This window comes from Syntrophaceae bacterium (genome assembly GCA_013177795.1).
Classification (GTDB): Bacteria; Desulfobacterota; Syntrophia; order Syntrophales; family UBA2192; genus UBA2192.
Genome location: JABLXY010000003.1, coordinates 168,698 through 226,368, shown reverse-complemented (window position 1 = coordinate 226,368; position 57,671 = coordinate 168,698). Strand labels below are relative to the sequence as shown.

At 63.0% G+C, this 57,671-nt stretch carries 53 protein-coding genes (2 of these 53 running past the window's edge); 46 read left to right on the top strand and 7 right to left on the bottom strand.

Annotated elements, in window-relative coordinates; all coding sequences use genetic code 11:
- The 18 genes from HPY67_10945 to HPY67_10860 all read left to right on the top strand — a co-directional run.
- A protein-coding gene (locus HPY67_10945) for a lipoprotein-releasing ABC transporter permease subunit (protein ID NPV05236.1) crosses the window boundary here: on the top strand, positions 1–288 show its final stretch. 990 nt of this gene lie to the left of the window's left edge; 288 of the gene's 1,278 nt are visible here — the last part of the coding sequence; its start codon lies beyond the left edge, outside the window; its stop codon occupies positions 286–288.
- Positions 281–970: an ABC transporter ATP-binding protein gene (locus tag HPY67_10940; protein NPV05235.1), complete on the top strand. Its 690-nt coding sequence runs from the start codon at positions 281–283 to the stop codon at positions 968–970. Before HPY67_10945 ends, HPY67_10940 begins: the two co-directional genes overlap by 8 nt.
- Position 971: 1 nt before the next feature.
- Complete coding sequence (gene bamA / locus HPY67_10935; protein ID NPV05234.1) at positions 972–3,620, top strand: outer membrane protein assembly factor BamA; 2,649 nt, start codon at positions 972–974, stop codon at positions 3,618–3,620.
- Positions 3,621–3,724: 104 nt separating this feature from the next.
- On the top strand, positions 3,725–4,282 hold the full coding sequence (locus HPY67_10930; GenBank protein ID NPV05233.1) for an OmpH family outer membrane protein: 558 nt from the start codon (positions 3,725–3,727) through the stop codon (positions 4,280–4,282).
- 23 nt (positions 4,283–4,305) lie between these two features.
- Entirely contained in the window at positions 4,306–5,352 is a 1,047-nt protein-coding gene (gene lpxD, locus HPY67_10925) for a UDP-3-O-(3-hydroxymyristoyl)glucosamine N-acyltransferase (protein NPV05232.1), read from the top strand.
- Between the two features lie 84 nt (positions 5,353–5,436).
- Entirely contained in the window at positions 5,437–6,210 is a 774-nt protein-coding gene (gene lpxA / locus HPY67_10920; protein NPV05231.1) for an acyl-ACP--UDP-N-acetylglucosamine O-acyltransferase, read from the top strand.
- Between the two features lie 154 nt (positions 6,211–6,364).
- Complete coding sequence (locus tag HPY67_10915; GenBank protein ID NPV05230.1) at positions 6,365–7,315, top strand: Gfo/Idh/MocA family oxidoreductase; 951 nt, start codon at positions 6,365–6,367, stop codon at positions 7,313–7,315.
- On the top strand, positions 7,312–8,412 hold the full coding sequence (locus tag HPY67_10910; protein NPV05229.1) for a DegT/DnrJ/EryC1/StrS family aminotransferase: 1,101 nt from the start codon (positions 7,312–7,314) through the stop codon (positions 8,410–8,412). The genes HPY67_10915 and HPY67_10910 overlap by 4 nt, the downstream gene beginning before the upstream one ends.
- 19 nt (positions 8,413–8,431) lie before the next feature.
- Positions 8,432–9,580, top strand: coding sequence for a lipid-A-disaccharide synthase (gene lpxB, locus HPY67_10905; GenBank protein ID NPV05228.1), 1,149 nt, complete (start codon positions 8,432–8,434; stop codon positions 9,578–9,580).
- Positions 9,581–9,706: 126 nt separating this feature from the next.
- A complete protein-coding gene (gene msbA / locus HPY67_10900; GenBank protein ID NPV05227.1) occupies positions 9,707–11,464 on the top strand; it encodes a lipid A export permease/ATP-binding protein MsbA in 1,758 nt (585 codons plus the stop codon).
- 7 nt (positions 11,465–11,471) lie between these two features.
- The gene (lpxK, locus tag HPY67_10895) at positions 11,472–12,584 is read left to right on the top strand and encodes a tetraacyldisaccharide 4'-kinase (GenBank protein ID NPV05226.1); all 1,113 of its coding nucleotides are present in this window, start codon (positions 11,472–11,474) and stop codon (positions 12,582–12,584) included.
- A gap of 105 nt (positions 12,585–12,689) precedes the next feature.
- Positions 12,690–13,562, top strand: coding sequence for a lysophospholipid acyltransferase family protein (locus HPY67_10890; protein ID NPV05225.1), 873 nt, complete (start codon positions 12,690–12,692; stop codon positions 13,560–13,562).
- A 60-nt stretch (positions 13,563–13,622) separates the two neighbouring features.
- Positions 13,623–14,021, top strand: a complete 399-nt coding sequence (locus HPY67_10885; GenBank protein ID NPV05224.1) for a four helix bundle protein — start codon at positions 13,623–13,625, stop codon at positions 14,019–14,021.
- 57 nt (positions 14,022–14,078) lie between these two features.
- Positions 14,079–15,149: a lipopolysaccharide heptosyltransferase II gene (waaF, locus tag HPY67_10880; GenBank protein ID NPV05223.1), complete on the top strand. Its 1,071-nt coding sequence runs from the start codon at positions 14,079–14,081 to the stop codon at positions 15,147–15,149.
- Complete coding sequence (locus HPY67_10875) at positions 15,146–15,712, top strand: HAD family hydrolase (GenBank protein NPV05222.1); 567 nt, start codon at positions 15,146–15,148, stop codon at positions 15,710–15,712. Before waaF (HPY67_10880) ends, HPY67_10875 begins: the two co-directional genes overlap by 4 nt.
- Positions 15,709–16,758 (top strand): lipopolysaccharide heptosyltransferase II, encoded by a 1,050-nt coding sequence (gene waaF, locus HPY67_10870; GenBank protein ID NPV05221.1) that lies wholly within the window; start codon positions 15,709–15,711, stop codon positions 16,756–16,758. Before HPY67_10875 ends, waaF (HPY67_10870) begins: the two co-directional genes overlap by 4 nt.
- 67 nt (positions 16,759–16,825) lie before the next feature.
- Positions 16,826–17,434: a hypothetical protein gene (locus HPY67_10865; GenBank protein ID NPV05220.1), complete on the top strand. Its 609-nt coding sequence runs from the start codon at positions 16,826–16,828 to the stop codon at positions 17,432–17,434.
- Between the two features lie 11 nt (positions 17,435–17,445).
- Positions 17,446–17,616, top strand: coding sequence for a Trm112 family protein (locus HPY67_10860; GenBank protein NPV05219.1), 171 nt, complete (start codon positions 17,446–17,448; stop codon positions 17,614–17,616).
- An 18-nt stretch (positions 17,617–17,634) separates the two neighbouring features.
- On the opposite strand, the gene rfaQ is transcribed toward HPY67_10860, so the two are convergent.
- The 3 genes from rfaQ to HPY67_10845 all read right to left on the bottom strand — a co-directional run bounded on the left by rfaQ (position 17,635) and on the right by HPY67_10845 (position 20,798).
- A complete protein-coding gene (rfaQ, locus tag HPY67_10855; GenBank protein ID NPV05218.1) occupies positions 17,635–18,741 on the bottom strand; it encodes a putative lipopolysaccharide heptosyltransferase III in 1,107 nt (368 codons plus the stop codon).
- A 168-nt stretch (positions 18,742–18,909) separates the two neighbouring features.
- Positions 18,910–19,824 carry a glycosyltransferase family 2 protein gene (locus tag HPY67_10850; GenBank protein ID NPV05217.1) on the bottom strand — a complete coding sequence of 305 codons (915 nt, stop codon included), beginning with the start codon at positions 19,822–19,824 and terminating at the stop codon, positions 18,910–18,912.
- A 191-nt stretch (positions 19,825–20,015) separates the two neighbouring features.
- Complete coding sequence (locus HPY67_10845; protein NPV05216.1) at positions 20,016–20,798, bottom strand: glycosyltransferase family 2 protein; 783 nt, start codon at positions 20,796–20,798, stop codon at positions 20,016–20,018.
- A 261-nt stretch (positions 20,799–21,059) separates the two neighbouring features.
- Here HPY67_10845 and HPY67_10840 point away from each other — a divergent pair, with 261 nt between their 5' ends.
- The 17 genes from HPY67_10840 (at position 21,060) to HPY67_10760 (ending at position 41,586) form a co-directional block, all read left to right on the top strand.
- On the top strand, positions 21,060–21,305 hold the full coding sequence (locus tag HPY67_10840; GenBank protein ID NPV05215.1) for an Arc family DNA-binding protein: 246 nt from the start codon (positions 21,060–21,062) through the stop codon (positions 21,303–21,305).
- Positions 21,286–21,681: a type II toxin-antitoxin system VapC family toxin gene (locus HPY67_10835; protein NPV05214.1), complete on the top strand. Its 396-nt coding sequence runs from the start codon at positions 21,286–21,288 to the stop codon at positions 21,679–21,681. The genes HPY67_10840 and HPY67_10835 overlap by 20 nt, the downstream gene beginning before the upstream one ends.
- 58 nt (positions 21,682–21,739) lie before the next feature.
- Positions 21,740–22,876 carry a glycosyltransferase family 4 protein gene (locus HPY67_10830; GenBank protein ID NPV05213.1) on the top strand — a complete coding sequence of 379 codons (1,137 nt, stop codon included), beginning with the start codon at positions 21,740–21,742 and terminating at the stop codon, positions 22,874–22,876.
- Positions 22,877–23,179: 303 nt separating this feature from the next.
- The gene (locus HPY67_10825) at positions 23,180–24,352 is read left to right on the top strand and encodes a DegT/DnrJ/EryC1/StrS family aminotransferase (protein NPV05212.1); all 1,173 of its coding nucleotides are present in this window, start codon (positions 23,180–23,182) and stop codon (positions 24,350–24,352) included.
- 57 nt (positions 24,353–24,409) lie between these two features.
- A complete protein-coding gene (locus HPY67_10820) occupies positions 24,410–25,993 on the top strand; it encodes a Gfo/Idh/MocA family oxidoreductase (GenBank protein NPV05211.1) in 1,584 nt (527 codons plus the stop codon).
- A 42-nt stretch (positions 25,994–26,035) separates the two neighbouring features.
- Positions 26,036–26,983, top strand: a complete 948-nt coding sequence (locus HPY67_10815; GenBank protein NPV05210.1) for a glycosyltransferase family 2 protein — start codon at positions 26,036–26,038, stop codon at positions 26,981–26,983.
- Between the two features lie 2 nt (positions 26,984–26,985).
- Entirely contained in the window at positions 26,986–27,810 is an 825-nt protein-coding gene (locus tag HPY67_10810; protein ID NPV05209.1) for a hypothetical protein, read from the top strand.
- A gap of 10 nt (positions 27,811–27,820) precedes the next feature.
- Positions 27,821–29,929 (top strand): hypothetical protein, encoded by a 2,109-nt coding sequence (locus tag HPY67_10805; GenBank protein ID NPV05208.1) that lies wholly within the window; start codon positions 27,821–27,823, stop codon positions 29,927–29,929.
- A gap of 14 nt (positions 29,930–29,943) precedes the next feature.
- Complete coding sequence (locus tag HPY67_10800) at positions 29,944–30,951, top strand: hypothetical protein (protein ID NPV05207.1); 1,008 nt, start codon at positions 29,944–29,946, stop codon at positions 30,949–30,951.
- A gap of 161 nt (positions 30,952–31,112) precedes the next feature.
- Positions 31,113–31,694, top strand: coding sequence for a YdcF family protein (locus tag HPY67_10795; GenBank protein ID NPV05206.1), 582 nt, complete (start codon positions 31,113–31,115; stop codon positions 31,692–31,694).
- A gap of 9 nt (positions 31,695–31,703) precedes the next feature.
- Positions 31,704–32,996 carry an oligosaccharide flippase family protein gene (locus HPY67_10790; protein NPV05205.1) on the top strand — a complete coding sequence of 431 codons (1,293 nt, stop codon included), beginning with the start codon at positions 31,704–31,706 and terminating at the stop codon, positions 32,994–32,996.
- Positions 32,997–33,052: 56 nt separating this feature from the next.
- Positions 33,053–35,776 (top strand): hypothetical protein, encoded by a 2,724-nt coding sequence (locus HPY67_10785; protein NPV05204.1) that lies wholly within the window; start codon positions 33,053–33,055, stop codon positions 35,774–35,776.
- An 89-nt stretch (positions 35,777–35,865) separates the two neighbouring features.
- Positions 35,866–37,215 (top strand): hypothetical protein, encoded by a 1,350-nt coding sequence (locus HPY67_10780; protein NPV05203.1) that lies wholly within the window; start codon positions 35,866–35,868, stop codon positions 37,213–37,215.
- Between the two features lie 44 nt (positions 37,216–37,259).
- Positions 37,260–37,871 (top strand): sugar transferase, encoded by a 612-nt coding sequence (locus HPY67_10775; protein ID NPV05202.1) that lies wholly within the window; start codon positions 37,260–37,262, stop codon positions 37,869–37,871.
- Complete coding sequence (locus HPY67_10770; GenBank protein NPV05201.1) at positions 37,872–38,513, top strand: acetyltransferase; 642 nt, start codon at positions 37,872–37,874, stop codon at positions 38,511–38,513.
- Positions 38,514–38,525: 12 nt separating this feature from the next.
- Positions 38,526–39,713 (top strand): DegT/DnrJ/EryC1/StrS aminotransferase family protein, encoded by a 1,188-nt coding sequence (locus HPY67_10765; GenBank protein NPV05200.1) that lies wholly within the window; start codon positions 38,526–38,528, stop codon positions 39,711–39,713.
- A 25-nt stretch (positions 39,714–39,738) separates the two neighbouring features.
- Positions 39,739–41,586 carry a polysaccharide biosynthesis protein gene (locus tag HPY67_10760; GenBank protein ID NPV05199.1) on the top strand — a complete coding sequence of 616 codons (1,848 nt, stop codon included), beginning with the start codon at positions 39,739–39,741 and terminating at the stop codon, positions 41,584–41,586.
- Positions 41,587–41,628: 42 nt separating this feature from the next.
- Here HPY67_10760 and HPY67_10755 read toward each other — a convergent pair whose 3' ends face one another.
- Complete coding sequence (locus HPY67_10755; GenBank protein NPV05198.1) at positions 41,629–43,242, bottom strand: hypothetical protein; 1,614 nt, start codon at positions 43,240–43,242, stop codon at positions 41,629–41,631.
- A gap of 159 nt (positions 43,243–43,401) precedes the next feature.
- On the opposite strand from HPY67_10755, the gene HPY67_10750 reads away from it, so the two are divergent.
- From HPY67_10750 to HPY67_10740, 3 genes are all read left to right on the top strand, one after another.
- Complete coding sequence (locus HPY67_10750) at positions 43,402–44,313, top strand: glycosyltransferase family 2 protein (GenBank protein ID NPV05197.1); 912 nt, start codon at positions 43,402–43,404, stop codon at positions 44,311–44,313.
- A 72-nt stretch (positions 44,314–44,385) separates the two neighbouring features.
- Positions 44,386–45,027 carry a methyltransferase domain-containing protein gene (locus HPY67_10745; protein ID NPV05196.1) on the top strand — a complete coding sequence of 214 codons (642 nt, stop codon included), beginning with the start codon at positions 44,386–44,388 and terminating at the stop codon, positions 45,025–45,027.
- Between the two features lies 1 nt (position 45,028).
- The gene (locus HPY67_10740) at positions 45,029–45,856 is read left to right on the top strand and encodes a class I SAM-dependent methyltransferase (GenBank protein NPV05195.1); all 828 of its coding nucleotides are present in this window, start codon (positions 45,029–45,031) and stop codon (positions 45,854–45,856) included.
- Positions 45,857–45,881: 25 nt separating this feature from the next.
- Here the strand turns inward: HPY67_10740 and HPY67_10735 are convergent, their stop codons facing one another.
- Positions 45,882–46,988, bottom strand: a complete 1,107-nt coding sequence (locus HPY67_10735; protein ID NPV05194.1) for a glycosyltransferase family 9 protein — start codon at positions 46,986–46,988, stop codon at positions 45,882–45,884.
- A gap of 43 nt (positions 46,989–47,031) precedes the next feature.
- A complete protein-coding gene (folD, locus tag HPY67_10730) occupies positions 47,032–47,883 on the bottom strand; it encodes a bifunctional methylenetetrahydrofolate dehydrogenase/methenyltetrahydrofolate cyclohydrolase FolD (GenBank protein NPV05193.1) in 852 nt (283 codons plus the stop codon).
- 254 nt (positions 47,884–48,137) lie between these two features.
- Between folD and HPY67_10725 the strand changes: the two genes are divergently transcribed.
- The 7 genes from HPY67_10725 (at position 48,138) to HPY67_10695 (ending at position 56,127) form a co-directional block, all read left to right on the top strand.
- Positions 48,138–49,592, top strand: a complete 1,455-nt coding sequence (locus HPY67_10725) for a long-chain fatty acid--CoA ligase (protein ID NPV05192.1) — start codon at positions 48,138–48,140, stop codon at positions 49,590–49,592.
- A gap of 176 nt (positions 49,593–49,768) precedes the next feature.
- Positions 49,769–51,130, top strand: a complete 1,362-nt coding sequence (locus tag HPY67_10720; GenBank protein NPV05191.1) for an acetyl-CoA C-acyltransferase — start codon at positions 49,769–49,771, stop codon at positions 51,128–51,130.
- Between the two features lie 154 nt (positions 51,131–51,284).
- Positions 51,285–51,521, top strand: a complete 237-nt coding sequence (locus HPY67_10715; GenBank protein ID NPV05190.1) for a four helix bundle protein — start codon at positions 51,285–51,287, stop codon at positions 51,519–51,521.
- A 93-nt stretch (positions 51,522–51,614) separates the two neighbouring features.
- Positions 51,615–52,904, top strand: coding sequence for an acetyl-CoA C-acetyltransferase (locus HPY67_10710; GenBank protein ID NPV05189.1), 1,290 nt, complete (start codon positions 51,615–51,617; stop codon positions 52,902–52,904).
- Positions 52,905–53,133: 229 nt separating this feature from the next.
- On the top strand, positions 53,134–53,994 hold the full coding sequence (locus tag HPY67_10705) for a 3-hydroxybutyryl-CoA dehydrogenase (protein NPV05188.1): 861 nt from the start codon (positions 53,134–53,136) through the stop codon (positions 53,992–53,994).
- Between the two features lie 85 nt (positions 53,995–54,079).
- Positions 54,080–54,862 carry a crotonase gene (locus HPY67_10700; protein ID NPV05187.1) on the top strand — a complete coding sequence of 261 codons (783 nt, stop codon included), beginning with the start codon at positions 54,080–54,082 and terminating at the stop codon, positions 54,860–54,862.
- Between the two features lie 116 nt (positions 54,863–54,978).
- Positions 54,979–56,127 (top strand): acyl-CoA dehydrogenase, encoded by a 1,149-nt coding sequence (locus tag HPY67_10695; GenBank protein NPV05186.1) that lies wholly within the window; start codon positions 54,979–54,981, stop codon positions 56,125–56,127.
- A gap of 86 nt (positions 56,128–56,213) precedes the next feature.
- Here HPY67_10695 and HPY67_10690 read toward each other — a convergent pair whose 3' ends face one another.
- Positions 56,214–56,669 carry a flavodoxin gene (locus HPY67_10690; GenBank protein ID NPV05185.1) on the bottom strand — a complete coding sequence of 152 codons (456 nt, stop codon included), beginning with the start codon at positions 56,667–56,669 and terminating at the stop codon, positions 56,214–56,216.
- Positions 56,670–56,970: 301 nt separating this feature from the next.
- Between HPY67_10690 and HPY67_10685 the strand changes: the two genes are divergently transcribed.
- Positions 56,971–57,671, top strand: the 5' portion of a protein-coding gene (locus tag HPY67_10685) for a nitronate monooxygenase (protein NPV05184.1). It continues 340 nt past the right edge of the window; 701 of the gene's 1,041 nt are visible here — the first part of the coding sequence; it begins with the start codon at positions 56,971–56,973; its stop codon lies beyond the right edge, outside the window.

Here is a 57,671-nt window from a genome sequence, read left to right as displayed (position 1 = left end):
ATGCTCCAGGGGGTTATCATCGGGAGCATCGGCACGTTCCTGGGAACCGCGCTGGGGCTCACGGTCGCCTGGAACATCGGGGCCATCACGCGGTCGATCGAGAATCTCTTCGGGTTCAAGATCCTGCCCGGGGACGTCTACTACCTGAGCGAGCTGCCGGCTCTCGTCAACTACGAGGACGTGACGATCATCGTCGCGGGCAGCCTGCTCGTGAGCCTGCTGGCGACGATCTACCCGGCCCGGAACGCCTCCAGGCTTGATCCCGCGGAGGCAATCCGGTATGAGTAAGGCGGCCGGCCGGATCGAGATCCGAAACCTCGGCAAGACCTACACCATGGACGGAGCCCGGATCGAGGCCCTCAAGGGGGTCAGCCTCGACATCGACCGCGGCGACTCGCTCGCCATCCTCGGCGTCTCGGGGGCGGGCAAGAGCACGCTGCTGCACATTCTGGGGACGCTGGACCATCCGACGGAGGGGACGTTCCTCTACGACGGGGTGAGCATCTTCGACTGGAGCGAAAAGAAGCTGGCGGAGTTCCGGAACCGGAAGGTGGGGTTCGTCTTCCAGTTTCACCACCTGCTGCCGGAGTTCACGAGCCTCGAGAACACGATGATGCCCGCGCTCATCGCCGGCCTGACACGCAGCGAGGCGCGCCGGAAGGCCGAGGCCATCCTCGACGAGGTGGGGCTCACGGAACGAAGGGCCCACAAGCCCGGTGAGCTCTCGGGGGGCGAGCAGCAGAGAGTCGCCGTGGCGCGGGCCCTCGTCATGGAGCCCGAGATGCTGCTGGCCGACGAGCCCACGGGCAACCTCGACACGGAAACGGGGTCGAAGATCCACGAGATGCTCGTGCAGCTGAACAGGACCCGGGGGATCACGCTCGTCGTGGTCACCCACAACCAGACGCTCGCAGACCGCATGTCGCGCTGCATCGGCCTGCGCGACGGCCGGATCGTGAAGGGTAAGTGACATGACCGCAAACGGAAAACCACGCGTGCTGATCCTGCTTGCCATCCTGGCCTGCATCTCCCTTGCGCCCCTGGAGGCCGCCGCGCAGCGCGTGGCCGTCTTCCCCTTCGACATCCACAGCGAGCGGGACGCGACCCTGCTGCGCAACGCCGTCTACAACAGCATGACCCTCGAGCTCGGCAAGATCCGCACGGTCCAGGTCGTCCCGAGGGAGCAGTTCACCGAGCTCATCGGCGGCAGGAAGGCCGACGAGGAGCTCGCGCGGTCCGTGGGGAAGCAGGTCAGGGCCGACTACGTGATCCTCGGGAGCCTCACCCAGTTCGGCAACCGCGTGAGCCTCGACGCCAGGGCCGTCAACGTGGAGACGGGCGCCGTCACGACGGGCCTCTTCGCCCAGGGCGCGGGCATCGAGAACACGGGGGCCTTCGCGGCACAGCTCGCGCGGGAGGTGCTCGCCAGGATCTCGGGCAGGCAGGTCATCGCCCGCGTGGAGCTCTCGGGAAACCGCCGGATCGAGAGCACCGTCATCTACAATGCGCTCAGGAGCGCGAAGGGGAAGATCTTCTCCGAGGATGACCTCTCGGCCGACATCCGGGCCATTTACCGATTGGGCTACTTCAGCGACGTGAAGGCGGACGTGACGGACTCGCCCGACGGCAAGGTGATCACCTTCCTGCTCGACGAGCGGCCCTTCGTCAACGAGATCCGCATCAAGGGCAACCAGGCCCTCTCGTCGGACGACATCCGGGGCGCCCTGTCGTTCAAGGCCAAGCAGGTCTACAACCCCGACAGGATCAAGGCCGACACGGACAAGATCAAGGCCCTTTACGACGACAAGGGGTACTTCAACGCCGAGATCTCCTTCTCGACGGAAAAGGTCCGGGACAGGGAGGTCAACGTCGTCATCGACATCAGGGAAAACGACCTGCTGTACGTCAAGAGCATCGAGTTCGTGGGCAACCAGGCCTTCACGGACAAGGAGCTCAAGAAGCTCATGGAGACGACGGAGTGGGGCATGTTCTCCTGGCTCACGGACTCGGGGCTCCTCAAGAAGGAGAAGCTGCGCGACGGGGTCAACCGGGTGAAGGTCTTCTACATGAACAACGGCTACATCCAGGCGCAGATCGGCGAGCCGGAGATCACCCACGACAAGAAGTGGATCTACGTGAAGATCCCGGTATCCGAGGGCAAGCAGTTCAAGGTCGGCAAGGTGGAGATCACGGGCGACGCGATCTCGGTGCCGAGGCAGGAGCTCCTCGACAGGCTCAGCATCCGGAAGAAGGATTACTACGACCGGGAGGCCATCGCCAAGGACCTCGAGTACCTCACGAGGATGACCCAGAACGACGGCTATGCCTATGCCGAGATCAATCCCCGGACGCAGATCCGCGAGGCCGAGCAGCAGGTCGACGTCGCCTACGACATCAAGAAGGGCGGCCTCGTCTACTTCAACCGGATCAACATCACGGGCAACACGAAGACACGCGACAAGGTCATTCGGCGGCAGCTCGAATTCACCGAGGGGGATCTCTACAACAGCGACAAGATCAAGAACAGCTACGCCCGGCTCAACCGGCTCCGGTATTTTGAGGAAGTCAACTTCCAGACCGCCAAGGGGCCCGAGGAGAACCTGACGGACATCAACATCGGCGTCAAGGAGCGCCCCACGGGTCTTTTCTCCGTCGGCGCGGGCTACAGCGGCCAGACGGGCGCCATGCTCATGGCCCAGATCGCCCAGCAGAACCTCTTCGGCCGGGGCCAGAGCCTGAGCCTCCAGGCGGCCCTGGGGACGGAAAACAACTCCCTCAACCTCTCCTTCACCGAGCCCTACCTCTTCGATTTGCCCCTCTGGATGAAGGCGGATGTCTGGAAGACCTACCGGCAGTTCGACACCTACGACCTCGACACGAAGGGGGTCGGCATCACCTTCGGCTACCCCGTCTGGGGAAGGGTCATGGGATATCTCGGCTACAAGTTCGCGATCAACGACGTGTATAACGTGGCGTCCACGGCATCGCAGACGATCAAGGACCAGGAGGGCGAGACGACCCAGAGCGGCATCATGACGGCCCTTGCCCTTGACACGACCGACGATTCGATCTTCCCGACGACGGGCTCGCGCAACCGCGCGGCCGCCGACTTCTTCGGCGGCATCTTCGGCGGCGACGTCGCTTTCGGGAAATACAACTACTCCTCGCTGTGGTTCTTCCGCGTCCCGCCCTTCGGGGAGGATCTCGTCTTCTCGCCCCGCGCCAGGATCGGCTACATCCAGGCCTTCGAGGGAAGGGAAATCCCCGTCTACGAGCGCTTCATCCTCGGGGGTCTCAACTCCCTTCGCGGCCTGAAGGACATCGGGCCCCGTGACCCCGTGACGAAAGACATCATCGGCGGCACCACCATGCTGGTCTTCAACTTCGAGCTCGTCTTCCCGCTCGTCAAGAACGCCGGCATGAAGGGGGTCGTCTTCTTCGACACAGGAAACGCCTGGGACAACGAGTACGACCTCAGTGACATGCGGAAAACGGCGGGGGCAGGCATTCGATGGTACTCCCCCATCGGGCCGCTGCGCCTCGAGTGGGGATATGTGCTCGACCGCAAGGAGGGGGAGCCGGCCTACCGGTGGGACTTCACCATCGGGTGGTTTATGTAAACAGCAGGCACAAGGCGAAAGGAATGCCGAATACAATCTTGTTTCTCATTGCCGTAAGCCCTTGGCCTTTTGCCTTCAGCCTATTATTTTTCAAGGAGACCAACATGAAAAAGCATCTGACCCTGATCGGCCTTCTGGCCATCGCCGCCGTCTTTGCCCTGTCGGCCACGGAGGCCGCCGCGCAGAAGATCGGATTCATCAACATGCGGACGATCCTCCACGACTCCGATGCGGGAAAGAAAGCATCGGCGGAGTTCAAAAAGGAAGTCGAGAAAAAGAAGGCCGAAATCGCGAAGAAGGAGGAGGAGCTCAAGAAGCTCAAGGACGAGCTCGAGAAGCAGAAGTCCGTGCTCACGGCAGAGGCGTACCGTGACAAGGAGGCGAGCTACCAGACCAAGTTCCGCGACTACCAGCGCATGGTCCAGGATGCCAACGAGGCGCTGGCGCAAAAGGAGCAGGCCTTCACGCAGAAGATGATCCCCGAGATCCTCAAGGTCGTCGAGAAAGTCGGCAAGGAAGGCAAGTACGACGCCATCCTCGATCTCAACAACCCCGTCGTCGTGTACCACGACAAGGAGGACAACCTCACGAAGAAAATCATCGAGGAGTACAACAAGGGCGGCGGCAAGCCCGCCTCGGCACCCGCCAAGGGCAAGAAGTAGACCGGACCGGATCGGTGATTCCCATGGGGAGGACCCTCTCCGAGATCGCAGCGTTTCTCCAGGGATCCGTCGTGGGGGACGGCGCCGTCGAGATCCGCGACATCAAGGGGCTCGACGAGGCGGGCGAGGGGGACCTCACGTTCCTCGCCAACCCCAGGTACCGCAAGAAGGTCGCCTCGACGGCCGCCTCGGCGGTCCTGGTCAAGGCCCCCGTCGAAGGGACGGGGAAGAACTTCCTCGTCGTGAAGGACCCCTACGCGGCGCTCGCCCGGCTGCTCGCCCTCTTCTACCCCGAAGAGCAGGAGTTTCGGGGGGTGAGCCCCGATGCCTTCATCGGTCCAGGGGCCTCCGTGGCGGAGGGGGCCACCGTGTACCCGGGGGCTTACGTGGGCAGGGGGGCGCGGATCGGACAGGGCTCCGTCCTGTATCCCGGTGTTTACCTCGGCCCCGAGGCCTCCGTGGGCGAGGATTCGATCCTGTACCCCAACGTGACGGTCTACCGCCGCTGCATCATCGGCAGCCGCGTGATCCTCCATGCCGGCGTCGTCGTGGGGAGCGACGGGTTCGGGTTTGCCAACCCCGGCATCGAGAACCGCAAGGTCCCCCAGGTGGGGATCGTGCAGATCGACGATGACGTGGAGATTCAGGCCAACACCACGATCGACCGGGGGACCCTGGGGAAGACCTGGATTCAGCGCGGCGCCAAGATCGACAACCTCGTCCAGATCGCGCACAACGTCGTCGTCGGCGAGAACTCGATCGTCGTGGCCCAGGTGGGCATCTCCGGCAGCACCCGGCTGGGCAAGCGGGTCATCATCGGCGGCCAGGCAGGGCTCGTGGGGCACATCCAGGTCGGCGACAACGTCATGATCGCGGCGAGGGCCGGCATCAACAAGGACATCCCCGCCTCGCGCATCATGTCCGGCGCCCCGGCCATGCCCCACCAGGAATGGCTGCGCCTCAACGCCCACATCATGCGCCTGCCGGAGATGCACAGGACCGTCATGGAACTCAAGAAGAGAATAGAAGAGCTGGAAAAAAACGCAAACCCTGAAAAATCGAGGCCGTAAAAGGGGACAGCAGGGCCGGCACCCCTGTGGTCGGCCTTTGCCTTGCCATACGCCTTATGCAGCAAGCCCGTGAAGGACAATGACATGAAAATCCATCCGTCCGCCGTCATCTCGCCTGACGCAAAAATCGCCGAAGGCGTGGAGGTCGGCCCCTTCAGCGTGATCGGGCCCAGCGTCTCGATCGGGAAAGGGACCGTCATCGGCCCCCACGTCGTCATCCAGAGCCACACGGACATCGGCGAGAACAACCGCATCTTCCAATTCGCATCCGTGGGGGCCCCGCCGCAGGATCTCAAATACAAGGGCGAGGAGACGCGCGTCGTCATCGGAAACAACAACACGATCCGGGAGTTCGTGACGATCAACCGGTCCACCACGGCCGACATCGGCGTGACGAAGATCGGAAACAACAACCTGATCATGGCCTACTGCCACGTGGCCCACAACTGCCTGCTCGAGGACAACATCGTCATGGCCAACGCGGCCAACCTGGCCGGTCACATTCACGTGGAGCGCTTCGCCATCATCGGCGGGCTGACGGGCATCCACCAGTTCTCCCGGATCGGGCAGCACTGCATCATCGGCGGGGCCTCCGCGGTGACGAAGGACGTCCCGCCCTTCACGACGGCGGCGGGACACTATGCCTCACTCTACGGCCTCAACCTCATCGGCCTGAAGCGCAGGGGGTTCTCCGAGGAGACCATCGCCGCCCTGAAGCAGGCCTACAGGATCTTCTTCCGCTCTTCGCTCACCGTTGCCCGGGCCGCCGAGAGGGCCCGCGCTGAGGTGCCTGACCTGCCCGAGGTGCGGGCGTTCATCGAGTTCATCGAGACCTCCAAAAGGGGGGTCACGAGATAAAACGAAGCTGTGAAGTTTTGAAGTTGGGAAGCTTGACGGATCAGACAGCCCCCCTGTGTACCCTGTGTACCCGAGACTCTCCAAACTTCTCACCTTCTCAACTTCGCCCCGCAGGCTCGAAGGCTTGTGCGGCGTTTCGGATAGACGATAAGCGATGAGCAAACAGATACGCGTGGGCGTGGTGGGGATCGGGCACCTCGGGAACTACCACCTCCAGAAATACCAGAAGATGGAGAACGTGCGGATCGTCGGCGTTGCCGACGTCGAGCGGCCGAGGGCCGACAAGGCCGCGGCGGCGTTCGGCTGCGCGGTCTTTGCCGATCACCGGGAGCTCGTGGAGCAGGTGGACGCCGTGAGCATCACCGTCCCCACCCGGTCCCACCACGCCGTGGCGAGGGATTTCCTGGCCGCCGGCAAGGACGTGCTGATGGAGAAGCCGTTCACGGCCACCCTGGAGGAGGCCGACGACCTCATCGCGCTGGCCGCGGCGAGGGATTGTGTTTTGCAGGTCGGGTTCATCGAGCGCTTCAACCCGGCCATTGTCGCCCTCGACCGGGTGATCCGGCGTCCGCTCTTCATCGAGGCCCACCGCCTGCACCCCTTCGTCGAGCGGGGCACCGACGTGGACGTCGTCCTCGATCTCATGATCCACGACCTCGACCTCATCCTTCATTACGTCCGTTCCCCCCTCGTGAACGTGGAGGCCGTGGGTGTTTCGGTGCTCACGGACAAGGTCGACATCGCCAACGTGCGGCTCACCTTCGAGAACGGCTGCGTCGCCAACATCACGGCGAGCCGGGTGACCCTCAAGCACATGCAGAAGCTGCGCTTCTTCGGCCTCGAGGGGTACCACTCCGTCGACTTCAGCAAGCGCGAGGTCGTTTCTCTGGCACGCAGGCAAAAAGAGGGGGGAAAGATGGAGATCGGGCTCAACGATGTCCAGGTGCGCCAGCATGACCCCCTCGAGGAGGAGATCCGCGCGTTTGTCGACTGCGTCGTGAACCGCACGCCGCCCCGGGTCTCGGGCCTCGAGGCACGGAAGTCCCTGGAGCTGGCCCTGCTCATCAACGAAAAGATGAGAACGGGGAGGGATCTCAAGCTATGATCCCCATGGTGGATTTGCGCCGGCAGTACCTGCAGCTCAAGGAGGAGATCGACGCGGCCGTCCTGGACGTTCTGGACAAGACCCAGTTCATCCTGGGGCCGAACGTGTCGGCGCTCGAGGCCGAGGTGGCCCGGTACCACGGCGTCCCGCACGCCGTCGGGGTGGCCAACGGAACCGACGCCCTGCTGCTGGCGCTGCGCGCCCTCGGGATCGGGGCGGGCGACGAGGTCATCACGACCCCCTTCACTTTTATCGCCACGGCAGAGGTGGTCGGCCTGCTTGGCGCCGTGCCCGTCTTTGTCGACATTGACCCAAGGACGTTCAACCTCGACCCCTCGCACCTCGAGGAGGCCGTCACGGGGAAAACGAAGGCGGTCATCCCCGTTCACCTCTTCGGGCAGCCCTGCGACATGGACCCGATCCTCGCCGTCGCGGCAAGGCACGGCCTGAAGGTCATCGAGGACTGCGCCCAGGCCTTCGGCGCCCGCTACAAGGGACGGCTCGTGGGGACCCTCGGGCACGCGGGCTGCTTCAGCTTCTTCCCCAGCAAGAACCTCGCGTGCTGCGGCGACGGCGGCATGGTGATCACGGCCGACGCCGAAACGGACGCCACACTCAGGGTGCTGCGCAACCACGGCAGCGCCGTCCGCTATTACCACAGCCGTCTGGGCTACAACAGCCGCCTCGACGAGATCCAGGCGGCGATCGTCCGCGTCAAGCTCCGTCACATCGACGCCTTCAACGAGGGCCGGCGGCGGGCCGCCGCGCTCTACGGAACGCACATCCGACGGGCCGGTACCGCCCTGCCGTTCGAGGCGCCGGACTGCCGTCACGTCTACCATCAGTTCACCCTCCTGACGGACGAGCGCGATAGGCTCCAAGAAGCGCTCGCGGCCGCCGGCATCGCCTGCGCCGTCTACTATCCCGTGCCCCTGCATCGGCAGGAGGTCTTCCGCGCCGGCACGGCATGCCGCCACGGGGACCTGCCGGCCAGCGAAGAGGCGGCCCGGCGGGTCCTGTCGCTCCCCATGTTCCCCGAAATCACGGAGGAGGAGATCCAGCGGATCAGCAACGTGATCAATGGCGCCACTGCATAAGGAACATCACCCGGCCGTCATGGTCGTGGCCGGCGAGGCCTCGGGGGACATGCACGGGGCGCATCTGGTCCGCGAGATGAAGGCCCTCGACCCGGCGATTGCCTTCTGCGGCGTGGGCGGGAAAAACCTCGAGGCCGAGGGCGTCCGGCTCATCGCCCGCTCTTCCGAGATGGCCGTCGTGGGCCTCACGGAGGTCTTCTCGAAGCTCCGCTTCATCGCCGGGGTCTATTTCCGCCTGCGAAGGATGCTCCGCGAGGAAGCCCCGCAGCTCCTCGTGCTGATCGACTACCCTGATTTCAACCTCCGTCTCGCTGCGGCAGCCAAGGATGCGGGTGTCCCCGTCTTCTACTACATCAGCCCCCAGGTGTGGGCCTGGAGAAAGAACCGGATCCACCACATCCGGCGCGTCGTGGACCGGATGGCCGTGATCCTGCCCTTCGAGAAAGACGTCTATGCGCAGATGGGCGTTGAGGTCGATTTCGTGGGCCATCCCCTGCTGGATGCCGTGAGGCGGACCCGCAGCCGGGAGGAGGCCCTGGCGGACTTCGGTCTTCGCGACGCCTGGCCCATCGTGGCGCTGCTGCCCGGCAGCCGGCAGAAGGAGGTGACGGCCCTGCTGCCCGAAATGGCCGGCGCAGCGGAAATCCTCGCCCGCCACTTCGAGGGGGCGCAGTTCGTGCTTCCCCTGGCAGACACGGTGGATGCCGCGCTCGTGGACGGGATTCTCCGCGGGCGCCCCGTCCCCGTCACGGTCGTCCCGGGGCAGATGTACGACGTCGTCGGCCTCGCCGATGCCGCGATGGTGGCCTCCGGGACGGCCACCCTGGAGACGGCGCTGCTGGGGACGCCCCTGGTCATCGCCTACCGGACCTCGCCGCTCACCGCCGCGATCGGCAGGAGGGTCATCCGGGTGAAGCACATCGGCCTCGTCAACCTCATCGCCGGCAGGACGCTGGCGCCCGAACTGATCCAGGAGGACGCGACGGCGCTCCGGCTGGCCGCCGAGGTGAAGGCGATTCTCGCGGACCCCCGGCGCAGCGACGCCATCCGCCGGGAGCTGGCGGGGATCCGGCAGAAGCTCGGCGAACCCGGTGCCGCGCGCCGCGCAGCGGCCATCGCCCTGGGACTGATGAGACCCGGGCACAGGGCGGAAGGGGAAAAGGCTTGACCCCGGAAACAATCGTGAATACAAACAAGAGGCGAAGGGCGAAAGGCGTAAGGCAAGATGAAGGAAATGGTTGGTTCCTCTTTACCTTGAGCCATTAGCCCTCAGCCATCAGCCGTTTTTATACATATGAAACTCTACCTTCGACTCCTCCGGCTCGTCAAACCGCACACGCCGCGGTTCATCCTGGCCATGCTCTGCATGGCCGTGGTGGGCGCGGCCACGGCGGCAGCCGCCTTTCTTGTCAAGCCGGCGATGGACGACATCTTCCTCAACCGCGATGCGGATATGCTCATCCTCATCCCCATCGCCGTGATCGTCATCTACCTGCTCAAGGGGCTCTGCAACTACGGACAGACCGTCCTGATGAGCCACATCGGATTCCGCATCATCACAGACCTGCGCCGCGACCTGTACCGCCACATCCTGCGGCAGCCCCTGTCGTTTTTCACCAAACACCCCACGGGAATGCTCATCTCGCGGGTCACCAACGACGTCACCTACCTGCAGGGCGCTGTCTCGGAGGCGGTCACGAGCCTGTTGAAGGACTCGTTCACGCTCGCAGGCCTCGTCTTCGTCATCTTCTGGCGCGACTGGAAACTCGCAATCATCGCCTCGCTCGTCTTCCCGCTGGCCGTCTGGCCCATCGCCCAGTTCGGCCGCCGGATGCGCCGCATCGCCACGGAGTCCCAGGTCTCCATGGGAGACCTCATCTCCCTTCTGCAGGAGACGATCACGGGCAACCGCATCGTCAAGGCCTTCGGCATGGAGGAGCACGAGAACCGGCGGTTCGCGAAAGAGAACGAGCGGCAGTTCCGGCTCACCATGAAGTCCGTCTCGGTCCGAGCGATTTCGAGCCCCCTGATGGAATTCCTCGGAGGTCTCGGGATCGCGGCCATCATCTTCTATGGCGGCTACCAGGTCATCGCCGGGGCCTCGACGCCGGGCACCTTCTTCTCATTCCTAGCGGCTCTGCTCATGCTCTACGAGCCCGTCAAGCGCCTCACGAACGTCAACAACACGATTCAGCAGGGTCTTGCCGGCGCCGAGAGGATTTTCCAGATCCTCGACACGGTGCCCGCCATTCAGAACAAACCCGGCGCCGTCGAGCTCCCCCCGATACGGAAGGAAATCTCCATCGAGCACGTCACCTTCCGCTACGAGGAGGAGCCCGTGCTGAAGGACGTGTCCCTGAGAATCCGGGCGGGCGAGGTGGTCGCCTTCGTCGGCATGAGCGGCGGCGGCAAGACGACCCTCGTGAATCTCATCCCCCGCTATTACGACGTCGAGGAGGGCCGCATCGCGATCGACGGGATTGACATCCGCGACGTGACGCTCGAGTCGCTCCGCGCCCAGATTGGGATCGTGACCCAGCAGACGATCCTCTTCAACGACACGGTGCGGGGCAACATCGCCTACGGGGACGTCCGCCGAAGCGACGAGGACGTCGTCCGGGCGGCAAAGGCGGCCAACGCCCACGACTTCATCATGAAGCTCCCTCAGGGCTACGACACCGTGATCGGCGAACAGGGCGTCAAGCTCTCAGGCGGCGAGAGGCAGCGCATCGCGATCGCCCGGGCCCTCCTGAAGGACGCCCCCATCCTCATTCTCGACGAGGCCACATCGTCGCTCGACACGGAGTCCGAGGTCGAGGTCCAGGATGCCCTCGAGAAACTGATGAGGGGCCGCACGACCCTCGTCATCGCCCACCGCCTCTCGACGATCCGCAACGCCGACCGGATCATCGTCCTCGTAGACGGAAAGATCGTCGAGGAGGGAAACCACGAAAGCCTCATGGAGAAGAGGGCCGAGTACTTCAAGCTGCACAACCTGCAGTTCAAGGATGACGCCCAGGAAAAGAACAACCGGGGGACCGGTGCGGAATGACAGGCCCATGCCGGGTATGAGAGGCAGGCCGGACGTGGAAGCCCTGATCCGAAACATGTGGGGGGACCCCCGGAACGATTTCCGCAGGCCCCTCTGCATCTTTTTTTATCTGCTCTCCCTGCCCTACGGGGCCGCGGTCCGCGCGCGGAACCGTCTTTTCGACCTCGGCGTGCTGCGGCAGGAGAACGCGGGCTGCCCGGTGGTCAGCGTGGGCAATCTCGCCGTGGGCGGTACGGGCAAGACGCCCATGACGATCCTGCTGGCGGGAAAGTTGAGGGACCGGGGCATGCGTCCGGCGGTGCTCAGCCGGGGATACGGCGGCAGGAGCACCGCCGGCGTGCTCGTCGTCTCCGACGGGAGGCAGACCCTCGCGGGGCCCGAAGAGGCGGGTGACGAACCCGTCCTCATCGCCCGGCGCCTGCCCGGTGTCCCCGTGATTGCCGGCGCCAAACGGGCGGTCACGGGCCGCTACGCCCGGGAGAATTTCGGTGCCGATGTGCTGGTGCTCGATGACGGGTTCCAGCACCGATGGATCCGCAGGGATCTCGACATCGTGCTGCTCGACGGCCGTGAGCCGCTGGGAAACGGCTTTCTGCTGCCGCGGGGACCCCTTCGGGAGCCGCCCGCATCTCTCGAACGCGCCGGCGTCGTCGTCTTCACGCGGTCGGGCAACACGGCCGGTCCCATGGATCAGAGGTTATCGAGAATTCTCTCGGGCCGCCCCATGCTGCGGACGCGCATCCGGCCGACGAAACTCGTCGCAGCCGACGGGACGGAGATGCCCCTTTCCTCTCTCGCAGGGAAAAGGATGTTCGCCTTCGCCGGGATCGCCCGGCCCGATTCTTTCCGTCATACCCTTGAGAGCCTGGAAGCCAAGCTCGCGGGGTTCAAGGCCTTTCCGGACCACCACCGCTACGGGGCGGAGGACGTCCGGCAGATCGAACAGGCGCTGGGCGAAACGGGGTCGGACATCCTCGTGACGACGGAAAAGGACGGGGTCAAGCTCTCCGGTTGCGCGGCCTTTTCACGCAAGCTCCTCTGCCTCGCCATCGACATGGAGATCCTCGAGGGGGCGGACGCCCTGGAGGCGGCGCTGCGTGTCTGCCTCGGCGCCCGCTGACGCGTCGCTCGCCTTCCCTGCAGTCGAGGCCCGGGAGAGGGCACCCGAGGTGAGACAGTCGGGAAGGGCACAAGAGCGGCAAGATCAGGAACAGGAAACGGACTCTTGGAACCGACGCGGACAACGAAATTCATATTCTTCACCGTCCGGCTGATCCCCCTGGGGCTGCGCCGGGCGATCTTCAAGGCGGCCTTCCGCCTCTTCTACCACGCATCGGTGAAGCAGCGCATCATCGCCCTGCACAACCTGCGGAACGCCTTTCCCGAGAAAAGCCTTGATGAAATCGAGGCCATCGCCAAGGGGGTTTACCGCCACCTGGCCCTCGTGATGGCCGAGCTCTTCGAGATGCCCTACATCACGAAGGACACGCTGCGAGACTGGGCTGACGCAGAGGGCCTCGAGCACGTCGAGCGGGCGCTGTCTCAAGGCAAGGGAGTGCTTTCCGTCGTGGCCCATTTCGGCCACTGGGAACTCATGACCGTCGCGGTGCCCCTGATGATCCGGCCGATGCAGATCGTCTACAGGCCCCTGGACAGCCCCGTCATGGACAACCTGCTCGGCTGGAGCCGGACGAAGCACGGCAACGCCCTCATCCCCAAGGGCGGCTCGGGAAAGCGCATCATCCGCCTGCTGCAGGAGAACCAGATCATCGGGATCCTGAGCGACCAGAACGTTGACACGCGGGAGGGCGTCTTTGTGGAATTCTTCGGCAGGCCGGCCTGCACCTCGGTCGGGACCGCCGTGCTTGCCCTGCAGTCCGGGGCGCCGGTTCTGCCTGCCTTCATGCCCCGGATGCCGGACGGGCGCTACCGGCTGATCATCCTGCCTCCCGTCGAGATCACCCGGACCGGCGACTACGAGTCCGATCTCGTCGTGAACACGCAGCGCTTCACGAAAGTGGTCGAGGACATGGTGCGCAAGTACCCCGACCAGTGGTTCTGGATCCACCAGCGGTGGAAGACGAAACCGTGGCAGTGATGCCAAGGGGCACAGCCCCTTGCGAGAAGGTGAGAGGGTAAGAGGGTGAGAAGGTGAGAAATGACGGGAACCAACACGGAGAGAAAGAAGACAATCCGTCATTTTAGAGATCTGGAGGTCTATCAGCGTTCTCTTGTTTTGGCGATCGAAATTTTTCAGATCAGCAAAACATTTCCGTCGGAAGAACGTTATTCTCTCACGGATCAAATACGAAGATCGTCACGTTCTGTATGCTCGAATCTTGCCGAGGCTTGGCGAAAAAGGCGATATGTGGCCGTTTTCAAGAACAAGCTGACCGATGTGATGCAGGAAGCATCGGAGACGCAGAGCTGGTTGGAAATCTGTCTCGCCTGCGGTTATATTGATGCAGGGCAATTCAAGGAACTGGATGAAGAGTACGAAGAGATCATATCCATGCTGAATTCGATGGAGAGGAATGCCGGGAAATTCTGCTACTGATTTTCCAACCTTCTTACCCTCTCACCTTCTCACGTTCGTGATGCGGAAGCGAAGGCCATGGGCAAAGGCATTGACTTCAATAAACTGAATCATGTGCTCATCCGGGGCACCAACTGGATCGGCGACGTGGTGATGACGTTCCCGGCGATTGCCGCCGTGCGCGCGACGCTGCCGAAGGCGCATCTTACGGTCCTCGTGAAGCCCTGGGTGGCCGATCTCGTGCGGATGCACCCGGCCGTGGACGACGTGATGGTCTACGAGCGCCCCGGCCGGCACGAGGGTCTCGCGGGGCTTCTCACCCTTGCCGGCGAGCTCCGGCGGCGGCGCTTCGACGCGGCGATCCTCCTGCAGAACGCCTTCGAGGCCGCCGTCATCGCCCGGCTTGCCGGGATCCCTGTCCGGGCGGGCTACAGCACCGACGCCCGCGGCCTGCTGCTCACACACCCGGTGAGGCTGCAGCCGGGGATGAAAACGGTACACCAGTCTCTCTACTACCTCGGGATGCTCGAAACGCTGGGCTTCAGGCCGTCGAGCACGGCCGTGTCCCTCGTCCCCTCGGAGGCCCAGAGGCAGGCGGCACAGAGGCACCTTGCGGAACTGGGCATCGCCGGACGGCGCCCGCTTGTCGGCATGGCGCCGGGCGCGGCCTACGGGCCGGCCAAGCGATGGTTTCCCGAGCGGTTTGCAGCCGTGGCCGACCGGCTCGCCGGGAGATACGCATGCCCCGTGCTCCTGTTCGGGAGCGCCGGGGACCGCCTCAGCACGGAGGCGGTGCAGTCCGCGGCGAAGACGCCCCTCCTCGACGTTGCCGGCAGGACGAACCTGGGTGACGCCATCGCGCTCATCGCCTGCTGCGACCTTTTCATCACGAACGACTCGGGGCTCATGCACGTCGCGGGGGCCCTGGGGGTCCCCACGGTCGCCATCTTCGGGTCCACCAACCCGGAGACGACCTGCCCCCTGGGTGAACGCACCGTTGTCGTCCGCAGGCCCGTGGACTGCAGCCCCTGTCTCAAGCCGGAGTGCCCGACCGATTTCCGGTGCATGGACCTCGTGACCGTCGAGGAGGTCCTCGAACACTCAACCCGTCTTCTCGAGGAAGCGGGACATCGCAGAGGAGGGTTATGAACGGAAAGCATGCCGCCGTCTTCCTCGATCGCGACGGCACCATCAACGAGGAGGTCAACTACCTGAGCCGCATGGAGCAGCTCCGACTCTTCCCGCAGACACCGGAGGCGATCCGCCTGGTCAACGCCGCCGGGATGAAGGCCGTCGTGGTGACGAACCAGTCGGGGATCGCGCGGGGATACTTCACGGAAGAGTTCGTCCGCAGCGTCCACGACCGGATCAACGAGCTCCTGCGTGCCGATGGGGCGTTCATCGACGGCTTCTACGTCTGCCCCCATCACCCCGTCTACGGCAACGGCATCTACAAGCAGGACTGCGGATGCCGCAAGCCCAAGCCGGGGCTTCTGCTGCAGGCCGCAGCCGAGTTGGACATCGACCTTGCCCGCTCGTACATGGTGGGCGACATGCTGAAGGACATCGAGGCGGGCAAGAAGGCGGGCGCCAAGGGAGTGCTCGTCCGGACGGGTTACGGCGTCAACATCGTGCGGACGGACATGCCCGCGTACATTGCCGAGGATGTCCTCGAGGCCGTGCAGTGGATCCTGAGAGACCGCGAGAGATGAACATCCTGATCGTCAAGCTCAGCGCCATCGGTGACGTGATCCACACTCTCCCCTCTCTCGCGGTATTGCGCCGCTGCTACCCGCAGGCCCACATCAGCTGGGTCGTCGAGGAGGCCGCCGCGGACCTCCTGGCCGACCACCCCATGCTCGACCGGGTCCTCGTGTCCCGGCGCAAGCGGTGGATGCGGGACCTCCGGGAGGGCCGCAGCCGCGCGTCCGCTCTCCGGGAAATCCGGGAGTTTCTCCGTGCCCTTCGGGACCGGCCGTACGACCTCGTCATCGACTTTCACGGCCTTTTCAAGAGCGCCGTCCTCGTCTTCCTGAGCAGGGGGAAGCGGCGCCTCGGCTACGACAGCCTGCAGGAAGGCAGCGGTCTCGTCCTCAACGAGAGAATCCCCGAGGACATGAACAAGCACGCCGTGGACCGCTACCTCGACCTGCCGCGGCACCTGGGCTGCGCAACCCCGACGCCCGAGTTTCCCATGGCCCTGCAGGAGGCCCATTTCGAGCGCGTTGCGGAACTTCTCTCCGCATTTGCGGTTGACACGTCGAGGGGTTTTGTGGCAGTAAGCCCCGTCGCCTACTGGGAGACAAAGCTCTGGGACGAGGCGAAATTCGCGGCCGTCTGCGACCGCATCGTGCGCGAACTCGGCCTCCCCGTCGTCTTCACCGGCGAGAGCCCCGAGGGGACCATCGAGCGCATTCGTGCGCTCATGCAGGCCCCATCGGCCTCGGCGGCGGGGCAGACCACGCTGCGGGAGCTGGCCGCCCTGTACCGGAAGGCATCGGTCCTGCTCACGACCGACTCGGGCCCCATGCACCTGGCGGCGGCCGTGGGCACCCCCGTCGTGGCACTCTTCGGCCCCACGTCCCCCGATCGCACGGGGCCTTACGGCGAGGGGCACGTCGTCATCCGCAGGGACTTGGACTGCAGCCCCTGCTTCCGAAAGGCCTGCAAAACGCGGGAATGCATGCAGGCGATCGGCGTAGACGAAGTGTTCGAGGCCGTGAGAGAAGGGACCCGGAACCGCAGCGCTTCGAGATGAACGGCACGCCCGTGAACCCCGGGAGATCCCGGCTTCAGCGAAATGACTCCGAAGGAAAGGCAACAACGTGAGAGAAATCACCCTCAGGCGCATCGCCACCGCTCTGGCCGCCCTCGCCGTGCTGGCGACTGCGCCCGCCGCCTCGGCCGCCGACGGCAAGCCCTCGCCGGTTCTTCACCAAGACAGTTTCCTCACAGAGATCGGGTTCATCACCGGCATCGGCTACAGCACGGTGTCGGAAGGGGACTACCTCCCGGTACCCGTCATCGTTCACCTCGGCACGAACATGAAGCGGTGGTTGCCTTCCCTGCGGGACAATCGGGGGGTGCTCACCGTGTTTCTCGAACCCCAATTCAACACGGTTTTCGGACACGAAACGAGCTTCGAGGCGGGCGCGGGCATCGGGCTCAAGTACCGATACCCGCTGTCCGACGTTTTCTCGGTCTACGGCCTTGCCTCTACGGGATTTCTCTTTATCACGGGAGACACCGTCGACCAGGCCGACGGGTTTAACTTTGCCCACACGTTGGGCGGCGGCATCAACATCCGCGTCATGCCCGGTGCCGCACTCGACCTGGGGTTCCGCGTGCGGCATGTCTCCAACGCCGACCTCCGGGAGCCCAACTGCGGCATCGACACGTACTTCGGCACGATCGGCTTCATGATCACATACTAGGAGGTGGGACCATGGCGATCAGCAAGGACCTTCTCGACATCCTCGCCTGCCCCAAGTGCAAGGGGGAACTCCGTCTCACAGAGAAGGAAGACGGCCTGATCTGCGATGCCTGCCGCCTGCTCTACGAGATCCGCGACGACATTCCCATCATGCTCATCGACGAGGCGAAAAAGCTCGACTGACTGCCGCCCGGCGCCGTTCTACCGAGGCTCGGATTCCGAATCGAGCCCGCGCACCAGCTGCTCGACCGCCTGCATGACCCGCTCGACGGGCATCTCCTCCAGACACCGGCTCCATCCTCTTCCCCCGCACCCTTTCTGCAAGCAGGGGGCGCACTCGTCCTCCGGGGCCACCACCAGGTGCCGGTTCCCCGGCGGAGACCAGTAGCGCCAGTCTGAGGGCCCATAGAGGGTGATCGTGGGAACCCCAACGGCGGCCGCGATGTGCGGGGCGGCGCTGTCCACGCCGACGTGGAAGGCGGCCCGGCTCAGAACACCCGCCAGCTCGGCCAGCGTGGTCTTTCCGGCAAGATCGAAGACCGGGCATGAGAACCGTGAAGCCAGCAGGGACGACTTGTGCCGCTCATCGGGGGAGCCGACCAGGGCGGCCGCCAGCCGGTGACGTGCCCACAGCCCCTCGAGGACGGGAACCCAGCGCTCGTGGGGCCACTCCTTGTACGGCCATCGAGAGAAGGGGTTGACGGACACCCAGCGTCCCGCGGCCTCGAGTCCCGAGTCGCGCAGGATGGAAGACACGCGGGCTTTCACCTGTTCGGAGACATGGAGTCTCGGCGCCCTTTCTTTCGTGTCGATGCCGAACTCCCGTATGATTGCGAGGGTCTGCTCCGCCGCCCCGTGGACGAGTGTCTCCAGGGGCGGGGGCTGCACGATGTGCGTGAACAGGCTGTTTCGCCAGAAGGGGATGTCCCGCGGATAGTGGTGGGACACCCGCACGGGGGCACCCGAGAGCCGGGCCATCAGGGCGCCGCGGTCCCCCGCCCGGAGATCGAAGACAACGTCGAAGCGCTCGCGCCGCAGCGCACCGACGAGGCCGGACTGCGCGCGGATTTCCGCGAGGATCCCCCCTTTCGCGACGGCCACGTTGAAGACCCGTCGGACATCCGGGTGCGCTTCGAGCAGCTCCCCAAAGCCGCCCCTCGCCAGGATGGAGACCTCCGCCAGCGGAAAGGTCTCGCGAAACGCACGGACCGTGGGCTCCGTCCAGACCACGTCCCCGATGTCCCCCAGCTGGATCAGGAGCACCTTGCTCACCCTGCTGAAATCGATGGGGCTCCCTTTTATGAACATTTATTGCCTTTTCCGCCGTTCCGGTAATCAACGGCAAAAGGTGGTATGGACTGGCAACAAGGACCAAGCAGCAAGGACGACGAAAAAGAATGCTTTCTGATCTTCAACCTTGTTGCCAGATGCCTGCTGCACGAACCTTTGCCCCCGCTCCCTGCGCGGCGGGCCGCGCTACGGGCATCCCCTCAGATGCCACACGATGAGCTGCGAATAGACCCACCACTTCTCCCGCAGGCCCGGGTTCAACCCGAGGGTCAGCACGACCCCGGCCCCGGTGAGCGCCCAGTTGACGACGAGCCGCAGAACAACAAGGATGGCCGCGACAAGCGAATAGAACGGGCTCTCCCATTTCATGAAGTAGAGATACCGCGAGCGGTAGAAGTGCATCCGCGAGCGGACGCCGGACCCCACGCTCTTTCCTTGGAGGTGGTAGATCTTGGCCGCGGGGATGTGGTAGATCTTTCCGCCCGCTTCTTTCATCGTCCGGGCCCAGTCGGTCTCCTCGAAAAAGAAGAAGTAGCGCTCATCGAAGCCCCCTACGCCGTCGATGGCGCTTTTCCGCACGATCATGCACGCCCCGATGCACGAGTCCACCTCGATCGGGTGTGAATAATCCCGGCGCTTGCTGGGATACCGGCCGGGGAAAACGGTCTCGAGAAGCGGCAGGTTGAGCAGGAGCGACGGGATCGTGGGGAACCGGGCGAAGGAATTCTGCTTGCTGCCGTCGGCGTTCAGGAGCTGCCCGCAGGCCATGACCGCCTCGGGGTGCTCCTCCATGAAGCCGTAGAGCGCCCGGACGGCCCCCTCGGTGAGGACCGCATCCGAGTTGAGCAGCAGCGCGTAGCGGCCTGTCATGACCCGGAAGGCCTGGTTGTTTGCGGCGGCAAAACCCCGGTTCTCGTAATTCTCGATCCTCCGCACCTGCGGGAACTCGACCTTCAGCATGGCCACGCTGCCGTCCGCCGAGGCATTGTCGACGACGATGACCTCGAAGTCCAGATTCTCGATCGTCCCGTACACGGAGCGAAGGCAGTTGCGGAGAAGCTCCTCGGTGTTCCAGTTGACGATGATGACGGAAAGGTCCATGTCGTGATTCGTTTACGACTCCTCAGGCGGCGGAATCGCCGTTTCCACGGCCCGGAAAAATAGAAGTTGAGAAGTTTTGAAGCTCAGAAGCTTGGTGAAGCCGGAGGCCGGCTAGTTGCCCGAAGTTTATCCAAGCTGCTCAACTTCCCAACTTCCTAACTTCGCATTCTGCCGGGACGTAACCAACCTTCTTACCTTCTTACCTTCTTACCTTCTTCCCCGGCTTGCGCCCGGCGATTCATCTCGCTGAGCTTGGCGTACTTGAAGAACTTGTTCACCGCATCGGTGACAGAGAGGACGAGGCCCTGCCGGCCGTCGAGAAAACCCCGTCGAAGGATGTAGTTCTGGAGAAAGGTGATTTCCGCCCGCGCGAGAGCCCCCCAGACCGACGAGCGGCGCCCTTCCAGGAAGGCTTCCTCCGCCGCCAGAGTGGAGTACCTGTCGATCTTCTTCAGGATTTCGCTCAACCGGCTCTCCGTGCAGTGCACGATGGGGCTATCCAGGGCAACGACCGGCCCGGCGACGGTCACAGCCTCGTGCACCGAGGCTTCCGTCATCCGGCCCATGCCCCTGCGGAAGAGCCGCGTGATCCGGTCGGGCCACCACCCCATGTGCCGGATCCAACGGCCCTGGAAGAAATTTTTTCGGGGGAAGCTGTATCCCGGGGCGGCCCCCTCTCCTGCCGCGATCACCGACCGGATGGCGGCCTGCGTCTCCGGCGGGATCCGCTCGTCGGCGTCGAGGACGAGCACCCAGGGCTCGCGGCAGCGGTCGATGGCCGCCTGCTTCTGGGCCCCAAACCCTCTCCAGGGCTCAAGGAACACCTCACAGCCGAACCGCCGTGCAATCTCAGGGGTGCCGTCATCGCTGCCCGAGTCGACCACGACGATCTGGTTCGCGAACGCGACGCTCTCCAAACAACCGGGGAGGTTGACGGCCTCGTTCTTCGTGATGATCGCTACGGACAGCGGGATCTTTTCTTCCATCGTCGGTTCCCGAACCGGCCCGCATCGCGCCGGTCGCGGCCACCATACCACAGATGCCGGACGGATTAAAACGATGAAGTGATTCCGGGTTTGTGCTAAGGGCAGGAGAAAGGCAAAGGGCTGAAGGCAAACAGTAAAGAGACCGGATGGCGGCCCCGGTTGTACGGTGGATGCCCATGGGATTTTCCCCATTGACAGTTCCCCGGGAAGTTCTATTATGGATTCATATTGAAACCAGAGGGGATCCTTATGCCCGTCAATCTTTCGATCAAGAACGTGCCCGACCGGATCGCCGACAAACTCCGGGAGCGGGCTGCGCGACATCGACGGTCCCTGCAAGGTGAACTCCTCGTCATCCTGGAGGAGAGCGTCGCGAGAGATTCGTTTTTGACGCCCGGCGAATTGCTTGCCGAAGTGAAGAGAATGGGGCTCAAGACCCCTGCCGAATCGGCCCGTTTCGTGCGGGAGGACCGTGATGACCGCGCACGTCGTTGATGCCTCGGCCCTCGGAGCGCTCGTTTTCGGGGAACCGGGGGCCGACGCGGTTGCGTCGCGCTTGGGCAGCGGTCCCCTGGCCGCTCCCGTCCTCGTCCGGTTCGAGCTGGCCAACATCCGCCTCAAGAAGATCAAGGCCCACCCTGCCCTCGAGAAGCCTCTGCTCGAGGCGCATGCCCTTGCCGAAAGAATCGCAATACGGCTCTCCGACGTGGATCACCAAGATGTCATCCACCTGGCCAAAAAAACCGGGCTTTCCGCCTACGACGCGAGCTACCTGTGGCTTGCCCTCAAGATGCAGGCCACGCTGATCACCCTGGACACCAGGCTGAAGGCGGCCGCGGCGAAGCAGGGGGTTCCTGCCCCCTCGATCTGAGGAGTCTGCCCTGTTCACTTTTCGCCCGATTTCAGAAGCCGCAGCCTCTCTAGGACCGATGAGAAGAAAGAAGAAGATCGCCGTCGTCATCCCCAGGTTCGGACTCGTGGGGGGCGCAGAGAATTTCGCAGCCGAGCTGACGGTTCGGACGGCGGTAGACCCCCGCTTCGAGGTACACGTCTTCGCCAACCGCTGGCGCGAGCACGGCCCGGGCATAACGTTCCACCACGTTCCGGTCATCAGGTTCCCCCGTACCCTCGTTACGCCGGGCTTCGCCTGGTTCGCCAACCGCGCTGTGGCGAAGGAGGGCGTCGATCTCATCCACGCCCACGACCGAATCTACGAGGCCGATCTGTTCACCATGCATGGCATCCCCCACCGGCTCTGGGTCCGCGACGTGCGGCAGAAACGCATGAGCCTCTTCGACCGGGCCACCTGCGCCGTGGAATCCCGCCTCGTCGCGAACCCCCGCTGCCGCAGGTTCCTCGCCGTCTCATCGATCACAAAGGAAAAATTCATCGGCGAGCACGGCGTCGAGGAGGGCCGGGTGCTCGTCCTGCCCCCGGGCACGGACGTCTCTCGATTTGAAGGGCTGGACCGGGAGCGCTGCCGGGCCGAACTGCGCCGGTCACTGGGCGCCGATCCATCGATGCTGATTCTTCTTTTCGTGTCCATGAACTTCGAGGTCAAGGGCCTCGATTACGTCATGCAGGGTCTTGCGGCGTTGAAACGCGTTGGGGGATCCCGGGTACCCCTGCTTTTTGTCGTGGGCAGGGGTAACGAGGGGCACTACAGGCGGATGGCCGAAGGGCTCGGGATCGGTGAGCACGTGCGCTTCTCGGGGGTCACGGGACGGGAGAACCTCGATGCCCTCTACGCGGGCAGCGACCTGTTCGCCATGCTGTCGCGCTTCGACACCTTCGGCATGGCCGCGCTCGACGCCATGGCGGCCTCGCTGCCCGTCGTGCTCAGCGGCAACGTGGGTGCGAAGGACCTGGTGCGCAGCGGGGTCAACGGGTTTGTCGTCGACAACCCCGCCGACTCAAAGGCCGTGGCGGAAACGTTTTCCCGGCTACTCGACGCCGAAACCAGGCTCAAGGTAGGGAAGGAGGCCTTTCGGACGGCTTGCGGACAGAGCTGGGACAAGGTGGCCCGGCGGCAGATCGAAATCTACGAGGAGCTTCTTGGGACCTGAAGGCCGCCTGCCTGTCGCACGAATGCACGGCATCCCTGAAAACACCCGGCGACCCGCATGAAAATAATCGGCAAGTCATCCAAATTAAAGAGTTTTCTTATCAGCGACCCCCTGCGCCTATTGAAACCTTTTTTCTTGACTTGCCTCTCCCTGTGGGCTACCCTCTCTTCCGTTGAAACGCAGTATTTACAGCCCCTTCGGACATGCGAAGGGGTTTGATGCATATGGCCGCCGTAAATCTTTCATCGATGGTGTAATCGACAAGGCGGAGCTTTATAAAGATACAGACAGAAAGGCTTTTTTATGGAATTTATCGACCTTGCGTCACAGCAAAAGAGAATTCGCGAGAAGATCGACCGGGGCATCGCGGCGGTGCTGAACCATGGCCAGTACATCATGGGCCCGGAGATTGCCGCAATTGAGACTGAACTGGCCCGGTACACCGGTGTCAAGCATGCCATCTCCTGCGCCTCGGGAACGGACGCCCTGCTCATGGCCCTGATGGCCCGCGGCATCGGGCCCGGGGACGCCGTGCTGACGACGCCCTTCACCTTTATCGCGACGGCCGAGGTCATCAGCCTGTTGGGTGCCACCCCCGTTTTTGTCGACATCGACCCGAAGACCTACAACATCGACCCCGATCTTCTCGAGCGGTGCCTTGCCGCCCTCCGAGGCCGTGATGCAGGCCTGTATCCCCTGCCGCGCACCGAGGGGCTCGAGACCCTATCGCCCAGGGCCGTCATCGCCGTCGATCTCTTCGGCCTTCCCGCCGACTACGGCCGCCTGGAGGACATCGCAAAGCGAAACGGGCTTTTCCTGATCGAGGATGCATGCCAGTCCTTCGGGGCCGAGCTCAACGGCAGGAAGGCCTGTGCGTTCGGGGACGTCGGCTGCACGTCCTTCTTCCCGGCCAAACCGCTGGGCTGCTACGGCGACGGGGGGATGTGCTTCTGCGATGACGCGGGCCTGGCGGAGATCATGCGCTCCATAAGATTACACGGCAAGGGAGACCACAAGTACGAGAACGTCCGGATCGGCATCAACGGGCGCATGGACACGATCCAGGCGGCTGTTCTGCTGGCCAAGTTCAGTATCTTCGAGGAGGAGGTCGGACTTCGACAGGCCGTGGCCAGCCGCTACACCGAGAGTCTGCGTCTTTGCGGGGAGCTTGTGACGCCTTACGTACCGGCCGGATATCAGAGTGTCTGGGCCCAGTACTCGCTGCTGGCGCGGGATGAGGCTCGGCGGGACGCCATCATGAAAAAAATGCAGGCGGCGGGCATCCCGACGGTCATCTACTACCCCAGGCCGCTGCACCTGCAGGGAGCCTTCGCCTTCCTCGGTTACCAGGCGGGGGACTTCCCCGCAAGCGAGGATTGCGCGAGGCGAATCTTCAGCCTCCCCATGCACCCCTATCTGGGCGAGGCGGATCAAGACCGGATCGTTGCGGCGCTGCTCGCTGCAGCAGGGACCTGAACGCACACCCTCCTGAAAAACAGATCAACCGGAGATCCTTCCATGGTTCATGAGAGCATGCCTAAAATCGCCGTGATCGGCGCCGGAGCCTGGGGCCGTAACCTCGTGCGGAACTACCACCAGCTGGGAGCGCTGCACATGGTGTGTGATGCCGACGAAGGAGTGCTGTCCCAGCTCGAAAAGCAATACCCCCTGGCCCGGCCCTGCCTCGCCTACGCCGACGTGCTGTCCGATCCCGCCGTGCGGGGCGTCGTGATCTCAACCCCGGCCGAGACCCATTTCAGACTGGCCAGGGAAGCGCTGCTTTCCGGCAAGCACATCTACGTGGAAAAGCCGCTCGCCCTGAGCGACCGGGAGGGGGAGGAACTGATTGCCCTGGCCGGGGAGAAGGGCCTGACCCTCATGGTGGGGCACCTGTTGCAGTACCACCCTGTCTTCGTGCGGCTCAAGGAACTCGCCGTCTCGGGGTGCCTGGGCCGCATCAACTACATCTACTCCCACCGGCTGAACCTCGGCAAGATCCGCCGCGAGGAGAACGCCCTGTGGTCCTTCGCCCCCCACGACATCTCCATGATCCTCGCGCTGACGGGCGAGGAGCCTGAGACCGTCCAGGCCACGGGCGGCAACTACCTGCACCGCAGGATCGCCGACGTGACCACGACGCACCTGGCCTTCCCGTCGGGCATCCGGGCGCACGTCTTCGTCTCGTGGCTGCACCCCTTCAAGGACCAGAAGCTGGTCGTTGTGGGCGACCGCAAGATGGCCGTTTTCGACGATACCGTGCCCTGGCCCGACAAGCTTCTTCTGTACCACCACGAGATCGTCTGGAAGAACAACGCCCCCGTCCCCGCCAAGGGCGAGCCCGAGCGGGTCGCCGGCATCCCCGAGCAGGAGCCCCTGCGCCTCGAGTGCGAGCACTTCCTCCACTGCATCGCGAACGGGGCCACGCCGGTCACGGACGGACGGGAAGGCCTGCGCGTTCTCAGAGTCCTCAACGCCAGCCAGCACTCCCTCGACCGCAACGGCGCGCAGATCACCCTGCGGGGACGCACCCCCGGGGAGGGATTCCAAGCCGCGGCGCCCGCCGCGCACTTCGTCCACGAAACGGCCGTCATCGACGAGGGCTGCGAAATCGGGGCGGGCACGAAAATCTGGCACTTCTCCCACGTGCTGAAGGGCAGCCGCATCGGAGAGAGCTGCAACATCGGCCAGAACGTGGTCATCGGGCCCGACGTGACGATCGGCAGGGGGTGCAAGATCCAGAACAACGTGAGCGTCTACAAAGGCGTCACCCTGGAGGATGGAGTCTTCTGCGGCCCCTCCATGGTCTTCACCAACATCGTCAACCCCCGTGCGGAGATCTCCAAGATGGACCAGGTCCGGCCGACCCTCGTGAAAAAGGGCGCCACGATCGGGGCCAACGCGACGATCGTCTGCGGGGTCACCGTCGGCGCCTACGCCTTCATCGGCGCGGGGGCGGTCGTGACGAAGGACGTCCCCGATCACGCCCTCTGTGTCGGCAACCCCGCCGTGCAGATCGGCTGGGCCTGCGCGTGCGGGGAGCGGCTGCCGAAGAGGACGGTGTGCAAGGCCTGCGGCAGGAAATACAAGAAAGGAAAAGGCGGGCTCACCGAAGCCTGAAGCGGCGGGCTAGACCTGACCAACGGGAAAGGAACTCTTATCATGTATCGCGGCAAATCCGTGGCGGCGGTCGTCCCGAGCTACAATGAGGAAACCCAGATCGGGAAAGTGATCGAGACGATGCCCGCCTTTGTGGATCATATCGTCATCGTCAATGATGCCAGCAGGGACCGGACGGCCGCCGTCGTCGAGGAATACCAAAAGCATGACGGACGTGTGGTTCTGATCAACCACGAGGTCAACCAGGGTGTCGGAGGGGCGATCGCCACAGGCTACAAATGGGCCCGGGACCGAGGGGCCGACGTCGCCGTCGTAATGGCCGGGGATGGCCAGATGGCCCCGGAGGACTTGCCGAATCTGCTCGACCCTGTCGTGAGCGGCGAGGTGGACTACTCGAAGGGAAACCGTCTGTTCACCGGCGAGGCGTTCAAGGAAATCCCGAAGGTCCGTTACTTCGGAAACGCGGCGCTCTCGTTTCTGACCAAGATCGCGTCCGGCTACTGGCACATAGCTGATTCACAGACGGGGTACACGGCGATCAGCAAGAAAGCCCTGCAAACCATCGACTGGGATCAGATGTACAAGCGATACGGCCAGCCCAACGATCTCCTGGTCCGCCTGAACCTCTATCGGTTCAAGGTGCGGGATGTCCCGGTCAAGCCGGTCTACAACGTCGGGGAAATATCGAGACTCAAGGTTCGGAAAGTCCTTTTCACGATCAGCTGGCTTCTGGTAAAGCTGTTTCTCTGGCGCATGAAGGAGAAGTACATCGTTCGGGATTTTCATCCCCTGATATTCTTTTACATGCTCGGTTTCGTCCTGTTCGGCCTGAGCGGGGTCCTCTTCATCCGGTTGATCTACTTGTGGATCACCCTGGGCTTTGCCCCCGAATTGACGGCGATTGCCTGGATGTTCTCTTTCGGTCTCGGCCTGCAGTGCCTGTTCTTTGCCATGTGGTTCGACATGGAATACAACAAAGACCTGAAGTAACCATGCGGGATTTCACCCTGGCAGCCTACCGCGGGTATGTGGAAGCGATCAAGGAGCGATATCCGACCATCCTTCGTTTCGACGAATACTTTTTAGCCGATCCAAAGCCCGCGAGTTTCTGCCTCCTCAAGCACGATGTCGACCGCAGACCACGCCATGCACTTCGTATGGCTCTGCTGGAACGCGACTTGGATGTCCGGTCGACTTACTATTTCCGGGCGAAACCCCACACGTTCATTCCCGAAGTCATGCGGCAGATCCACAGCCTCGGACACGAAATCGGGTACCATTACGAATCCCTCTCCGATACGGGAGGCGATTTAAACGCTGCCTCCAGCGCATTTGCCGAAACACTGCAGAAGTTTCGGGACATCGTCCCCGTGCGGACGGTCGCCTTCCACGGCCGGCCCCTGAGTCGCTACGACAACCGACTCCTGGTTCGACGACTGCGGCAGCAGGGCGCCTTCGAACCGATGGATCTCTTGGGCGATGCAAATGAGGACATCGATTACGCCGATATCCTCTATCTAAGCGACACGGGAAGGACTTGGGACTCGGAAAAACACAAGCTCCGCGACAGAGTGAATTCGCGTGTCCAGGCGAACATTCTAACGGGGGATGATCTCCTCACCCATATCCGTTACCATCCCCATCCGAGGCTGATCCTTCTGACCCATCCGGAAAGGTGGAGCCACAATCCGTTGGATTGGATTATCCAGGCCCTGAAGGATGGGATGACAAATCTCACAAAGGCTCTGGTTCGCAATTTTCGCCCGGCAGAAAACGCAAAGTCAGGGATAAGCCGGGCTACACCAACCTCAAGGTGAAGGTGCACACATGTGCGGCATATTCGGTTTCGTGACGGGATCAAACGCGACTATGGACGCACCGTTCGCCCGCCGGGTCCTTGAGCGTTTGTTTCTGCTCTCCGAGTCACGGGGAAAAGAATCCTCGGGGATTGCCGTCAAGGATCCTTCGACGCGAACGATTTCCGTCCTGAAGCGTTCGATACCGGCAAGCAAGTTGATCCGGTCACCTGAGTTTGAACGGTACTTTGCCGGGGCAATCACTGGGAATTCCGCTCTCGAGGGTGCTCCGGGAGCCCGGAACCCGCTGGCCGTCATTGCGCACGCCAGGCTCGTCACCGATGGCTCTCAGGAGAACATCGACAACAACCAGCCCGTCATCAAGGACGGCTGCGTCGTCGTGCACAACGGGATCGTCACGAATGTCCAGGCGTTATGGGAAAGCCGACCCGACTTGACACGGCTCTACGGTGTCGATACGGAGATCATCGCCAGCCTTGTCCGGGCAGAAACCCGAAGGGGAAGGTCCCTGCAGGATTCAGTTGTAGCCCTTTTCCAGCAGATGGAGGGTGCCGCTTCGATCGCGATCCTGTTCGACGACCGGGACAAACTTCTCGTAGCGACCAACACGGGTTCCTTTTACTACGCCCACGATCTCACCGCGGAAACCTTCTTTTTCGCCTCGGAGCGGTACATTCTCAAAACGATGCTCAAGGATGTAGCGTGCACGACGATCCCCATCCTGTGGTTGAGACCGGGAAGCGCCATGGTCATAGACATCGCGACGTGCTCGGTGCATTCCTTCTCCCTGAGGGGCGCGACGGACGTTCCCGCAGATTGTTCGACCGCGAAGGAGCAGGACAAGATAGTCGATTACTCCCCGAAAGAAGTGGCGCCGATCCCCTTTGCCCTGAAGTCCGGGAACTACCGCGGAGCGGTCTACGACGGGGAGAGGCGCATGCTGCAGTACAACGTGGAGGAGATCAGCAAGCTGCGCCGCTGCACGCGCTGCATCCTGCCGGAAACCTTTCCATTCATCGAATTCGACTCAGAGGGTGTATGCAACTACTGCCGACATTACGTGCCGAAGAATCAGGGGGGGCGCATCGAGGACTTGAAAGAGATCCTGGCACCCTACCGCAGCCGCAACGGAGAGCCCGACTGCATCGTCGCTTTCAGCGGCGGCCGGGACAGCAGCTACGGCCTTCATTTCATCGTGAAGGAGCTGAACATGACCCCCTTGACCTTCACGTATGATTGGGGGATGATCACGGACCTCGCGAGGCGTAATGTCGCCCGCGTCTGCGGCAAACTCGGCATAGAAAACATCCTCGTGTCCGCTGACATTGCCAGAAAGCGGGAGAACATCCAGAAGAACGTCCACGCCTGGCTGAAACGGCCTCGGCTCGGCATGATCCCCCTCTTCATGGCGGGGGACAAGCACTTCTTCTATTACGTAAACAAGATTCGAAGGGAAACGGGAATCGGCCTCAACATCTGGTGTTCCAACCCTCTCGAGAACACAGACTTCAAGGTTGGCCTCTGTGGTATACGACCGAACTTTGGCAAGAAACGGATCGACTACCTGAGCACAGGCGACAAATTTCGCCTCGCCGCCTATTATTTGGGAAATTTCCTTTGCACGCCGGCTTATATCAATTCTTCCCTCATTGACACCGCGACGTCTTTCTACTCCTATTACGCGGAACCAAGAGCCGAGTTCCACTCGCTCTATGAATACATCCGGTGGGACGAAGATGAGATCAACAGGGTCCTTCGGACCGAGTATAACTGGGAACTGGCGCCGGACACAACGTCGACGTGGCGCATCGGAGACGGCACGGCCGCTTTTTACAACTATTGCTATTACACGATCGCCGGATTCTCGGAAATAGACACGTTTCGGAGCAACCAGATACGCGAGGGTGCCTTGAGTCGCGAGGAGGCGCAAAGGCTTGCCATGGCAGAAAACCGGCCCCGGTACGAATCGATCCGGTGGTATCTGGACACCATCGGCATCGCCTTTGCCGAGGCGATCACGGCGATCAATCAGACGCCGAAACTCTACAGGGGGCGAGGCGATGCGTCCCGGTGCGGTGCCACAGGATCGTCGGCTGAAGAAGGAGATCGGCCTCGATGATACCGATTCTGAGCATGCTGACGATCGGCCTCCTGCCCTCGTTCCTGAAGAAGACCTATTATCGGCTCAAAGGGGCAAAGATAGGAAAGAATGTGCAGTTCGGCTGGCTTTCGGTCATTCGCAGCGAGTCCATCGTCATCGGCGATGACACGAGGATATCCCCTCTGAACTTCATCGACGTCAAAACGCTCAAGCTGGGCAAGCGTGTGGAAATCCACATGCTCGTCGCCATCCGTACCGGGCACCTCGAGATCGATGACGATTCGATCGTCATGGAACAGGTCTTCATCGGCGGGCTGATCACACCGGAGTCGTCCCTCCGGATCGGAAAGCGGGTCAAAGTGTTCCCCTACAGCATTCTCAACCCGACCAAAGCCATCACCATCGGGGACGACTCGGCCGTAGGGTTCTCAAACTACATTTTCACACACGGATCCTGGCAGCCCCTTCTGGACGGTTATCCGGTCACATTCGGGGACGTTCATATTGGGAAGGGGGTATGGCTGCCCCCCCGCGTGCAGATCATGGCCGGGGTCAGTATCGGGGACGGGGCCACGATCGGCGCAGGCTCGCTCGTGAACAAGGATGTCCCGCCGAGAACCTTGGCGGCCGGGGTTCCCGTAAAGATTCTGCGCACCGGCGACGAATACATTCGGCAGTACAGTTTCGAGGAAAAGGATCAGCTGGTCCGGGGCATACTGAAGGAATATGCGCGGTGCCTCGAGTATGGCGGTGCATCGGTCTCAATCGTCGAAGAAAAGGATTCACTGAGCCTGGACTTCGACCGCAACTCGGTTCGGCATCGGCTTGTTTACGCACCGACGTGGACGCAGATCCCCGAGGTCGGCACAGTCATCTCGCTTGCCGCGTTGAGCGATGAGGCCGTCCTCGAACTCAAGCGCAACAGACGTGCATGGTTCGACCTTGAGAAGAGGAAGACCCTCTACCTGCCGGAGCCGACCTGGAAAGAAGTCAGAAATTTCTTTTCGAGGTACGGAGTGCGATTCGACGCCGACTCCTAGGCCCTTATGCCCTGCGCACCCGACCGGGACCGGCCGTCGGCCTGCCCCAGGAGGACTTTCACCTCGGATTCCGCGTTTTCAGCATCATGGTACAAAGAAAACAAGCACGCGTTTGGCTGATTCTGGTTGCCCTGCTCGTCGCCGTCGACGTGTCGGGCACCATGGGGTACTACTGGCTCCACCGGGAGGGAATCTCCTCGGACCGCATGACAGCTCACCGGACTGCCGTGATTCTTTTCAGCGGATTCGACGTCGACGGGAATATCGACGATGAGACGTTGCGGAGAATCCATCACGCCGTCGAGTATGTGAATCAGAAGGACTCGGGCCTCATCCTGTGCTGCGGCGGCGCCCGACCCCAATCCGGCAGCTATGGTTCCTTGTTCATGCGAGACTATTTGCTCCGCCTCGGATACGACCCCGCTTCGGTCGTAGCCGAAACGATCTCCAACAGCACGCACTCGAACATCCGGGGCGCCATAGCCATTTTAAGGGAAAGGAATGTCAGGGAGGCAACCCTGGTCAGTTCACCGATCCATCTGCCGAGAGTCAAACATGTGGCATCCCGGGAAAAGGGAAGCATTGAATTTGATTATTCCGCCTACCCCCTTGACCACGGCAGACCTCCTGCAAGCTTGGCGACGATATACTGCCAGATTCACCACGAATGGGCGGCGTGGCTCGCCGACATGTTGCTACCGGACGGACTGTACACCCACTTGCTGAATCGGCTTCGATCCTGATTCCCCGCCATGAAATTCCTCCAACACAAGCTCACCACTGACATTGCCTGGTCCATGGGCAGCCTTGTTATCCTTGCGGCCAGCGGCATCCTGATCAACCTCATCATCGCGGCCTTCCGCGATGCCTCGGCCCTCGGCGCATTCAATCAGGCCTACGCAATCTACATCGTCGCGTCGCAGATCGCCGTCTTCGGCCTGCATTACTCGGTGCTGCGGCACGCCGCCCTGTACGACCGGGACGCCGAGGAGCGCAGTCGCCTCCTGGTCAACGCCTCGGCATGGTCTCTCCTGCTGGGGGTCAGCGCCGCCGCCATGGTTTTCACCGCCGCACCGCTTTTCGGGTGGATCCTGGACAGCGACTCCGTCAAGGCGGCCACAGCCAATGCCGCTTTGGGGCTGACGCTGTTTCCGCTCAACAAGGTCCTGCTGGGTTACCTCAACGGCCTGCGGCTCATGAAGGCGTTTGCCCTGCTGCAGTCGACGCGATACATCCTCGTCATGCTGTGGGTCACGGCGGTTGCGGCTTCTCCATGGCCCTTTGAAATCTGCACGCTCGGCTTTTTCGTCGCCGAGTCCGTCACCGCGCTTGGGGTGTGCCTTTACCTGAGGCGCTGCGGGATGTTTCCCGTGCTGCGATTCGACTCGGGATGGACGAGGAAACACTTCATTTTCGGCGGCAAAAGTCTCCTTTCGGGCATTTTCGTCGAGTTGAACTCCCGCATCGATGTCCTGCTCGTCGGGCTGTTCCTGCCCGACCGGGAAGTGGGGATCTACAGCTTCGCCGCCATGCTGGTCGACGGGCTGTTCCATGTGCTGGCATTCGTACGGATCAACTACAATCCGGTTCTGGTCGGCTACATCCGGGACAGGGAGTGGGAAGGTGCACGGAAGCTTCTCCGCCAGACCCGAACGTATCTCCTGCCTTCAGCCGCCGGTGTGGCCTTGTGCGTCGCCGCGGCATTCTGGGTCCTGACGACCTACTTCGTGCCGGGAAAGGATCTCCACCTGGGCCTTGTCCCCCTGAGCATCCTTCTCGCGGGATTGACGATTATTTCCGCCTTTATACCCTTCGACAACCTGATGTTGGTGAGCGGCCATCCCGGTCTGCAGACACTGCAGCATCTCACACTCGTGGTGAGCAGCATTGGGTTCAACATTGCGTTGATCCCCCTTCTGGGAATCAGCGGTGCCGCCTTCGGGACTGCCCTCGGTTATGTGTTTGGCGTCTCGGCCCTGCTATGCCTCGCAAACCGGATGCTGGGATGGAACCTCCTGACCAACCGGATTCGAGTACAATCATGACTCTGCAGGCCTGTCGTGTCCCCGCAACCCGAATGAGAAACAGGGCATGAGTTCCCATGAGTGACATTCCGCTGAGCGCGTGGGGTTGGATGCTGGCGGCCATGCTCGCCTCGAGCGGGGCGGGGCTGGCGCTGGCGCGGCTTGTCCCCTGGTCGGACGCGGCCCGGCAAGCCGGCATCCCGCGCGCCTTCGCCTTTGCGATTGCACCTTTTCTGCTCGGTATGCTTGCGGTCATCGCCCTCGGGGTTTTTCGCGGGGCGAGTCATGCCTTTCACCTCGGAGTGGTTTTTACCGGGCAGCTCCTGCTGTGTTCGACCGTGACCTTTTCCCGCCCTCTTCCTAAGATTGAGCGTCCGGGCACGCCCACTCCCATCGGACGATGGGAATGGGTCTTTGCCGGCTTGTTAACGGTCTGGATTGTGGCCTTGATGGCCAATACGGCATTTCTGCCCCTGATCCAGAATGACTCTCTGGAATATGCGACGGTCGGGCGATTGCTCTTCGAGACCCGTGACCTGCTGTCCTATCCCGCGATTCAGCCTGAATTGAGCAATTCAGGTTTTTACGGCCCCTGGACGCACCCACCGCTTTATGCGGCGCTCATTTATCTTTTTTATGTTTTCCAGGGGCAAGCGGAGTTGCCCGGGTTGATACGATGGATTGCCCCGTGGTTTGCACTGGCGGCGACCGGCGTGGTGTTCGCATTGGGCAATCTGTCCAGTCGCCTGCTGGGTATTCTATCTGCCCTCGTTTTCATTTCTGTTCCTCTTTTTTTCCTGGGAGCGGGTTCTGCCCTCATCGATCCCCTGCCTGTGCTCGGGCTGACGCTCCTGTATGCCTCCATTGTCGGGATTGACGGGTCTCCGTTTCAGCGCGGATTGATACAGGGGCTTGCTCTTGGGATATCGCTCTGGACACACTCGCAGGCCGTCTTATTCATCCCTTTGGGGATTGTTGCGGCTGCTTTGTTTCGCGGCTGGAGCAATTGGACCTCACTGATGCGGCAACTCGGCACGATGATCGTTGTCGCGTTGCCGCTTGCCGCATGGCCGTACGTTCGCAATCTCCTGTTGTATGGCTCTCTCATCAGCGATACCCCTCTCGTCTTCTCCATGAAGGAATTGGCATGGGATGAGTACTTTCGCATGTCCCGGGGCATTGATTCGTGGCTGGAGAGAGTGCAGTACGGGGTTTTCAAAGGCTGGTTTGCATTCGAGGCCTATTCCATCTCGTTCTGGTTGATGGCCTGGGGTGGGGTGCTTTATGTCAGGCGGTTTTTTGTTGAAGCCAAAGGTCATGCTGTTCTCCGCGGGGACGTAACCAGCGTGCCGGAGCGATGGCAGTTCGCAGCCATGGGGATCGTGCTCTGCTACCTCGGCGGGGTCATCCTCTCGATCCTGATGGGAATCGACTTGATGATCCGGAACGAGCGATATTGGTTGGTTCTGGTGCCCTTTGTGGCGATTTTTGCAGGCGCAGGGGTCGCACAGAGCATATCCGCATCCGGGGGAAAAACGGCGCCGGCTCGCAAATCACTTTTTTCCAGATTGATTACTCCCTTCATCGCACTTTGTTTTGTCTTACAAGCGGCAGCCACCATTCTGCTCTACAATTGGGCACCCTACCTGAAATTCAAATCCTATCTGCCCATTGATGCGAGGGATTTTGAATTGCCGGGGAAATTCATGGACAACCGCCTGGCCATTGATGCGGAAGATTTTGAATTGCTGGGGAAATTCATGGACAACGGCGGGATATCCAGCGTCCTCCGTCGGGTGAACCGCCATGAAATCGTTGTGGGGGGACATTCCTCAGCGACAGGAAGACCTTACGACCATAGAGCTACGATCCGCATCACGCACAGCAATGAAGGCAGTGACAAGTTGCTTCTGTGGCCGCATATCCAGGTCATGAAATACCTTCGTGACCGCGTGCTTCCCTCGTCAACGGTGCTGTCATTCAGACCTGCCGACATGTATTACTCGGAAAGACGCATGATCAGTTGCTACGACCCTCGCCTTCTCCCCTTCTATCGCGAGCACAATGCATTCGAGGCTTGGACATACCTGAAGAAGTTGGGTGTTGATTATCTGCATATTCCCGATTACTACAACCCGACCATCTACAACTCTGTCGTGCAGGAAATCCTCTCGAGGCATGATCTTTCGACGCTGGTTTTTTCGGCGGACGGCACCCAAATTTACAAGCTAACCCAGACAAGCAACAAGGCCGATGGTGTGATGTTCGACCTGACACCCGGGCGCTTTCCCTGGACGAAGGTTGTCACCTTGACCGGCGGACGTAAAGCTTTGGGCCGTTTCAGCGAAATCACACCGACGGTCGCAATGACCAACAAGCCGCTGCCGGACACGGGGCTCCCCCTGTTCCAGCGCGACTGGTCAACGATATGGACATCCGGCATCGGCGCATGGAACCAATCGATTGCGACAGAGGTTAACGTGCCGGTTCTCGGTGCCCGCGAATACAGACTGGAAATGGATTTGGAAGGGCATGCTCTCGTCCGGGTGTGGCTCATGCAAATGGACGGAAAAGGAACTGTCCTGAGGGGGGAGTATCCCCTTTCTGCCGCACAGATGCGGATCGGTGAACTCATTCTGGGGCCGACGTACCCCGAGAGGCGTTTCACCCGGCGTTTCGTGACTCACCCGGAAGCGGCTTATATCCGAGTGGGCGTCGAACATGTCGGAAGTTCGAGGATGCGCATCGTCGAGGCAAAGCTCACGCCGATCATCGAGAAAAAACATTCGTCACGCAGATGATCGGCAACGGCATACCGCAACAAGAGCCGGAGGAATCACACCTGTCGCGGTCTAACTCGAACAGGCGTGCGTACGTTGCAGGAATGGCCATGGCTGCCCCGTTCGCTGCGGCAACGCTGCCCTATCCATGGCTGCTGCTGTCCCTTGTCGCCGGCATTCCCTTCGTGTTCCATCTCGCCCGTTACGGGGTCCATTTCCCGAAGGTCCAGCGTGTGCCGGCGATTGTGTGGACTGTGCTGCTCCTGGGCCTTTTTCACCTGTACGGTCTTTGGTCGGGACCGACTCCTTTCTGGACGCGCGTTGTCGTCGACATGGGTATCGTCGCCTTGGGCGTCGGCGTATTTCTCCTGGGGCGGGCGGAAACGGACGCTTCGGGCAATGAAATGCTGGAGGGATTCTTTGCTGCCTTGATCCCGTTTGTGTTCGTGACGGCGGTGGTCGGTTTGGTCAAGGCTGCACTGCTCGAGCGGGGCATTCTGGTGGGATTTGTCTACGCGCTCTACCCGGAGCAGTATCCGACGGGCTCCAGCCTGAGAGGAGACATCAACCTTTTCGGGCTTTCCATGCTTGTTGCCGGTCTGGGGCTGGTGGCAAACAGTTTCGACCGGAATGGTTCCCCCAAGAGGACTGTTTTCCGGATTCTGGCTCTGGCCCTGATTGTTTCGGCCGGTCTGCTCACGGAGTCGAGACGCTTCCTGATCCTTTCCCTTCTCATTCCGACCCTGTGGCTGGCATTGACCTTCATGCTCGTCCCGAGACGCCGGTTCGTCGTAAAAGTGCTGCTGCCGGTTGCCGGTTTGCTTTGCGCCATTGGGGCCCTGTTCTGGATCATTCAGAGTCCGGCGCCGTTCCAGAAGGTTACCGTGATGCACTTTCCCGGCATACCGCAAGACGGCGCAGCCGGAAAAATGGAGGCCGCTTCTGCGCCGCCGGAAGAAAATCCCGCGCGACCTGGCATCACCGTCCGGCAGACCGACCCTGCAACGATCTACAGGTTGCTCGGCACCATGGCGGCAAATCAGGCGTACGGGTTTGAGTCGCGCGCAGAAAAATGGCGGCTGGGAGCAAGTCTTCTCGAGGAACGCGCCTGGCTTGGAGGAATCGGATTTGCCTATCACCGGACCTTTTCCTGCCGGTTCGCAGCTTGCGGCTCCCTGGATTACCCGCACTTCCCGATCCTGTCGGAATGGCTGGTGAGCGGAATTGCGGGAGCGGTCGCGGCCGTTGCGATCTACGTTCTTCTTTTTCGGTCCATCTGGCGTTCAGGATGGGACGGCTGGAAGTCCGGCTCCAGCGCTCTCGCCGTGGCCGTCTTGCCCTATTCACTGCTTTCGGGAGACACGCTCTTTTCGATTCCCCAATTCATCATCATCTGCCTGCTTGCGCAGAGCCAAGCCGTGTCAGGCGCACCTGCCATTGGGCATGACCGGGAGCGGTGATTTCTGCTCACACCTGTGACCTCCCTCTGTCCAAACACATGAACATGCCTGCAAAACGGATATTTGACCTTGCTGCGGGCGTCGCTGCCTTGCTCGCCCTGTCCCCGGTTATGCTGATCATCGCTGCGCTGGTCCGTCTTTTTCTCGGCTCGCCGGTGCTCTTCCGACAGGAGCGCCCCGGGCTGCATGGGCGCCCTTTTATGCTCGTGAAGTTCCGGACCATGACCGACGAGATGGACGCCGGGGGGCGCCCGCTGCCCGATGCAGACCGGTTGACCCGGTTCGGCAGGTTTCTGCGCTCCACGAGCCTCGACGAGTTGCCCGAGTTCTGGAATGTCCTGAAGGGTGACATGAGCCTGGTCGGTCCCCGGCCGTTGCTCACGGAGTACCTTCCCCTCTATAACGCCCGGCAGGCCAGGCGGCACGAGGTGAAGCCCGGTCTCACCGGCTGGGCGCAGGTGAACGGGCGCAACGCCTTGACATGGGAAGACCGGCTGGAGATGGATGTCTGGTATGTGGAAAACCGGTCGATGCTGCTGGACCTGAAAATCCTTTGGAGGACAATCCGGATCGTGTTACACCGTGAAGGAATCAGCCATCAGGGCAGCGCGACCATGGAAAGATTCACGGGCAGTACGCAGGCGGGGCAGGGATAGATGAAAAAGGCAAGATTGCTGATCCTCGGCGCCAGCGGCCACGGGAAAGTTGCAGGGGACTGTGCGCGGGCTGCGGGTCTCTGGTCCGAACTCGTTTTCTTCGACGACCGGTGGCCGGACCTCAACACCTGCGGACCCTGGCCGGTATGCGGCACAGGGGAGGCCCTTTTCGCACAGATTCGGCCGGAGGACCAGGCCTTTGTGGCGATCGGCCATGCGGAGACGAGGATCAAACTGCTGCATCGGATGGCTTCGGCCGGTCTCGACATAGGGACGGTCATCCACCCATCGGCCGCCGTGAGCGCCGGGGCAATCGTGGAAGCCGGATGCCTGGTCGCGGCGGGCGCGGTGGTCAACATCGGCGCCCGCGTCGGCCTCGGCTGCATCGTCAACACCGGTGCTACGGTGGACCACGACTGCATCCTTGCCGAGGGCGTGCACGTCTGCCCCGGGGCACATCTGGCCGGCGATGTGCGCATCGGCAGGGGAACCTGGGTCGGCATTGGAAGCGTCGTATGCCAGGGCATCCGGATCGGGCAGGGAGCCCTGATCGGAGCCGGTTCCGCAGTCGTGGACCCCGTGGCAGACTGGCAGACCGTTGCGGGCGTGCCCGCGCGGCCGCTGGGCACAAAGAACCCCTGACCGAGGAACACGATGCTGGACACCCCTTTCACGCCCTGGCCGGAGTTCACGAAGGAAGAGGCCGATGCCGTCGCGCGGGTGCTGCTTTCCAACCGTGTGAACTATTGGACGGGGACCGAATGCCGGGAATTCGAGCGGGAGTTTGCTGCCTGGGCGGGCTGCGCGCACGCCGTCGCCCTGGCAAACGGGACGGTGGCCCTGGATCTGGCCCTCCACGTGCTGGGCATCGGGCCCGGCGATGATGTGGTGGTGACGCCGCGGACCTTCATTGCCTCTGTTTCCTGCGTGGTCAATGCCGGGGCGCGGCCTGTCTTTGCCGACGTGGACCGGGACAGCCAGAACATCACAGCCGAATCGATACGTGCCGTGCTCACGCCCCGGACGCGCGCCGTGATCTGCGTTCACCTGGCGGGGATGCCCTGCGACATGGACCCGATCCTGAAGCTGGCCGCGGAAAAGGGCCTTTTCATCATCGAGGACTGCGCCCAGGCCCACGGGGCCCGCTACAAGGGGCGGCCGGTGGGGGCAATCGGCGACCTGGGCGCCTGGTCGTTTTGCCAGGACAAGATCATCACGACGGGCGGCGAGGGGGGAATGCTGACCACGAACCGCCGGGAGTGGTGGGAAAAGGCCTGGTCCTACAAGGACCATGGAAAGTCCTGGGAAGCCGTTTATCGCCAGCAGCACCCTCCCGGCTTCCGGTGGCTGCACGAGACCATCGGCACCAACTGGAGGCTCACGGAGATGCAGGCCGCCATCGGGCGCATCCAGCTCAAGCGGATGCCCGAGTGGCATGCAGTCCGAACCCGACATGCCGAGGTGATCCGCGCGGCGGCCCGGGCTTTACCCGCACTGCGGGTCCCCGCTCTGCCCGAGGACACGGTTCACGCCTGGTACAAGTGCTATCTCTTCGTTCGTCCGGAGCGGCTCCGCTCCGGCTGGAGCCGCGACCGAATCCTGGAAGAGATCAACCGCAGGGGTGTGCCGTGCTACACCGGGATCTGCCCCGAGGTGTACCTGGAAAAGGCCTTCGACAAGGGCGATTCACGGCCGCGGGAGCGCCTGCCGGCTGCAAAGGAGCTGGGGGAGACGAGCCTGATGTTCCTCGTCCACCCGACGCTCACGCGCGAAGAGATAGAAAAGACCTGCCGCGTCCTGACCGAGGTCCTCGAGTCAGCCTCGGCACAAACCCGGAACTGAAGAAGGCCGCTACGTGAAACACCTGATCCGAAGCGCGCATTTTTACCTGCTCGTCGGCCTCGATGCCCTCCTCGTCGCCGTCGCATACCTTTCGGCGTATGCACTCCGCTTCGAGGGCGATATCCCGCCCTGGCAGTGGGAGAACATCGAAAAAACCCTGCCCCATCTTCTTGTCGTGAAGTTGGTCGCTTTCCACTTCTTCGGCCTCTATCGGGGTTTGTGGAGATACACGAGCATCGTCGATCTGCAGAACGTCATCAAGGCCTCGTCCGCAGCCACGGCGGTCGCAGCCCTGGCGATCCTCTTCCTCTTCCGCTTTGAGGGTTTTTCCCGCTCGGTCTTCATCCTGGACTGGGGGCTGACCATTTTTCTGGTCGGAGGGGTACGGATCGCCGCAAGGGTCTTCACGACCAACCACGTCGGCGATCTTTTTTCCCTCCGCAGAAACAGCGATTCTAAAAGGAAGGCCCGGAAGCGTCTTCTCATCATCGGGGCGGGCGATGCGGGGGAAAAATTCCTCCGCGAGATCCTCGACAACCCCCGCGTCCACTACGAGCCCGTCGGTTTCCTTGACGACGACCCCCGGAAGGCGGGAAAGGCGATTCACGGGATCCCTGTCCTCGGCACCGTCGGCGACATCGAGGATCTCCCTGTCGCCTACGACGAGATCCTCATCGCAATCCCCTCGGCGCGGGGCGACGTGATGCGGCGCGTCGTCGAGGCCTGCGAAAAAACAGGCAAGCGGTACCGGACCATCCCCAAGATCGGAGAGCTGATCGAGGGCCGGATCACCGTCAACACGATCCGGGAGGTCTCGATGGAGGACCTCATCGGCCGGGAGAAGGTCGAGCTCGACGTGAACCGGATCGCGGCGTTTCTGCGCGGCAAGCGGGTCCTGATCACGGGGGCGGGCGGATCCATCGGCTCGGAACTCGTCCGCCAGATCGGCCCGTACCGTCCCGAGTCCCTGATCCTGATGGACTTCAGCGAATACAACCTCTACCGGATCGAGCTGGACTGCCGCCGGCGAAGGCTCGACACGACCGTGGAGGCATGCCTGGCTGACATCCGGGACCGGGAGCTGATGATGCGGGTCTTTGCGCGCCACAAGCCGCACGTCGTGTTCCACGCCGCGGCCTACAAGCACGTGCCCATGCAGGAGCTCCATCCCGGAGAGGCCGTAAAGACGAACGTCCTGGGCACGAGAAACGTCGTCGAGGCGGCCCGGCAGAACGGGGTCACGCACTTCGTCCTCGTGTCGACGGACAAGGCCGTGCGTCCGACAAACGTCATGGGGGCCTCGAAACGCGTCGCCGAGATGATCGTCCAGAGCGCCGACAGGGCCGGGGAGACTCGCTTCATGGCCGTCCGCTTCGGAAACGTGATCGGCAGCTCCGGATCCGTGATCCCCCTGTTTCAGCAGCAGATCGCGCAGGGGGGGCCTGTCACGGTGACGCACCCCGAGATCACGCGCTACTTCATGTCGATCCCGGAGGCGGCGCAGCTGATCCTCCAGGCGGGCGCCATGGGAGAGGGCGGGGAGATCTTCATCCTCGACATGGGGGAGCCCGTCCGCATCGCTGACATGGCAAGGGACCTCATCCGGCTCAACGGCCTGGAGCCGGACCGGGATATTGCCATCGAGTTCATCGGGTTGAGGCCGGGGGAGAAACTCTACGAGGAGCTCATCACCGTGGGCGAGGGGATCGTGCCCACGGGGCACAGCAAGGTGCTGGTCCTGCGGGGAACGCCAGGCGACGGGGAGACGCTGAACGCGTCAATCGACCGCCTGGGAGACATCGCCAGGGGTCAGGATACGGACCGGCTGAAGGAGGCGCTCAAGGAGCTCATCCCGGAGTACGAGCGGTCCTGAACCGCGGAATCACGGGGCAAGGAAAAGCGGACTTTCCGGCCGTCAGAGACGCTTGAACAGCACGATCCGGCCCGTGTCCCTGTGGAACCACTCGCCGGCAATGCGGAAATCGCGGGGATCGAAAATCTTGAGCAGGTCGAATTGCCGTGTCGGCCAGTTCTTCTCCTCCCAGACGACGTAACGCGCGCCGCGGGCATCGACCGTTTTCACGAATTCGGCATAGCTGTTCCCGACAAGTTTGGCGGGGGATATCCCGGCAAGATAGTCCTCGTCGGGACAGGAAAGTGCCGGGACGTCCAGGTTGCTGTACAGAAAGACCCAGCGCATGGACGTGCCGATCGAGAGAATGCCGACGGTCCGTTCGTTTCCCTCTTCCTTTGCGATACGCGTCCCGATCTCCTTGAACACCGCCTTGTCTTTCTCATGAAAGACAAGCTGCTTCGGTACGGCAAGAAGCACGATGAGCAGGGCGCACAGGCTGACCGCCGCCGCGTCCTTCATGCTCCATCGCCGCTGAAGGAGCGAGAGGATTCTTTCCAGGCCGAAGCCCAGGAACAGGAAGGACGGCAGGATGATGAGGGCCAGATACCGATTCTCCATGGTCCAGGTCCGCATGGCATAGAGGTAGAGAAGAACGAAGCCGCAGGCGACCAGTGCGGCGAAATATCCCGCGAGACCGGCGGGGCGCCACTTCCTGAAGTCGAAGAGCCCGACCAGGAACAGGGCCGCAAAGGGGTAGAAGAAGGCCTCGGCCGTGCTCTGCAACAGAACCCCAAGTCCCAGCAGCCACAGCAGGCTGCGGACGCTCTCGAAAAACTGAAACGTAAAGCCTTCCGGCGGGCGCTGAATCATGGCCGCCAGATTCACCCGCAGTTCTTGGTAGGTGTACCATGCCGCCATGAACCTCTCGGGGATCTCGTCGATGCGGAACCAGTAGATGCCCCGCGAAGACAGGGCCGCCAGGACCAGGACGATCCCGACGCCCGCGAGGAAGGGGGCCAGGAAGGCCATCAGATTTTTCCACCTCCCCGCCGTCCCCCGGATGACCAGGTACAGGACGGTCACGGCCAGGTACAGCACGGCTTCGATCCGGTTCCACGCCGCCAGCGTAAAGGCGATGCCGGCTAAAGAGAAATACCAGAGCTTCTCCCGCTTCACGGCGGCCGCGAAGAAGTAAAGACCGCAGGCCGAGAAAAACCAGTAGGCCGGGTCGCGGCCGACGTCGACGCCGGCGCTCACGAAGACGTGCATGACGGCGAAGAGCAGCGTCACGAGGCAGCTGGTGCGGAAGGAAAAGAAGAGACGCGCGAGGCCGTACAGCGGGATGAGGGTCAGCGTGCCGAACAGGATCGAGGCCGCCCGCATCGAGACGATCCAGTCGCGGGTGAGGAAGTAGATGCCGGCCGTGACGATCGGGTGGGCCGTGACGGACTTGATGCTGCAGGCGTTGACGGAGGACCACAGCCCGAGGTAGAGGGCCTTGGCCTGGTAGAGATACACCGCCGCGTCGGTGTTGACGACGGCCGTCAGAAGCGCCCGCGCCACGCGAAGGGCAAGGGCACCAAGGAGAATGAACGCGACGATGGTCCGCTCGTCGAACCGGCCGAAGGCGGTCCCCAGGCGCTCCATCGCAGAGTTGAACGCGCTCGAGTTCATCATCCCTCTCCCGACAGGGCACCCCCTGTCGCCCGTCGAAGGCACAGATACCACAAAATTCCCCTGAAGTCACCTGTTGACCCCGCAAAGGGCAGACCGCCCGCTCACGCCGGGACTCCGTCCTGAAAGGGCGGCCGGGTTCCGGAAACGATGAAGTAGATGATCGACCTCTCCGTCATCATCGTCACCTACAATTCCGCCGGCCTGATCGGTCCGTGCATCGAATCCGTGCTGGATGGGCCCGGCATGGCGCTCGAGGTGTTTGTCGTGGACAACGCCTCGGCGGACGGGACGGCCGACACGGTCCGCCGGCGATTTCCCGAAGTGCGCCTCATCCAGAGCCCCGTGAACCAGGGCTTCGGGGCGGCAAACAACATGGCGCTCCCGCAATGCGGGGGCCGTCATATTCTCTTTCTCAACCCCGACACGCTGGTGCGGCCCGGGGCGCTGGCCGCGATGTCGGCCTTCCTGGACGGCCGGCCGAACGTGGGCCTCGCGGGGCCGAGGCTCATCTACCCCGACGGGCGGACCCAGGAGTCCGTCTCGCGCCGCTACCTCGGGCAGAAGTACGCGCCGGAGCTCTACCGGGGACTCAAGGGAGAGATCGCCTGGGTCATGGGGGCCTGCATGATCGCGCCGGCCGGGGTCATACGGCATGTCGGAGGGTTCGACGAGCGCTTCTTCCTGTACGGGGAGGAGGAGGACCTCTGCCTGAGGATCCGGCAGGCCGGCTTCGAGATCGGCTATGTCGAGGAGGCCGTCGTCGTCCACGTGGGCGGGTACAGCGAGGCGGCCTCCCCATCCTACGACGTCTGGCGGCGGAAATTCCTCGCCGAGTACGTCTTCTACCGGAAGCACTACGAGCCCGCGGTGATCCGGCGCATCACGCGCGACCACCTGCTGAAGGCGCGGTGGAGGATCGCGACGCTGCGGCTGCTGGGACCCTTCGCGCGGGACAGGGCGCAGGCGGAGGCGAAGCTCGCGAAGTACCGGGCCCTGTGCGACACGATCGCGGATGCGGAGACCTCCGGGGCAGCGCTAGGCCGCCCGGGGCGGAAAACGGAAACCTGAGAGGGAAAGGGTCGAACCATGTGCCACAAGGGCTGTCTGGAATTTGCTCGCATCGCCTTGAAGGAAGAGGACGTGAGGGGAAAGTCCGTCATCGAGGTGGGGGCCCTGGACGTGAACGGGACGCTGCGGTCGATCATCGCCCCCATGGGCCCGGCGCGCTACGTCGGGGTGGACCTCGAGGCGGGGCCCGGCGTCGACGTGGTCTGCGATGCGACGCAGCTGCTGCACACCTTCGACTTCGACTCCTTCGACCTGCTGATCTCGACGGAGATGCTCGAGCACGTCAAGGACTGGAGGCGTGTCGTTTCCCACTTCAAGCATCTCGTCAGACCCAACGGGGTCCTGCTGATCACGACGAGGTCCCGGGGCTGCGGGTTTCACGCGTTCCCGGAAGACCACTGGCGCTATGAGCTGTCGGACATGAGGGAGATCTTTTCCGATTTCGTGATCGAGGAGCTCTGGAAAGACCCCTACGTCGAAGGCGTGTTCCTGAAGGCCCGGAAGCCCGCGGCGTTCATCGAATTCGACACGGCGGGAACCAGGCTCTTCTCCATCATCAAGAACCGGCGGGCCCTGCACAACCGGGGCCCGGGGGTCGCGCTCTTCAAGCTCAAGCTGCTGCTCCGGATCCTGAGGAAGAAACCGCAGTGCGTGACGCATCTGTTCACGAAGCCCATCTACGAGGTCGCCACGCGCCTCAATCACCCCGGCTGACATGGAACGGGTTCCCTCAGCATGCATCGTCTGCGCCTGCGCTGAACGCACGAGGCTCGTCGAGAAGCAGGGCTGGACCGTGTACAAGTGCGCCGGGTGCGGGCTCGGCGTCCTGGACCCACGGCCCGAACCGGAAGAACTGGCGAGCCTCTACGACAGGGAATACTTCAAGAGCCATTACACCGAGAAGCTGCCCGTCGACTCGCCGGAGATGCAGCGTCGCCTCTCGCAGCAGAGCCATCGGCTGAGGTTCTTCAGGCCGCTCAAGAAAGAGGGCCTCGTGGTAGACATCGGCTGCGGGATGGGATACTTCCTGCTCGCGGCGAAGCGGGCAGGCTACGGGGTCCGCGGTGTCGACCTGTCGGACTGGGCCGCCTCCTACATCACGGGCGAGCTGCAGATTCCCGTGAGCATCGGCCCCATGGACGCAATCGAACTCGGGGAGGGCACCGTCGACGTGCTCACCCTGTGGCACTCGCTGGAGCACATGCGGCACCCGCTGGAGAGCCTGAACAGGATGGCGGGGTGGCTGAAGCCGGAGGGGCTGCTCGTCATCGAGGTGCCCAATCACGAGGGCACTGATGCCGTGAAGATGGGGGCGGAATGGCCGGACTGGGATCTTCCCTACCACCTCTATCATTTTGCCCCAAGGTCCCTCAGGGCCCTTCTCGCAGCGACAGGCTTCGAGGTCATACGGGAGAAGACCTACCTCTCGGAGCATGTCCGCCGCAGGCTGGAGAGCCTGTTCGTGCCGGGCTTCCTGGCGAGGCTGATCGCGACCTTTTATTCCGGGTCGGGCTACGCAGTCATCGCCCGCAGGAAAGACTGAGTTCCTCCCCCGCGGCCTGATCGTTTCACCTTCCGGGTCCTTCTTTCGCACCCGGACCCGACGTCCGGATGAACGCATCGATCTCCCCGATCACGCGATCCGCCCCCAGTTCCTCCAGGCACTCGCTCCTCCCCTCCCCCCGGCAGCCCTTGTCCCTGCAGGGCACACAGTCCCTGTCGGGCCGGATCACCCGGTGCCTTCCTCCCTCCGGGGCCCAGTCCCGCCAGTCCGTCGGCCCATAGATCGTGATGGTCGGCGTGCCGACCGCGGCGGCGATGTGAGGCGCGGCGCTGTCGACGCCCGCGTGGAAGGCGCTCAGGCTCAGCAGGGCGGCAAGTTCCTTCAGAGAGGTTTCTCCCGCCAGATTGATCACACCCCCGCCCGCCTCCAAGGCTATCCCGGCCGCATCATGACGCTCCTCACGGGAGCCGACGAGCACGGGCACATACCCTCTCTCCTTTCCGACCCACCGGATCACCTCCGCCCATTTCTCGTACTCCCACTCTTTGTACTTCCAGCGCGCGAAGGGGTTGATCGTCACCTGAGCCCTGGCCCCCGCGCCTTGCTCGGCGAGGAGCCGGCGGACCCTTTGCAGGGCATCCGCGGATATATGCAGCCGGGGCACGGGATCAGGGGTGTCCATCCCGAGGGGGCGGACGACGTCGAGGGACTGGTGGGCCGCGCCGCGGATTCTTTTCTCGGGGGGCGGCGCAATGACGAGGTGGGTATAGAAAGCGTCGCGCCACGGCATGTGCCCGTAACGCATCGCCGCGCGGACGGGGGCCCCGGAGGCAAGCGACATGTAGACACCCCGGTCGTCGCCACGCAGGTCGATGACGAGGTCGAACCGCTGCCGCCTCAGCCGGCCGATGAGCCGCAGCGGCTCCAGGACCCGGTCGGCGAGCATGCCCTGCTTCCTCCTGACCTCGAAGACCCGGTCGATACCGGGGTCGTCTTCGAGCAGGCCACCAAATCCTTCCCGGACCAGCACGGCGAGCAGGGCTTCCGGGAAGCGCTCGCGGACGGCCCGAAAGGCGGGGGTTGCGGAGACGACGTCGCCGATGTCCCCGAGCTGGACGACGAGGACACTAGAGATGGGTCTGCCGAAGGGCAGGCTTCCCTTGATGAGCACGGTGTCTTCTTTCCCGATGATGTCAGGTTCCGGCCCTGTCCGCTCAGCCGCCGGATGACGAGGCCGCCTGCAGGGTATTCTTGAGCAGCATGGCGATCGTCATGGGCCCCACGCCGCCCGGCACGGGCGTGATGTAGGATGCCCGGGCGGCCGCCTCGGCGAAGGCCACGTCCCCCGTGAGCTTGCCGTCGGCCCCGCGGTTGATCCCCACGTCGATGACCACGGCGCCTTCCTTCACCATGTCGCCCCGGATCATCTCCGCCTTGCCCGCCGCGGCCACGAGGATGTCCGCGCGCCTCGTCACGGCCGGCAGGTCCCTCGTCCGCGTGTGGCACACCGTCACCGTGGCGTGGCGGTTCAGGAGCATCAGCGCCAGGGGCTTGCCCACGATGTTGCTGCGGCCCACGATGACGGCCTCCTTTCCCTCGATGGGGATCCCCGTGCGGTCGAGCAGCTCGATGACCCCCAGCGGGGTGCAGGCCCTGTGGCCGGGGCGCCCCGTGAAAAGCCCCCCGATGTTGACGGGGTGAAAGCCGTCCACGTCCTTGCGGGGGTCGATCGTCTCGATGACCACGTCGGGGCTGATATGCTTCGGAAGGGGCAGCTGAACGAGGATGCCGTGGATCGAGGGGTCGGCATTGAGACCGGCGACGATCTCCCGGACGCGGTCCTCCGTCGTCTCGGCGGGCAGCCGGAACTCGCGCGACAGGAACCCGGCCTCGGCGGCGGCCTTCTCCTTGCGGCCCACATAGATCTTCGAGGCGGGATCCTCCCCCACGAGGATCACGGCCAGGCCCGGTGTGATTCCTTTTTTCTCTTTTAATTCAAAGGCCTGTGCCCTTACCTCCTCCCGCACCTCCCGGGCGATCCGGTTTCCGTCGATCACTTCGGCCATCGTCCACCCCGTCCCTTCCTTCTTCCAACATTTCAATATTCCAAGAGGTTTCTGCTTGTACCGCAGGCAGCCCGAATTGTCAAGGAAAGGAGGGGAAAAAGGGGGGTCTGCGCGCCCTCCGGGATGCATCGCGCTGAACGTTTTTTCGCCGGCCAAAAGCCCCGGAATGCCCATTTTTTCTGATGTTTTCTGTTGAGAAGTTGACCCCGTTGTGATATGGTTCGCCCGTAAATTTTCGGGGGTCCGAAGGCCTTATGAACCTTGGGAAATTGTTCGCAGAATCCTGCAGCATCTACAAGGACAACAGGGCCCTCGTCTATGAGAATTCCCGGATCACCTACCAGGCCATGGACAGGGCCGTCAACTCCCTGGCCAACCGGCTGAAAACGATGGGGATCGGCAAGGGCGACAAAGTGGCCCTGATGCTGCCGAACACCCCCGAATTCCCCATCACCTACTTCGCCTGTCAGAAGCTGGGCGCCGTGGCCGTGACCCTCAACGTCATGTCCACAGCCTACGAGCTTCAGTACCTCCTCGACAACAGCGATGCGAAGGTGCTCGTCACGACGGCCCAGTCGGCCCGCCGATTCGAGGAGATCAGGGACCGGCTCGCCACCTGCCGGCACCTCCTGCTGACGGAGATCGACGAGGGCCCGTTGTCCATGAAGAAGGCCATGGAAGACGGGCCCTTCGAGTTCGAGGCCTCCGACGCCGCCGAGGACGACCCGGCCGTGATGATCTACACCTCGGGCCTGACGGGCAAGCCCCTGGGCGCCGTCCTCACCCACGGCAACCTCATCTCCCAGTCCCGGCTGCTGGCGGAGCTCTTCGACGGGTCGCAGCGGGACACGGGGCTGAGCCTCATCCCGCTCTTTCACTCCTTCGGCGCCGTGGCCAACATGCTCAACCCCATCCTGATGGGCGCCTGCGTCGTCATGCTCGACGCCTTCAGCATCGACGGCATCCTCAAGGCCATCGAGACCGAGAAGATCACCTACATGACCGCCGTGCCGCGCGTCTACCTCGGCATGCTGCTCCAGGAGGGGACCGAGAAGTACGACATGAGCTCCCTGAAATACTGCGTCACGGGGGGCTCCACCATGCCGCCGGCCTACATGCCCCAGTTCGAGAAGAAGTTCAAGGTTCCGCTGCGGGAGGGGTACGGCCTCACGGAGGCCTCGCCCGTGTGCTCCGTCACGCGGCTCCACATGGTCCAGAAGCCGGGCTCCATCGGCGTCCCCATCCCGGGCGTCGAGGCCCGCATCGTCGACGACGCCGGGCGGGACCTGCCGCGGGGGGAAATCGGGGAGCTCATCGTCCGGGGCCCGAACGTCATGAAGGGCTACTACAAGGACGAGGAGGCCACGGCCCAGGTGCTGCGCAACGGCTGGCTGCACACGGGTGACCTTGCGCTCATCGACGCCGACGGCCACATCTTCCTCAAGGGACGCAAGAAGCGGATGATCATCACCAGCGGCTTCAACGTCTATCCCCGGGAAGTGGAGATCGTCCTGAACATGCACCCCGCCGTGGCGGAGTCGAAGGTGATCGGGAAGTCGGACCTCATGCGCGGGGAGGTCGTCAAGGCGCTCGTCGTGAAGAAGGAGGGGGCCTCTGCAGACGAAAAGGCCATCCTGAAGCACTGCAGAACCTACCTGTCCTCGTATAAGATCCCGAGAGAAATCGAGTTCGTTGACCGTTTGAGCTAACCCCGGCTTCCGGCGCCCGGCGAGGGTGCGGGAAGCCGGTGGACCGCCGCGCCGGACTTGCGCCGCGCAGGGGCCTTCCCCTGCCGCCCCCCGCGGCCGGCGGCGAGAGATGAAATCAGAAGGGACGGGCGGAGCGCCGTTCGTCCCTCACAGGAGAAGAGGAGGTATAAGAAGAGATGGAAAAAGTACCGCAGAAGTTGGACAAGACGAGGGCCGAATACTACAAGGGCGCCCCCATCGCGAAGTTCGGGGAGAGGAAGCCGGACTACAAGGGGATGGGGAGAAAGACGAAGAACACGTACAAGAACCTCCGCCAGGTCGTCTGCGTGGAGGCCTGCCGGACGCCTTACGGGGTTTTCGGCGGCGCCCTGAAGGACTTCGACGCCCCCCAGCTGGGCGCGCTCGCGATCAAGGAGTGCCTCCGCCGCACGGGAGGCAAGGTGAAGGGAGAGGACGTGGACTACGTCATCATGGGGCAGGTCGTCCCGGCGGGCTGCGGCCAGGTCCCCAGCCGCCAGGCCACGCTGCTGGCGGGGCTTCCCGAGTCCGTGCCCTCCATCACCGTCAACAAGGTCTGCTCCTCGGGCATCAAGACGATCGACCTGGCCGTGCAGATGATCCAGACGGGCCGCGCCGAGATCGTGATCGCCGGCGGCCAGGAGAGCATGTCGAACTGCCCCTACGCGCTTCCCGACATGCGCTGGGGAAGCCGCATGGGCCTTCCCAACGGCCGGGTGGTGGACCTCATGGTCTACGACGGCCTCTGGGATGCCTTCTACAACCGGCACATGGCCATCCACGGCTCCGAGACGGCCGACGAGTTCGGCTACACGCGCCAGGACCAGGACGAGTGGGCCTACCAGTCGCAGATGCGGGCCGTCGAGGCGATGAAGGCCGGCAGGCTCAACGACGAGATCTTCCCCGTGGAGATCAAGAAAGGCAAGGACGTCGTGATCTTCGACAAGGACGAGGGCCCGCGGCCGGCGACGACGATGGAGGGGCTCGCCAAGCTGCCCCCCGTGTTCAACCACAAGAGCACCGTCACGGGGCAGCCCGGCGGCGTGACGGCGGGCAACGCCCCCGGGGTCAACGACGGCGGCGACGTGTGCCTCATGATGAGCGCCGAGAAGGCCAAGGAGCTGGGCATGAAGCCCCTCTTCACCGTACTCGACTATGCCGAGGTCTCCCAGCAGACCAAGGACATCGCCACGGTGCCCGGCCTGTCGATCAAGAAGGTCCTCGAGCAGAACGACCTGACGCTCAAGGACATCGACCTCGTCGAGATCAACGAGGCCTTCGCCGCGGTGGCCATCATCAGCGCCCGCTCGATCCTCGGCATGAGCAAGGAGGAGATGTTCAAGAAGGTCAACGTCAACGGCAGCGCCATCGCCTACGGCCACCCCATCGGCGCCACGGGCGCCCGCATCCTCATGACGCTGGCCTACGAGCTGCGCCGGCGCGGCGGCGGCCTCGGGGTCTGCGGCATCTGCTCGGGCCACGCCCAGGGGGATGCGATGCTGATCAAAGTAGAGGCATAGGGCGAAGGGCAAAAGGCGAAAGGGTTAACCTCGGGTGGGGAGAGAAGGCTTCAAGAGCCTTCGGGTCTGGCAAAAAGGAAAGGAATCGGCCGTCTTCAGTTACGACCTGACAAGTCATGGCCCTTTCTGAACTGATTTCAGTTTCAGGGATAAAGTGAGACGTGCTGCGATTTCCATTCCGAGCAACATCGCCGAAGGAGATGAACTGAAAACAGACAAGCAGGCCATCGGGCATCTTTATATGGCAAAAGGTTCATCTGCAGAGGTTCTGACGCAAGCCATCATCGCACACGAAATCGGATACATCGCAACCGATGCGTTCAAAGAAATCGAGAGCAGGTGCATGGAGGTGTCAGGCATGTTGTCAAGGTTGATCACTGCCCGTTCTTGAGCCAAAGATTGAATCTGCAGTATGAGCCTTTTGCCATAAGCCATAAGCCATTTGCCATTTGCCAATATTTTATTGAAAGGAGAGTGGATAAGGATGAAAGAGGTATTCATTGTCAGTGGAGCGAGGACGGCCGTCGGGGAATTCGGCGGCTCTCTGAGAGGCGTGTCCGTCGTTGAGCTGGGCCGGCTCGTGATCAAGGAAGCCATCGTCCGTGCGGGCCTGAGGCCGGCGATCAGCGACTTCGTCAAGGCGGCCCGTCCCTCCGTCTTCGGCGAGTTCGACATGACGGAGATCCAGAAGAAGCACTACGACTACGACAAGGCCCTGAAGCCCGTCTACTTCGACGAGGTCATCATGGGCAACGTCCTGACCGCGGGTGTGGGACAGAACCCCCCGAGGCAGTCGGCGATTTTCGCGGGTCTCCCCGAGGAGACCAACGTCTTCACGGTCCAGAAGGTCTGCGCATCCGGCATGAAAGCCATCGCGCTGGCGGCCCAGGCCATCATGGCGGGCGAGGCCGACATCATCGTGGCGGGCGGCATGGAGAACATGAGCAACGTCCCCTACGCCCTGGCCGACGCCCGCTGGGGCTACCGCATGAACATGCCCTTCGGCAAGCTGACGGACCTCATGGTGCACGACGGCCTGTGGGAGATCTTCAACGGGTACCACATGGGCTTCACGGCGGAAAACATCGCGGCAAAGATGAAGATCTCCCGGGAGGAGCAGGACCAGCTCGCCTACGAGAGCCACCGCAGGGCCCGCGCGGCCATCGCCAGCGGCGCCGTGGCCGACGAGATCGTCCCCGTCGTCATCCCCCAGAAGAAGGGCGACCCCAAGGTCTTCAAGGTCGACGAGCGGCCCATGGAGACGACCCTCGAGAAGATGGCGAAGCTGCCCCCCGTGTTCAGCAAGACCGGAACCGTCACGGCGGGCAACGCCTCGGGCATCAACGACGGGGCCTGCGCCGTGGTCGTCGCGAGCGCCGACAAGGTGAAGGAGCTGGGCCTGAAGCCCCTGGCCAAGATCGTGGGCTGGTCCTCGGGCGGCCTGGACCCGGCCTACATGGGTCTCGGACCCGTCCCGGCGGTCCGGAAGCTCTTCAAGAGGCTCAACCTCACCATGAAGGACATGGGCGTCATCGAGCTCAACGAGGCGTTCGCCGTCCAGGCCCTGGGCTGCATCAAGGAGCTCGGCGTCGACCTGAACAAGTGCAACCTCAACGGAAGCGGGATCTCCATCGGCCATCCCATCGGCTGCACGGGCGCCCGCATCACCTACACGCTGGCCATGCAGATGAAGAAGGCCGGCCACAAGTACGGCCTGGCGTCGCTGTGCATCGGCGGCGGCCAGGGCATGGCCATGGTTCTCGAGAAGGCGTAACCCGTCATCCCGACAGTCAACGGAAGCCCTGCGGGCTTCATCACCTCGCACACAGTCCGGTCCCCGGCGGGTGCTTGCGTCCCCCGCCGGGGCCGGTCCGCCGGTTTTGGAGATTCGCCGTTCCGCGCGTCACACCCGCACCCTGGAGAGAGGATTTCCACGCGGACGGAGCGCCGGTTCGGGCTGGACTCATGACCCATAAAACTTACGGACAAGGAGGGCAAGGAAGATGGCAATCAAGACAATCGGCGTCGTAGGGGCTGGTCAGATGGGCAATGGTATCGCCCAGGTCGCGGCGTACCCGGGCGGGATCAATGTCATCATGAACGACATCGCGGACCAGTTCGTCAACCGGGGGTACGACACGATCTCCAAGAACCTCGACCGGCTGGTCGCCAAGGACAAGATCAAGGAGGACCAGAAGAAGGAGATCCTCAGCCGGATCAAGAAGAGCACGAACCTCGAGGACATGAAGGATGCGGACTTCGTCGTCGAGGCGGCCACGGAGCGTGAAGACCTCAAGCTCGGGATCTTCAAGAAGCTCGACGAGGTCTGCAAGCCCGGGGTGATCCTCGCGTCGAACACCTCGTCGATCCCCATCACCCGGATTGCGGCGGCCACCAAGCGCGCCGAGCTCGTCATCGGCATGCACTTCATGAACCCCGTGCCGGTCATGCAGCTCGTCGAGATCATCCGCGGGCTCGTGACGTCGCAGGAAACCTATAACACGACGGAGGCCCTCTCGAAGCAGTTCGGCAAGATCCCCGTCGAGTGCAACGACTTCCCGGGCTTCGTCTCCAACCGCGTGCTCATGCCCATGATCAACGAGGCGTTCTACACGCTGATGGAGGGCGTCGGCTCACCCAAGGCGATCGACGACATCATGCGCCTCGGCATGAACCACCCCATGGGGCCCCTCACGCTGGCCGACCTGATCGGCCTCGACACCTGCTGGGCCATCATGGACGTCCTCTACAAGGGCTTCGGCGACTCGAAGTACCGTCCCTGCCCGCTGCTGAAGAAGTACGTCGACGCGGGGCTCCTCGGGCGGAAGACCGGCCGCGGCGTCTACGACTACAGCCAGAAGTAACCGGCGATGAAACGGCGGCAGGGGCTCTTCCGGCCCCTGCCCCGCACCCAACGGGATCTTCAACAGAAAGGAGGGCGGTACGGATATGGAATACAAACACATCCTGTTCGAGGCGGCCGACGGGGTCGCCACCATCACAATCAACCGGCCCAAGGCGCTCAACGCCCTGAACTCGGAGGTGATGTGCGAGCTCTACGACGCGGCCGTCAAGTGCAAGACCGACGAGGCGGTCAAGGCCGTCATCATCACGGGCGCAGGCGAGAAGTCCTTCGTGGCCGGCGCCGACATCGCGCAGATGGCCGAGCTGAGGCCCCAGCAGGCCATGGAGTTCATGGAGGCGGGCATCGAGACCTTCCGCATGTACGAGACGCTTCCCAAGCCCGTCATCGCGGCGGTCAACGGCTTCGCCCTGGGCGGCGGCGTGGAGCTGGCCATGGCCTGCGACATCCGCCTGGCCTCGGAGAACGCCCGCTTCGGCCAGCCCGAGATCCTCATCGGGCTCATCCCCGGCTGGGGCGGCACGCAGCGCCTGGCCCGCCTCGTGGGCATGGGCCGCGCCAAGGAGTACATCATGCTCGGCGGGCAGATCGACGCGAAGCGGGCCTACGAGATCGGCCTCGTGAACCAGGTCTTCCCGCTGGATCAGCTCATGCCGGAGGCCAAGAAGATGGCCGCGAAGCTGGCGGGGCTGCCCGGCTTCGCCCTGAAGATGGCCAAGCACGCCATCAACTTCGGTTACGACCTGGCCCTCGACAACGCCATGCGGCTCGAGACGGAGTGCTGCTCGCAGTGCTTCAGCACCGACGACCAGAAGGAAGGCATGAAGGCGTTCCTCGAGAAGAGGAAGCCGGTGTTCAAGGGCAAGTGAGACCCGGATGATCGGCGGAGAGGTCAGGGATCTGCCAGGACATCAACAGCACGGTATCAAAGGACGGAGACACGGCGCCTTGATACACATAATAAATCCTTAAAGGGGGACACGTTATGAATTTCGCACTGACCGAAGAGCAGCAGATGGTGAAGGACCAGGTAACCAAGTTCGCCGAGACGAAGATCAAGCCCATCGCGGCGGAGCTCGACAAGACCCACCGGCACCCGGAGGAGATCTGCCGGGCCCTGGGCGAGATGGGCGTCATGGGTGTTGCGATCCCCACGGAGTACGGCGGGGCCGGCATGGACAACGTGACCTACGTCCACGCGATGATCGCGATCTCCAAGGCCTGCGCGAGCTGCGGCGTCATCGTCTCCGTCAACAACTCGCTCTACGGCTACCCCGTGAAGACCTTCGGGACCCACGAGCAGAAGCTCAAGTACCTCACGCCCGTGGCGAGCGGCAAGGTCGAGGGCTGCTACGCCCTGACGGAGGCCAACGCGGGCTCCGACGCGGCGTCGCTGGCCTGCCGCGCCATCCTCAAGGGCGACAAGTACATCATCAACGGCACGAAGCGTTTCATCACCAACGGCAACGTGGCCCGCTACTGCGTGCTGGCCGCCACGACGGACCCGTCGCTCGGCTACAAGGGCGTCGTGAACTTCATCGTCGACCTCAAGGAGACCAAGGGCTTCTCGCTGGGCAAGATCGAGGAGAAGATGGGCATCCTGGCCTCGGGGACGGCGGAGCTGGTGTTCGAGGACGCCGAGGTCCCGGCGGAGAACCTGCTGGGCAAGGTCGGCCAGGGGTTCAAGCAGATGATGATGGGCCTCGACTGCGGCCGCATCGGGATCGGCTCCCAGGCCTGCGGTATCGGCAAGGCGGCCCTGGAGGACGCGCTGAACTACGCCAAGGAGCGCGTGCAGTTCGGCAAGCCCATCGCCTCCTTCCAGGCCATCCAGTTCAAGCTCGCCGACATGGCGACGGAGCTCGAGGCGGCGGAGCTGCTGCTGCTGAAAGCGGCCTGGATGGAGGACAACGACATGGACTACGAGAAGGAGTCCGCCATGGCGAAGATGTACGCCTCGGATGTGGCCATGCGGGCCGCCATCGAGGGCGTCCAGATCTTCGGCGGCTACGGCTACTGCAAGGAGTACCCGGCGGAGCGCCACATGCGGGACGCCAAGATCTGCCAGATCTACGAGGGCACCAACGAGATCCAGCGCGTCGTCATCGCCCGCAAGCTGCTCGGCGCCCGGTAGTCCACTGAGCGAAAGCTCTCAAACGGCTTGACAGGAGAGGGCCGGGGGGTTGCCCCCGGCCCTTTTTCTTTCCCCAATGCCCCCATCTAATAAATCCCTTCCACGCATCCTCCCGCCAGCGTCTGCCCCAACTCCCGGCACTTCTCCAGGGTCTCCTCCGTGAGCCTCCCTTTCGAGATCACGGGCTCATAGACCTTCTTGAACTGGTACCCCAGGGCAATCCGCTCGATGTTGCGCAGGGCCCCCGTTCCGTCGTTTCCGGCGCTGATGAAGACCACGTAGGGCTTGCGGAACACCTTGCCCCGGGCCTGCTCGTAGGTCCGGTCGAAGAAATCCTTGATCATGCCGGACATGTAGCCGAAGTTCTCCGGAGTGCCGACGGCCAGCCCCTGGCAGTCCAGGAGGTCCTGCAGGGTGGCATCGCCGGCCCGCTTCAGGACGACTTCGGCCCCCTCGATGGCGGCCGCCCCCTCGGCCACGGCCTTCGCCATCCGCTCCGTGTTGCCCGTCTGGGAGTGGTAGACCACTAATATCCTTGCCATGTTCGTCTCCAGGATTTGCTGCTCCATGCCCATATCGTCAATCGGTGGAAAACAGAAGGTAAGAAGGTCTGAAGGTAAGAGGGTTGGAGAAGCACTCAGCATGCGTTCGTCTACCGGCTCATCCAACATTCTCACCCTCTCACGTTCTCACCCTCTTCTTTAAAACACTTGCCACACCCGCACCCTTCCCCGCAAACAAATTCCGCCGCAGTTTTCCCTTGACAGGCGGTGCGATTCGTGAAAATTATGACCGGCGGTCAGTATACGACCAGCAGTCAAACCGCGTGCCGCAGGAGGGGGCATGAAGACCAAAATCACGGAACTGTTCGGCATCCGGTACCCGATCGTCCTGTCCGGCATGAGCTGGATCAGCGTCCCGAGCATGGTGGCCGCCGTCTCCAACGCGGGGGGCCTGGGCATCCTCGCCACGGGGCCCCTGCACCCCGACGAGACGCGGGCGGCCATCCGCGAGATCCGCAGGCTCACGGACAAGCCCTTCGGGGCCAACGCCACCCTGCTCTTCCCCGGGGCGGCCCGCAACGCGACGGTCCTCCTGGAGGAAAAGGTTCCCGTCATCAACTTCTCCCTCGGAAAGGGGGACTGGCTCGTCAAGGCGGCCCACGAGTACGGGGGCAAGGTGGTCGCCACCGTCGTCAATCGCCGCCACGCCATGCGGGCCGCGGAGTACGGAACCGACGCGCTTCTCGTAACGGGCCACGAGGCGGCCGCCCACGGCGGCGACGTGACAAGCCTGGTGCTTGTCCCGAGCATCGTCGATGCCGTGAAGATCCCCGTCATCGCCGCCGGGGGCTTCGCGGACGGCCGGGGCCTCGCGGCGGCGCTCGCCCTCGGGGCCGAGGGAATCGCCATGGGGACCCGCTTCATGACGACGAAGGAAAGCCCCCTGCACGAGACCTTCAAAAGGCTCTCCGTTGAAAAGGACGTGACGGACACCCTCTATTCGGAACGCTTCGACGGTCTGCCCTGCCGGGTGCTCGACAC

Coding starts and splice junctions, on each gene's coding strand:
- HPY67_10940 (NPV05235.1), top strand. CDS start 281: ATGAGTAAGGCGGCCGGCCGGATCGAGATCCGAAACCTCGGCAAGACC.
- bamA (NPV05234.1), top strand. CDS start 972: ATGACCGCAAACGGAAAACCACGCGTGCTGATCCTGCTTGCCATCCTG.
- HPY67_10930 (NPV05233.1), top strand. CDS start 3,725: ATGAAAAAGCATCTGACCCTGATCGGCCTTCTGGCCATCGCCGCCGTC.
- lpxD (NPV05232.1), top strand. CDS start 4,306: ATGGGGAGGACCCTCTCCGAGATCGCAGCGTTTCTCCAGGGATCCGTC.
- lpxA (NPV05231.1), top strand. CDS start 5,437: ATGAAAATCCATCCGTCCGCCGTCATCTCGCCTGACGCAAAAATCGCC.
- HPY67_10915 (NPV05230.1), top strand. CDS start 6,365: ATGAGCAAACAGATACGCGTGGGCGTGGTGGGGATCGGGCACCTCGGG.
- HPY67_10910 (NPV05229.1), top strand. CDS start 7,312: ATGATCCCCATGGTGGATTTGCGCCGGCAGTACCTGCAGCTCAAGGAG.
- lpxB (NPV05228.1), top strand. CDS start 8,432: ATGGTCGTGGCCGGCGAGGCCTCGGGGGACATGCACGGGGCGCATCTG.
- msbA (NPV05227.1), top strand. CDS start 9,707: ATGAAACTCTACCTTCGACTCCTCCGGCTCGTCAAACCGCACACGCCG.
- lpxK (NPV05226.1), top strand. CDS start 11,472: ATGCCGGGTATGAGAGGCAGGCCGGACGTGGAAGCCCTGATCCGAAAC.
- HPY67_10885 (NPV05224.1), top strand. CDS start 13,623: ATGACGGGAACCAACACGGAGAGAAAGAAGACAATCCGTCATTTTAGA.
- waaF (NPV05223.1), top strand. CDS start 14,079: ATGGGCAAAGGCATTGACTTCAATAAACTGAATCATGTGCTCATCCGG.
- HPY67_10875 (NPV05222.1), top strand. CDS start 15,146: ATGAACGGAAAGCATGCCGCCGTCTTCCTCGATCGCGACGGCACCATC.
- waaF (NPV05221.1), top strand. CDS start 15,709: ATGAACATCCTGATCGTCAAGCTCAGCGCCATCGGTGACGTGATCCAC.
- HPY67_10860 (NPV05219.1), top strand. CDS start 17,446: ATGGCGATCAGCAAGGACCTTCTCGACATCCTCGCCTGCCCCAAGTGC.
- rfaQ (NPV05218.1), bottom strand. CDS start 18,741: ATGTTCATAAAAGGGAGCCCCATCGATTTCAGCAGGGTGAGCAAGGTG.
- HPY67_10850 (NPV05217.1), bottom strand. CDS start 19,824: ATGGACCTTTCCGTCATCATCGTCAACTGGAACACCGAGGAGCTTCTC.
- HPY67_10840 (NPV05215.1), top strand. CDS start 21,060: ATGCCCGTCAATCTTTCGATCAAGAACGTGCCCGACCGGATCGCCGAC.
- HPY67_10835 (NPV05214.1), top strand. CDS start 21,286: ATGACCGCGCACGTCGTTGATGCCTCGGCCCTCGGAGCGCTCGTTTTC.
- HPY67_10830 (NPV05213.1), top strand. CDS start 21,740: ATGAGAAGAAAGAAGAAGATCGCCGTCGTCATCCCCAGGTTCGGACTC.
- HPY67_10825 (NPV05212.1), top strand. CDS start 23,180: ATGGAATTTATCGACCTTGCGTCACAGCAAAAGAGAATTCGCGAGAAG.
- HPY67_10820 (NPV05211.1), top strand. CDS start 24,410: ATGCCTAAAATCGCCGTGATCGGCGCCGGAGCCTGGGGCCGTAACCTC.
- HPY67_10815 (NPV05210.1), top strand. CDS start 26,036: ATGTATCGCGGCAAATCCGTGGCGGCGGTCGTCCCGAGCTACAATGAG.
- HPY67_10810 (NPV05209.1), top strand. CDS start 26,986: ATGCGGGATTTCACCCTGGCAGCCTACCGCGGGTATGTGGAAGCGATC.
- HPY67_10805 (NPV05208.1), top strand. CDS start 27,821: ATGTGCGGCATATTCGGTTTCGTGACGGGATCAAACGCGACTATGGAC.
- HPY67_10800 (NPV05207.1), top strand. CDS start 29,944: ATGCTGACGATCGGCCTCCTGCCCTCGTTCCTGAAGAAGACCTATTAT.
- HPY67_10795 (NPV05206.1), top strand. CDS start 31,113: ATGGGGTACTACTGGCTCCACCGGGAGGGAATCTCCTCGGACCGCATG.
- HPY67_10790 (NPV05205.1), top strand. CDS start 31,704: ATGAAATTCCTCCAACACAAGCTCACCACTGACATTGCCTGGTCCATG.
- HPY67_10785 (NPV05204.1), top strand. CDS start 33,053: ATGAGTGACATTCCGCTGAGCGCGTGGGGTTGGATGCTGGCGGCCATG.
- HPY67_10780 (NPV05203.1), top strand. CDS start 35,866: ATGGCTGCCCCGTTCGCTGCGGCAACGCTGCCCTATCCATGGCTGCTG.
- HPY67_10775 (NPV05202.1), top strand. CDS start 37,260: ATGCCTGCAAAACGGATATTTGACCTTGCTGCGGGCGTCGCTGCCTTG.
- HPY67_10770 (NPV05201.1), top strand. CDS start 37,872: ATGAAAAAGGCAAGATTGCTGATCCTCGGCGCCAGCGGCCACGGGAAA.
- HPY67_10765 (NPV05200.1), top strand. CDS start 38,526: ATGCTGGACACCCCTTTCACGCCCTGGCCGGAGTTCACGAAGGAAGAG.
- HPY67_10755 (NPV05198.1), bottom strand. CDS start 43,242: ATGAACTCGAGCGCGTTCAACTCTGCGATGGAGCGCCTGGGGACCGCC.
- HPY67_10750 (NPV05197.1), top strand. CDS start 43,402: ATGATCGACCTCTCCGTCATCATCGTCACCTACAATTCCGCCGGCCTG.
- HPY67_10740 (NPV05195.1), top strand. CDS start 45,029: ATGGAACGGGTTCCCTCAGCATGCATCGTCTGCGCCTGCGCTGAACGC.
- folD (NPV05193.1), bottom strand. CDS start 47,883: ATGGCCGAAGTGATCGACGGAAACCGGATCGCCCGGGAGGTGCGGGAG.
- HPY67_10725 (NPV05192.1), top strand. CDS start 48,138: ATGAACCTTGGGAAATTGTTCGCAGAATCCTGCAGCATCTACAAGGAC.
- HPY67_10720 (NPV05191.1), top strand. CDS start 49,769: ATGGAAAAAGTACCGCAGAAGTTGGACAAGACGAGGGCCGAATACTAC.
- HPY67_10710 (NPV05189.1), top strand. CDS start 51,615: ATGAAAGAGGTATTCATTGTCAGTGGAGCGAGGACGGCCGTCGGGGAA.
- HPY67_10705 (NPV05188.1), top strand. CDS start 53,134: ATGGCAATCAAGACAATCGGCGTCGTAGGGGCTGGTCAGATGGGCAAT.
- HPY67_10700 (NPV05187.1), top strand. CDS start 54,080: ATGGAATACAAACACATCCTGTTCGAGGCGGCCGACGGGGTCGCCACC.
- HPY67_10695 (NPV05186.1), top strand. CDS start 54,979: ATGAATTTCGCACTGACCGAAGAGCAGCAGATGGTGAAGGACCAGGTA.
- HPY67_10690 (NPV05185.1), bottom strand. CDS start 56,669: ATGGCAAGGATATTAGTGGTCTACCACTCCCAGACGGGCAACACGGAG.